Here is a 57,671-nt window from a genome sequence, read left to right as displayed (position 1 = left end):
GAGCCCCGTAAGAATTTCCCCCGATCAAACACCATGTTTAGTATTTGGCTTGCTGTACGTGGTTTTTGTGCGGCAGTGCCCAGTGTATATTCTGTGCTCACCGGCTTTCCTGGTGTTGTGCTCGTGAAAGCGTTGTGACGCTGGAGGTGCATTTATGTCGCGTGTGTTGTCTACCGAGCAGGCACAGACGGCGATTCGTCAGATTCAGTCGATTATGAGTGGTGGTTTTACGGACCAGATTTCGCAGGACATTTTCAGTGCCGGTGGTGCGTAATCGTCCCGTGTGCTGAGTATCCCTTACCTCTGGTGAGCCTCGGTGGTGTCAATTCGTGGTAGCAACAACTGGTTTGGTGAGTAGCTGTTGGAAGATTTCTTTGGGTGTGTAGAACCCGAGCGTTTGTCGGGGTCGGTTGTTTAGCTCGTCAGCGATCGCGTCTAGGTAGGGTTGGTGCGAGGTGATCTCGGTGCCTTTGGGGAGATATTCTCTGATGAGTGGACTGGTCCCCGAAAGTTGGACTTGATAATCAAGTACCAACGATCGGGAGGCACAGATGTATGGTTTGGCCTGGGTTTAGTTCCGACTATTTTGTTCATCACTCGACGGTTGTCACGAGTGACTGCGCCTCAGCATAGTACGCCGTCTCAACCTCGACCGGGGTTCGCCTGCCTAGCTCGCCGTGGAGGCGCTCATTGTTCCACCACCACACATACTCCAGGGTGGCGAGTTCGACTTCCTCAACTGTTTTCCAGGGGCCACGCATGCGGATGAGTTCTGCTTTGTAGAGCGCGTTCACTGACTCGGCCAGGGCATTATCGTAGCTGTCACCTACGGTCCCCGTTGAAGGAATCGCCCCCAGTTCTCTGACGCGGTTGGAGTAGACCATCGACATGTAGTTCGATCCGTGGTCGCTGTGATGCACGGCCCCGTCGAGCGTTCCACCTGATTGCCAGGCCGCCATCTCAAGCGCCTGCAGCGGCAGTATCTCAGCTTTCAGTGTTGAGGCAACGTTCCAGCCAACGATCTTACGATCAAAGACATCAATAATGAACGCGGTGTATGCGAACCCAGCCCACGTAGCAACGTAAGTGATGTCACACACCAACAACTTCATTGGCCCGTCGGCCACGAACTGGCGTTCGACGAGATCACCCGGCAGCTGATCCCTGACGTCACTCGTTGTTGTGAAGGCTCTCTTCGAACGACGTACTCCACGCACTCCGGCGATTTTCATCAGACGCTCGGTTTGGTCGCGTCCGATGACCCACCCTGCTCTGGTGAGGAGGGCGTGCATCTTGCGGCGCCCGTAGACGCTGTAGTGCTGTTTGTGGAGTTGACGGATCTCGGTGACGAGAATCTCGTCGCGTAGTTTCCTGACCGACGGGAGTCTGTGTTTCGCTGCCCGATATCCTCGGGACGTCAGAAACACGAATTGCCGAGCCCAGCACACGGCACAGGAACTCAACCCCGAAACGATCACGATAGGTATCGATGAATTGGATCATTTCGTTCGTGGCGGGTCGAGTTCCTTGGCGAAAAATATGCTCGCAGCTCGCAAGACTTCGTTTGCTTTCTTGAGTTCAGCGACTTCGCGGCGCAGTCGCCGGTTCTCCTCGTTCATATCAGTGGTCACGCCGGGTTTTTGGCCAGTATCGATCAGCGTTTGACGATGCCAGATACGCAGCGTGTCTGGTGAGACACCGAGGAGCTTGCCGACCTGGTTGCTGGCTGCGTTGAGGCTCGTATGCTCGGGGAGCGCTTCGGTGAGCATACGCAGCGCGCGTTCACGGAATTCTGGTTCATATTTGTTTGCCATGGTGTTCCTATCCTTGTTGAAAGTACGGAACTAAACCCAGGCCAAACCAACACCCAGAGCGCATCAGAGCCCAACCGCGATCTCTGCCCTGTCCTGAAACGTTAACTGCCGTCGCGGAAACATCAGCAACACCCCTCCCTGTTGCTACCACGCTATGACACCACCCTGTTCTGCCCGAGACGGCGTTGCAAGCGGGGCAATATTTCCGCGATAAAAACCTTCCTGACCCCGAATTGGATTGGCTTGTCTCGGCGGACGTCTGGCAGCGTCGCCCCGTTACTTTCTGATAGCTTCACGCTCCGGTGAAAAATTTCTCCATTCTATTCCCGAAACTGGTTTTCACGATTAAGGGTTTCCTGACTGATCGCAGTTGGAGCGTAGCTGGGCCGACGCGCGTGGTCTCACGGTCACGGGCCAGCGACGTGACCCCGGCCGTGCGGTACTGACCGGCCGTCTCCCGGCGGAGTGTCGGCGCGGGCGGTCGCTCCTCCTCGGAAGCGTTACGGCGATCATGCGTCTGTTGATACCCATTGGTTATGCTGAGAAGCATCGCGGAGGGGGAACCCGCGCCGTCCGACCATCCATAGCGGCTTATGCTGTTCGTATTTGTTCGCACTGTAGATCAGAGCAGAGGGCCTTCTCATCATGATTCCTGTCCAACAACCGCGCAGGTTTGGCGGTGTCATGCTGGCCTGTATTGTCGCTATTTCTGTGCTGGTGGGTGGAGGTATCACCGCTATAACCCGCGTTGAGGGTGGGGCTGCTATCCCCTGGGGCGGTCCTCTCCACGCAACTGCAGGCGGGGCGAAGGCCGCGGTTGCCACCTATCTGGGCTATGTGGCGGCTGGTAACGCGGCTGCAGCAACCCGGATGGCCGATCCTGAGGTAGAAGCTGGTTGTGATGGGTTTATGTCTGCCGACGTGTTTTCTCAGGCCAAAGCGCATATCGCTGAGATTGAAATAACAGATGTGGTGCAAAACGGTGATTCGGGTGGCTACGTGGTGTCGTTCGAGTATGTTCTTGACGGGGTTGACTACGCCGCGGACATAGACGCCGCCTTCTCTGCCGCAGACCGCCGGTGGAACGTTGAGCCTATGACGCGTGCGTTAGCTCTCAACTCTGTGGCCTATGAGGGGTACCACAGCACGCTCAACGTGTCGGGCGTTGATGTTGACCGAGACGTAAGTCTGTTCTGTACGTGGGAAGCCTACCCGGCGGTGTATGAGGTGGGTGCACCCAGCCACGGGTTTGTTTCTGCGGACCCGGTTAGCGTGGCGGTTCCGTTTTTCTCGGCAGAAGACCCTGCGATAATCGTCGGGCTTGATGATAGTTACACCCTGTCCGACAGTGTTCTGCCCGTGTTGGAGGAAGAGCTATCCGCCCTCGTCAACAAGTGTCTGACCACTATTGATTTGTTTTACGCGCATTCTTACGGGGACACCTGTTCGCCGTTTCAGCTTCTCGGCAGGAAAGCCGCTGTGAGTGATTTAACGGTTGAGGTGCTTGAGTATCCAACTATCACGATTAAAAATGTGTACTCGAACGGAGCTGGATATTCTGCTGTTGGTGGCAGGATAAAACTGTCTTTCTCGGCGGTTGACGACTACTCAAAAGCCGCTGGGGTACAGAGATACACCGATCTTGAAGTAGATCTCATGCGGATTCCGTACAGCTATATTGTCAATTTTGTTGACGGAGAAATTGTCTTGGGGTGGTTGACATGAGCCGAAGCGAAAAAATAAATACTTCGGCTCAGCCCACATTCGGTGAACCGTGGTGGCATGGACGCTTGTTTTTGTCGCTTGCCGTTGTGTTATCACTACTGCTTGGCCACACGGTGACCGACCTCGTTTTCGATGTTTCGGAATCAGGTGCAACTCAATCGCTGCTGAACGAAGGTGCCCCGACGCAGACAGTGTACACAGACAACGGTAAAGCCACAGCGAACAACGCTAAAGCGGCCGTTGAAGCGTATCTCGGTTTTTTGTCCGACGGTGATGCCGAATCGGCAACTAAGATGGCCGGGCCTCGTGCACGGGGGGAGACAGCAATCTTTTTGTCGAACGCGGTTTTTGCCCAGGCGGTGGAGCATATCTCTGAGGCAACGGTGACCGAGGTGGAGGAGCTACCGAACCACCGCTTTGATGTTCACTTCAGCTATAGATTGGCCGCAACCAAGCACACCTCAGTTGTGCAGCTTCATCGGAAAGTAGCGCGCTGGGTATTCGAACCGATGGTGGCTCCTCTCCCAGTTCACAGAGGCCCAGAGGGGGAAATAACCGGCTTCAGTATTTCAGGGGTGAATACAACACCGGCGAGTGAATCGTTGTTCGTTTACGACGCGTATCCAGCGGTCTATCAGGTTGATCCGCCAGCGGGAGGTTTTTTTGTTGGAGATTCGGTTGAAACTGTTGTGGCAGTTCATGGAGATTTCGCGGAGGGCGAGGACAGAAACGTGGCAGCGGCTGAGTATGCATTTGAACCGTCAGAACGCGCGGTTCAGCTTGTTGACGAGGCGGCTTCAACGTTCCTTGACGGGTGTCTCTCCGTCGCGGGGCTGTTTGGTCACGTTCCCTCATCATGGGGTGAACGTTCCTGTGGGCAACGCCAACTGGAGGAATACAGCAATGTGACGGATCTCCGAGTTGAGGTGCTGCGGTATCCAACCGCGCAACCGGATCACGGCTGGCCAAACTATTACGTGACCGACGGTCTCCTGAAACTTTCCTTCAGCGCACGGAATAACCGATCCGGCTCGGAAGAGATCTACCGTATTTCCGATCTCGAAATAAACGTGGACAGTTATGTCGCAGTAGCGCGGATTCACGATGACACGGTTGTGTTGGGATAACGGCTCTCCGGTGAATCGGCTGCGCCTGAGCCACGAAGAAACTTGGATTCAGAACTCGCCCTCACCGTCATCACGAAGAGGCGGATGACCACGCATAGGGGGCGAAAGCTGCTGGTGCTGTAGGCGGTTTTCGGGGTGATTTTTTTGCTGGTTATTCTTGTGTATTCGAAGCGAGCAAGTATTTTCCCTGGTCAGGACTCATATGCAGTTTTGTTTTTATTGTGCGCGGTGGGTGGCTTTTATTGTGAGTTTTCTGTGTGTGGTGCGGGTGGATAGTCTGGCTAAAGGCCTTCCGGGCGCTGTGCTTGTGGGGGTATCTTGACGCTGGAGGTTTATTTATGTCGCGTGTGCTATCTACCGAGCAGGCAAAGACGGCGATTCGTCAGATTCAGTCGATTGTGAATGGTGGTTTTACGGACCAGATTTCGCAGTTGGATGCGCAGGGGCGCATTCTGTCTGATCAGAATGTGTGGGATGGTCCGTTGGCGTCCACGTTCCGCGGTTCGACGTGGCCCGAGACGAAGGCTGCGCTTGATAAGGCGAAGACGGAGTTGGAGCAGTTGCGTACGCAGCTGGATAAGATTTCGCAGGACATTTTCAGTGCCGGTGGTGGTGGAGCGTAACCGTCCCGTGTGCTGAGCGTCCCTTACCTCTGGTGAGCCTCGGATGGGGTCTTCGGATGGTAAGGGACGTTCGTCTTTGCTCGTCCCGTGGTCGGGATTGATGTGATGCGGGGTCGGTGAGGTTGAATAACTGCCCCGTTAGTGATGGAGAGCTACCCCTCTCCAACTATGTTTTTCATTGCGGTGGGTGTGTCGAATAATGCGGCCGAGGTATGAATAAATCGGGCTAAATTTACGCGTGTTCTCTTTGTCTGTGTTTCAGAGGGGTTCGCGGCTGGGGTTTTGTGGGGGTTTTGGGGCTTTGCGGGGGTTTTGGAAAGGTTTAGCGTATGTCTGGTATGCATGGTAGTGATCCTCTGGTTTTCAATTACGACACGGCTGATGGTGTGGTCACGGCGTTCAGCGGTGCGGCGAATACCGTGCAGGGGCAGTCCGCATCGCGTGCATCGTATGTGACGACGGGTGCGCAGGATTTTCAGGGGCATTTTGCAGATCTTTTCGCGGCGAACGCATCTACTGCCGCTGTAGATGCGGGGCGTTTGGTCGAGGCGTTGCGACTGGTGTCTACGTATGCGTTGGAGCTGCGAGAGGCGGCGTGGGCGGAGGACGGTCGGCGTCGGCGTGCGCGGGAGTGGAAGAAACGCCAAGACGACCGGAGCGTACTCGAATGCATTGGTGATGCTTTTACGGGTGGTGAGGATGCCCCGACGGAGGAGGCGAAACCGGCACCACGCCATGAGGCTGCCGCCCCGCCTGCGGGGTCGCGTAATACCCCGAGCCCGACGTCTGGCGGTGGCGGTGGTGGTGGCGGTACGTCATCGGCGCGGCCAAGTAATTTACGTTCGTTTGCGACCGGAACCTCTGGTCTTGATGCTTTATTGAGTGGCACCCCGGGGCTGTTGCGGGGTAAACTCGCAGATTTTGCCGCGCAATGTCAGTGGGGAACACTGGACGGTTCGGGGGTGGTGACAGCGTACGAGAAGTGGTTAGAGGCTAACGCTAATGACACCCGCTGGGCTACGACTCTTGCGGATGCGTTTGCTGCTGCGGGTGGTGAGGGCAACGTGTCTTGGGTCTCGGATGCGGCGTTGGGCGCGGCGTTGTCTGCTGCGGGTGTGCAGGCGTCTCGCTCGGGTTTGCAGATTGACCCTCCGACGGCTTTTGGAGCCCCGCCGACGACGGGGTATTCGATGGACCCGGTGAATACGGCGACGGGTAACTTCATTGAGCCCGAGGTGGATTTGGGGTGTGCCGGGGGTGCGGCATCCTTAAAGCTGTCTCGGATGTATAACTCGTTGGATACGCGGGTGGGGCTTTTTGGCCCGGGATGGTCCTCGGCGCTGGAGACGGCGTTGACTCTCAGCGATGAGGGTGCGGTCTGGCGGATGGACGATGGACGTGAGGTGCATTTCCCGCGTGAGGGCACGGGCTGGGGCCGCGGGGTAGGGGAGAACGTGTGGCTGGCATCGGAGGCCACCGAGGCTGTGCCCGAGGGGGCGGACCGTGACCTCGGATCGACGCTCGTTGTGCGGGACAATTCCGGGTCGTGGTGGTCTTTCACCGCTGCGGGGGTCTGGCTGGGCTCAGGGTCTGGTGCGGGGACTGCGGTGCGCGTTGTGCGCGACGGTGAGGGCGATATCACGCGTCTGGTGCACGAGCGTGGTCGTTTCCTCACTGTGGAGTATGGTGCTGGTCGGGTGGCTGTGGTGCAGGCCTCGGATGGGCGCCGGGTGGAGTATGTGTATGACGAAGCCGGGCGGCTCGTGGGGGTTCGTTCGCCCCTGGGGGTTCGTACGTATCGGTGGAACGAGGCGGGCCTGATTGAGGCTGTTGTCGCCACCTCCGGTGTCGTGGAGGCTCGGAACGAGTACGACGACTCCGGCCGGGTGACGCTCCAGGTGTCTCCGCACGGCCGTCGGGTGCGGTTTGCGTATCTGCCGGGTCGGGTGACGGTGGTGTCGGATGAGGACGGGTCGCGGTCGAACTCGTGGATCGCCGATGCCAAGGGCCGCCTCGTGGGCGTGCTTGATAGCGAGGACCGGCGTCAATCGATGTCGTATGATTCCCACGGCAACCTGGTGTCCTCAATTGCGCGGGACGGTGGCGTCACGGTGCACGCGTATGACGAGCGTGGGCGTAAGGTGCGTACGGTCACGCCAGAGGGTGCGGATATCACGTACGGGTGGGATGATCGTGACCGGGTGACGACACTGGTGACCGAGTCCGGAAGTGCCGTTGAGTACGAGTATTCCGGGGATGACCGTAACCCGTCGGTGATTCGGGATCCCCTCGGCGGGCGAACCGAGATGACCTGGACGGGCGGCCTGCTCACCCGGGTGGTTGACCCGGTGGGGGTGGCCGTGTCGTTCACGTACGACGAGCACGGAGACCTGTTGACGAGCACTAACGCGGCGGGTGACACCGCACGGATTGTGCGGGACCAGGCCGGGAGGCCCGTCCAGGCCATCACTCCGGGCGGCAGCGTCACACGGTTCACGTATGACGGTACCGGTTTACTCGCGTCGCGTGAGGGTCCGGACGGTGCTACCTGGCGGTTCGAACATGACAGCGTGGGCCGGGTCACGGCTATTCTGGACCCGCTGGGGGCCCGTACGGAGATGACCTACGGGCCGAGCGGTGAGCTGATCCGCACCACGGATGCGCTGGGCCGGGTAGTTGAGCGATCTTTTGACGACCTGGGCAACGTCGCGGGCGTCGTGCTCCCTGACGGGGCGCGCTGGGGTTTCGCTCATGATGCACTGTCGCGTCTGACGGCGATTACCGACCCGGGCGGTCACGACTGGACGCGCGAGTACGGCCCAAACGGTGCGATGAGCGCGGTTGTTGACCCGACCGGGGTGCGCCTGGATGCGAGCGCCGATCGGAGCGCGGGGACCGGTGCGCTCACGGATGCGTTCGCCTCGGTGTCCTTCCAGTTCGACGAGTACGGTCGCCCCTCCCGGATGGAGTCTGCGGACGGTGCGGCCGAGCTGGTCACGTATGACGGGGCCGGTCACCCGGTCGAACTTGTTGATGGTGAGGGTGGACTGACGCGTCTGGAACGGGATGTGGCGGGCAAGATCATCCGAATCACATCTCCGGCCGGTGCGGTGACCCGGTTCGAGTATGACCTGTGCGGGCGCCCGTGGAAGACGGTTGATCCGCTGGGTGCTGTTACGACGCTGACGTATGACGCGGATTCCCGGGTAGTGGAGCGCACCCTGGCCACGGGTGAGGTGGAGGCTTTCACCTACGATGTCGCGGGCCGGTTAACGTCGAGGGTCGCACCGGGTCATGGTGTCGCCCGGTATGCCTACGACAAGGTGGGGCGTCTCACCTACTCGCAGGACACCTATTACGGAACGCGGCGCTTCCGGTACAACGCGGCGGGTGAACTTGTCCGAGTGGTCAACGGTGTGGGCGGGGAAACCTGTTACGAGTATGATGCCCGCGGTCGTCTCCTGCGTGTCACCGACCCGGTGGGCGGGGTGACAACCCGCACCTATACGGATACAGATAAGGTGGCTTTGGTCACCGACCCGCTCGCCCGGGTGACAACCGCGACGTATGATGCTGCCGGTCGGCAGCTCACCCAGACCGACCCCGACGGGCACACGATGTCGTGGACCTATGACCGGGCAGGGCGTCAGGATACGGTGAGTATTGATGGCCGGCTGGTGTCGTCCGTGTCGCGGGATGCCGCGCGGCGACGGGTGCAGTTTACTGATCACACCCGCTCCGATGGTCAGCTCGTGGAGCACACGTTGGAGTATGACCGTCGCGGCCAGTTGATCCGCCGCACCCGGGGCGATGGCGAGTTGCGGTGGGCCTACGATGCGGATGGTCGGCGGGTGTCGTTCACCGATCACACCGGGACCACTACCCGCTACACGCACGACCGGGCGGGGAATCTCACGGGCATCGCTCACCCGCACCTGGGTGAGGCGTTCTTCGCCTACGATGCAGCGGGGCGAACTATCAGTTCGTCTGCGGGTGATGTGGCTCAGTCCTGGGATTACACCGATGGGTGGCTCACGGGCCACACCCGCACCGGTGCCGAGGGTGTGGATACGACGGTCATCGGCCGCGATGACATGGGCCGCGTTGTTACTGTTACTCATGGGGCCGTGACGACGTATTCGTATGATGAGGCCGGGCAGCTTGTCTCGGCACAGACGGATAGTGACGGTGAAACGTCCCGTTTGTCGTGGGAGTATGATGCCGCCGGTCGCCTGGTGGTCGAGGGCGGTGCGGGCGGTGCTGAGCGCCAGTACACGTACGATGCGGTGGGCCAGTTGCTGAGTACCATCCACGGTGGCGTGGCGACCCGCTACTCTTACGACGGGTCTGGTCGTCGCATCCGGGAAGCGGTGAATAACGGCTCTGGGTGTGACTATGTGTGGGACCCGCGCGGGTATCTCACCCGGGTAGCCGCTCACGGTGCCGATGGGGCGGTGACGCGTCAGCATGAGTTGTGGGTGGATGCGACCGGTGAACTGGCTGAGATTGCCACGACCAGCGGTAACGACTCTGCCGTCGCGGTGCCGGTGTGGTGGGATACCGCCCGTCCGTTCCCGATGCTGATTGGCGTTGGTGAGACACAGGTTCTCCCCGTGTCTGGGGGCGTGACCGGTATTGGTGGTGTGTGGACCACCCCGGGGTGGCGTGCGACGCGGGCGACGGATGTTGTAGACCCGTGGGCGGTGATTGGTGCCGCGGCCGTGCCCGGTACGCCCGTCCCGGGCAGTGGTGGTGGCGGTGCGCCCGGCAGCCTTGCCGGTGGTGCGGAATCGGATGCGGCCGGTGCCCTCGCCGGTCTGCTCCCTGTGGGTGTGGATCTGACGGCCTCGGGTGGTGTGAGTGTGGGCGGTCTGGAGTGGTTGGGTGCTCGTACCTATGACCCGGCTACGCGTGGTTTTTTGTCGGTGGATCCGTTGGAGCCGGTGTTGGGTGCGGGGTGGTCGGGTAATCCGTATGCGTATGCGGGTAATAACCCCGTAGGTTTATCGGATCCGACGGGGTTGCGTCCGGTGACGGATGAGGAACTTGCGGCGTATAACAACGCGAATAATGGGGTGTTTGCCGCAGTAGGCGACTGGCTCGGCGACAACTGGGAATACGTGGTTGGTGGGCTGGCAATTGTTGGCGGTATCGCGTTGATGTGTACCGGGGTGGGTGGGCCTGCGGGCATCGCGCTCATGGCTGGTGCCGGTGCGCTCATGGGTGGCGGGATCTCTGTGGTTTCTCAGAAAGCGCAGAACGGTTCCGTTGACTGGAAGCGGGTGGGCGTTGACACTCTCATCGGTGCTGCAACGGGTGCTGCAGGAGGTTGGGCAGGTGGGCTTGTGCGATCAGGTGCCGCAGCCACGGCCTCGGAGCAGGTCATGGCCGCCGGGTCGAACTATCTGTCCAAGATACCGTGGGGGCAAATGGGTATCAGCACCGCTGTAAATAGTGCGGTTGGTGGGCTGGGGAATGTTGCGACGTATTCCGTCACCAATCACAGCAATTGGTCACTTGCTGAAGCAGGGGCTGCCCTGTTAGGGGGAGCAGTAAGTGGTGCTGCCATTGGTGGTGCTGCTCCGCTGGCTGGCCCTATGTCAAGCACACTTTTGCGGAACATCACCCAGCTTGGAATTTCTGGTGGAGGAAGCGTTGCTGGCGGATGGACTCAGAGCGCAGTTGCGGGGCAAGAATATGACGGAATTGACGCCGTGATTGACGCGACCACTGGTGGGGCGCTGTCGTACTTCCCCGGTGCCTCGGATCTGTCGGTTGCGCCCGGAATCGCAGACTTCATTGGCGTTGCGGGGGCTGGGCAATGTGCGGATTGGTCACTTGACTCATTGAGGTTTGCTGGCGAGGAAACGGGGATTATACCGTGACGAATGAAAAACCTTCAGATGAGGGCAAAGTAATGCTTGCTCCCGATGACGTGCGCGTGCTGCGAAGCAATAGGCGAATGCGGGTATTATTGTATGTCACGCTGATCGTTGTTGTAGGTTTTGCTTTATACGTTGTGGTGCGTGTTCCCTGGGATGTAACCGTTGAGGTGACGACGAAGGGGAGAACGTGGAACGCTCCTTTGTTCGTTTTGCTCTTGGTCCCCGGAGTGCTGGCGTTCTTGGCGACTCGCGGAAGCAAGCCTACTGGAAAAGACGTTTCCCTCTCAGAGATTCGTATATTGCCTGTTGTCGTCACAATCATTTGTGTTTTATTTTTATGGGGTCAGTACGCTCTAGTGGCAGGGTTTATGGATGCAGCAGGGGTTGATTTTTGGTAAATATTTTACGGATGGATTTTATTTCATTTATTGAAATAAAAACATAGCCGAAATATGTGGAGATGCATGTGATCGCGTATAAGCGGTTAGGTTGCGATTGTGGGCGGTGGAAACAGTGCAGGCGGGGTTGTTACCGTGATAGACGAACCTGACGGTCGCGACGTCTCGCCGGGGCTGCTTTTCTCTGATGATGAACGGGTGAAACGTCCTAACCGGCGGGCTGTGATAACGGTGTACTTTACCCTCCTGGTAACTGTGGGGTTCGGGCTGTATGTTCTCCTGTGGGTGCCGTTGGACACGGTGATCGAAGTGACGACGAAGGGTCGGATGTGGAACGCACCGCTGGGGGTTCTCCTGGCCTGTCCTGCGTTGTTATTGTTTTGGGTGCCCAGGGGGAGAAATCAATACAAGAAGTTCGGTCGTGGGAATTGCGTGTGCTTCCCGTCGTGATGGTCGGAATGTGTGCGGTTTTTATTTGGGGTCAATACGTGTTGGGAACTGGATTTCTTGAAACCGCAGAACTCACAAGATAGGTATTATAAATATTTTCAAGCACCTTGAGCTTCAAGAGAATTAGTTCATTTTGTTTTGATTATTTCTTGGGGTTGGTACCCTCGGTGAGGGTGCCTTTGAGTGGGTCGCTTATTGTGAGGCGGCGAGTTGGGTGTAGTACCCCCGAAGGATTGGAGTTCGAGTGCCATATATTACAGACGGAACAACTGTAGGGGTTCAACGGCCCGGCCACGAGAATTTTTTCACACGGTTGACCTCAAGAAATTCCAAGAGCTCTGTTGACCAGTATGGAGTTCCGACGTCTTGTGGCCCGTGGAACTCATTCGGGTGGCTAGACCGTGGACATGATTATTCCCAGGGGGAGTGCCCCCGGCACCTCATCCGGACGCTCGAAACCGCGGCACTCCAGCCAGTGTTCATCACGCGAGGATTTTACACGTGTCGGTTTTGTTCGCCTGCTCCGGAACTTGGACCGACCCCCTACCGAATGACCGACGGTCGCACGATCCAACTGGGCTTCGCATGCGTGAAAATCATTGATGGGCAGGATCGGATCTGGCTGGCTCCCACCCTTGTCCTGCACTATATCGCTGAGCATGGTTACCTGCCACCAACTGATTTGTTGGGGCGACTACAGGAAAGCTAGAAGTGCATGAGGCCTGTGGGCAAAGCTCTGTATTAAATTCCCGAGACTGGGGGAGAATGGATATTGACATTGCTTCCTCTCCGCCCGGAGCTGTCGGTTATGTCCGGGAAAGCGGACTGCATTGATGTTGCAGGGGGTAATGTGCGGATCGGTCCCGTGACTCGCTGAAATGTGCTGGCGAGGAATGGGGAACTATGCCGTGAAAAATGAAAACTTCATATGGGGGCAAATTCATTATTGCTTCGACAATGTGCGCGTGCGACGAAGTAATATGCTGATATCGAGGTGACGACGAAGGGTCGGATGTGGAAGGCACCGCTGGGGGTTCTCCCGGTGTGTCCTGCGTTGTTATTGTTTTGGGTGCCCAGGGGGAGAAATCAATACAAGAAGTTCGGTCGTGGGAATTGCGTGTGCTTCCCGTCGTGATGGTCGGAATGTGTGCGGTTTTTATTTGGGGTCAATACGTGTTGGGAACTGGATTTCTTGAAACCGCAGAACTCACAAGATAAATAAATCTCTAAGTCTTTTTTAGTGAGTAGGCCAGAGCGTCACACGAGGAAGGTCAGTGATGCGGGGATTCTACCGACGCTAATTGTGCTCCTCTACACTGCGAAGGCAGTCCTCTTTTCTCACGCGACCGGCATCTGCCAATCCCTCAACTTTGTGCGCAATTATCTCCCACCAACCACCTACCTTCGAGAATCCTCTCTGAGCGCATCGTTGCCTGTGTGATCGGGCTTTTCTGCGATTGGGCACTATGCGGTATCGGGGCCAATTAGTATTTACCGCAATGACGTTATATATTCGTGCGGGGGGGAATGCGTCGTTAGGGAAGGAAACGCACTATGAGTCTGCCAGGAACGGGCGGATCACGCGGGGGACGGGTACGTCGTTCGGCCAGGGTTGGAACGATGATGCTCACGCTGGGGGCGGTGCTCTTTACTATCAGTTGCAGCGGGCCGCAGCCATCCATCGACTCCTCATCGAGTGTGCTGCAATCGGTCAGCGTCAACCTTGCCGGAGACGGTGCGATTACCGCTATTGACGGTACCGCTGTGTACCTCGACGAGGTGAAGGGTGAGTCGCTGGGCACCACGACCTCCTACGAGACTCGCACGGTGGCGGATGACCTGCCCGTGCGCATCACAACGCAGTACAAGACGGCGGACTCCAGCGGTTCAGACCTGAACGATGTGGCGGGGTACACCGGTCGAGTGGAGCTTAACGTCACGGTAGAAAACCTCACGGTGAAGCCAACAGATGTTGAGTACGATGTCGCGGGCCAGTCCCGTGTTGACGCGGCACTCGTCGGCACCCCCATGAGCATCGCCGCCTCCGCTCAGTTCGCCGGAACGCGTCCGAGCGATATCGTCGTCAGCGCTGACGACGGTGGCAGCCAAACCAACGGAATCGTGAGTGCCACGGCAAACGGCGATGCGGTCGTCCAGTGGGCTGCTCTGCTGGCCCCGCCGCAGTCGCAGGCCACGACCACGTTCCAGCTGGTTGCCAATGTGACGGACTTCGCGGTGCCCTCCATCGACATTGCGATGCAGGCGGGGCTCCACACCGACCTCTCCTACGAGGGAGCGCTGGGCTCAGCGTTTGACAACGGTCCCACCTCCGAGTTGGGCCTTCAGCAGCGCACCATCACGCTGATCTCCGAGGTGAACGCCGTGCTCAACCGGGCAGGCACGACCATCACAGAGGTCCGTACCAACCTCGATGACACGTCCAAGACTCTCGGTGTACGCACCGCACAGCAGCTTCATGACAGCAGCGAGTCGCTCGCGACAACGATGAAGAGCTTGGGGGAGCAGCTGGGTGACCTTCAGACCGACCTGAGCGCGACCGCCACGGGGACCGAAACCTCCGTGTCCGCACAGCTTCGCGAGACGGTCGAGTCGATGAAGAACATTCTGGGCGACACGAGCGGCACCCCCTCCTCCCAGGTGGAGGGAACGGGATGCGCCGCTACGGTGCGCGCCCCCGAGGCCGGTTACAGCATCTACTCCGCTTTTGTGCAGTTGTCCGCACGGCTGGCCGGGTACGCCACGGCGAATGAGGGATGCCGTGACGAGATCGTGGTTGACCTGCAGAACACCGTTGGGCCGCGAGTGCCGAGCGTTGAGACCTGCACCGAGTCCTCCATGACGTGCGCCCTGTTTGGCTCGTCACTCGTCGTCACCGGTGCGCTGCTTCAGCTTGTGGTAAACGGGGAGGCTATCGTCAGTGATCTGAACACCGACGATATCGACACCGCGATTTCCCAACAGGCTACCCTGGCCAACAACGTGGCGGACCTGTCGGAAGCGCTCGCATTGCTGCCACGAGTGACGGACGAGCCGGAGCTCGCCACCGCCGTTCAGTCCGCACAAACATCGCTCGAAGCCGCGACCGCTCAGGTGAGCGCTCTCAGCCGGACCCTTCGCAGCACCGCTACCGGGTCGCTGACGGAACTCGGCGAAGACTCGGGCGTTGGCCCGCTACCCGCTGGCTCGATGATCGCACAGCTGGACACCCTCGCCGAGAGCATCTGCTCGCTCAGCACGGACGGGGTGAGCGTGGTTGATCCCGAGGTCGTGGAGAAGCTCCGGGCCTACCTCACGAGTACCCCGTGCACCACCGGAGCGGTCGTTGCGCCGCCCGCGGGTTACCCCACTCCTCTGGCCGACCGGCTTCAGGCCCAGGTTGACGCGTGGAAAGGTATCCAGGATGCCGGGGATACCGCGAACCCGACGTCAACCGTGTCGCTCCTCTCCGGGGCTCTGGCGGGTATTCAGACGAGCCTGGACGATATCCGCAGCGCGACGGTGACTCACGACGAGGCGTTTGACCTCTCGGTTGATGCCCTTGCTGCTCTGGCGCAGGACTCGGTCACACAATCAACCGAACTGGGGGCGCAGTTGGGTGTCATCCGGGGGCAGCAGTTGACCCTTGCCGATTCGGTTATGCAGTCCTTCACCGATGCAGCGGTCAGCACGAATGCCCTCGTCTCCACGACCATCAACGAGCAGGTTCGGGTGGTTTCCGACCGTGCTGAATTGGGTCGTGGCTCGCTTGTCGCCTCCTACAACAGCACCATCTCGGGGTTGTCGTCCACCTCGCAAACCGTCATTACGGATGCGCGTGGCCTCATCGACACCCAGAAGTCGCGGCTCACCGAGAGCAATAGGGCTGCCACCGCCGATTTGAGCGAGCAGACGGCCAGCGCGCTGGAACGTATCGCCGCGAGCACCTCGGCCTCGTCACGAGACGTTGAGGCTGCCTCGACACTGCTCAGTGACAACCTCAATAAGGTGCTGCTTGACCTGGGCGATCAGAAGGTGGCGGGCTCCGGCCTGCTCGGGGCGATGGCCGTGAGTGCGGCGAAGGCCGATACCGCCGATTTCCAGCTCGCCCTGGCCTCGCAGAATGCGGCCGGATACGCGAACATCCGCTCCGGGGATGTCGCCGGAATTCTTCTCCAACAGGCTCAGTTTGCCGCCTCTCTAAAAGCGGCTAACACGTTCCCCGCCTTCCACCTGAAGGTTCCGAGCGGTGCCACCTCGCACACCATCTACTCCTTTCACCTGGGCGGTGAGAAGTAATGAGTGCTCACAGTCTCACAGCTCACCCGCCAGTTGAGCCGCAGAACTCTACCGGTCCGGGGCGGCCGTCCCGCTGGTCGCGTAAACGGATCATTATTCTGGTTGGCGCATTCGTGCTGGTGTGTGCCGTAGCGATTGTGTCAGTTAGTGCGGTGCTTCGCGGTAACTCCAAGCCCGTCGCCGATCCCGTGGCTGCCACCGTTCCCGTGGCAATCTCTGGGCTGAGCATCCCCGACAAGACCTCAATCGGGGTGATCCTCACGCTCGGTACCGGGGCAACGGAGGGTACCGAGTGGAACCAGGCCGCGCAGGGTGCCCGGGTTGCGCAGCACCGCCTGGCTCTGGGTGGTGCGACGGTAACCCTCGTGACGGAGAATGATCGAGGGACGGTTGAAGGCGCTCGCGCTGCCGTCGAGAAGCTCGCGGAGCAGAACGTTTCCGGGATTGTCGTTGCCTCCTCGGGGCCGCACCTGAGCGGTGCCCTGGACGCCGCCGCCGAGGCGGGCATCCCCGTTGTTCTTCCCTATGACACCACCCCGGATGGTACTGACGGTGCATGGTCGATGGCACCAACCGATGCCTCCGTGGCCACCGCGCTTACTGACGCTCTGGCCACGGCACAAAACCCGTTGCACGTCAATGCTGGGGCCGGTCTCCCGGTGGCCGTGGACATCCCCGATATGGTGCCGTTCCCCGCGGGGGCAGATGTGGCCGCGCTCGCCACGGTTGTCGCGCGGATGACCGACTCGGACACCTCCGCTGGTGGTGCCTATGTGGGCGATACCGAACCTGATGCTCGTGTTGAACAACCGAATGACACGGTTGTGGTGAGCGGGCATCCGGCCCTCCAAGCCGCGATCGTGTGTGCGCTCCAGGCCAAAAATGTTTCTGTGCCCATCGTGCTCACCCCGGAGGCTACGAGCCCAACCTTTGCCACGGTGCTGGCTGCCCAGGGTGGGAGCGTCGGAACAAACCTGGTAACTGTCGGTGCCGCGTGGGGGGACTCCACCACGCTCGGTCAGGATGCGGGTGGGCGAGGGATGTCGTCCTTCTTGGCGGGCGTCCGGTTGTTTGCGGGCGACCCGAAGATTTCCAACCTCACCGATGACGACACCTTTGCCAGCGTGGCCGCCTCGGCCGACTCTCGTAGCCATGACGCTGTGATCTCGCTTGTGCGGGCTGTCGCGGATGCGGGCAGTACCGACCCGGCGCGGGTTGAGGCTGAGCTCGCCACTCTTAAGCTGGGATCGTCAGACGGAATTGCGGGACCCGGGCTGAACTTCACCTCGGACACCGTTTTGACGGGGAAGCTGACCGTTCAGCACGCGACCGCGCAGGACCTGGGTTTGCGCCCGAGTGTTGCCGAGGCAGCCGCGCGACTCGTCTGGTTTGCCGGGCCGACCGACCGCTAAATTCTCTGCGTGTGACGCCCAAACCGTACCGTGGCCCACGCTTTTTGATGGAAGGGTTTGCCCATGCGGGTTTTTCTCGAACTTGACGGACAGCCGCACGTGGTGGAGGTGGGCGGGTGGCAGCCGTCAGCCACTCTGACCCAGTTCGTCGAGAGCGCGGGAGTGTCGCCGCTCGCCGACGAGGAGCAGGTATTTGTTGACGGTACCGCCCACTCCGGGGCTACCCCGTTGGCGGAGGTGGTGCTACTTGAGGGCTCCGTGATCTCGCGCACACCGCCCGTAGGTGTACACCGGATCAGTAGCTGGAATGTCGCTCTCTCGGGTGGGCTCGCGGTGAGCACGGTCGTCCCCATCCCGGCGCACCGCAGGGTGATCGTAGGTCGGGCACCGCAGGCCGATCTGGTCCTGCCCAGCGAGAGCGCCTCCTGGCACCACTGCTCCTTAGAGTTGGAAGAGGACGGCGTTCGACTGCGCGACGCCGACTCCACCAACGGCACGTACGTGGAGGGCAACGCCGTCGATGCCGAGGGCATCCTGCTGACCGCGCCGTCCACCGTAATTGTCGGCGGGGCGGTGCTCAACATCCGGCCCACACTGATCGAGCCGCAGGCCCCCGCACCCGGTTCGTTACACAACCTCACCCCGGCCGCGACGGTACCCTTCAACCGCCCCCCGCGGCCGGGTACGCCGGAGGAACCCGACTCGGTTGTGCCCCCGGCGCGTCAGGATGTTCCGCCCGCCTCCAAATTCAACTTCATCACGGTGCTCGTGCCGCTCGTCATGGCTGGTGTCATGGTCATGATCATGGGGGATGCCCGCTTTGCGCTGTTCGCCGCGTTGAGCCCGGTCATGGCCATCGGCATGTGGTTTGAACAGAAGCACCGCCGGGGCAAGAATCTTCAGGAAGAAGAGGAACGCTTCGAGGCGGCGCTCGTCGAGTTCCGCGGTGACATCGCAAAGGTTGCCGCGGTCGAGAGCCTGCGCAGGCAGGACATGATTCCCGACCCGGCGGTGGTGCTGCGCCGCCCGGCGCTGCCCTCGACCCTGATGTGGCAGCGCCGCGCCGACTCGGCCGACTTCCTCGCGCTACACGCCGGTGTGGGCGATGTGCCGTGGCAGCCCGAGATCGATAGCCGGTCCTCCGTGCGCCTGGACGACAAGGTGAAGGAGACGCTCGACGAGAGTCGGCTCGTAGCCGCCCCCGTCCTGGTTGACCTCAGCAACGCCGGGGTCGTTGGCATCGTCGGCGACCGCGACGGAGCACTCGCCCTGGCACGCAGCCTCCTGGCGCAGGCAGCCGTGCACTGCGGCCCCGCCGACCTCACCATCGGGATCTTCTGCGATAAGGGGCGTGAGCAAGAATGGGACTGGGCCTCCTGGCTCCCGCATACCCGTCAGGCCGGAAGCAGCGAGGGCGTGCGGTGGATCTCCAACCAGCGTGAGGCCAGCTCCGCGATGCTGCGCAGCCTGCGCGAGAACGTCAACAGCCTGCCCACCCCCGCTCTCCTCGTCGTTCTCGACTCCGAGGTGCTCACCGAGGGGCGTGATGCCCCGGCCCGCGAACTTCTCGCCGTGGGCCGCATCGCCCCGGGGGAGTCCACCCGTTCAACCGAGAAAACCCGTCGCGTGAGTGGCATCGTGATCGCGACGACCGCCGATCAGCTCCCCTCCTCCTGCTCGACCGTGATTGAAGTTGGTGCGGACGCCTCCGCGACCGTGGAGAACCCCGAGAACCTCACGCGGGTTGAGGATGTGATCCTCGCCGGTATCAGCCCCAGGGATGCCCTGACCTGTGCGATGACCCTCGCCCACTTCGACGACCCCGAATTTCTGGTGCCCGGCGCCTCCCTGCCCTCACTCGTCCGTCTGCCCGAGTTGCTCGGTGTGGACACCCTGGATGCTGCGGCCGTTCGCGGGCTCTGGCAGACGCCCTCGGGTATGTCAACGCCAATCGGCATTGGTGAGTCCGGCCAGCTCAGTCTCGACCTGGTCACGGACGGCCCGCACGGTCTCGTCGGCGGTACGACGGGATCGGGGAAGAGCGAGTTTTTGCGCTCGTTTGTTGCCGGGCTGGCCGCCCGTAACGACCCCACCCGCCTCAACTTCATCCTGATCGACTTTAAGGGCGGTGCCGCGTTTAAGGCCTGTGAGCGCCTCCCCCACACGATCGGCACGATCAGCAACCTTGACGAGCAGCTTGCCGATCGCGCCCTCCGCGCGTTGGAGGCAGAAATGCAGCGTCGGCAGCGCCTCTTCGCTGAGGCGGGGGAGGATGTCGATAACCTCAACGCCTACCTCGCGACGAACCCCGCGGAGCCCCTCCCGCGGCTGCTGCTCGTGATTGACGAGTTTGCGATGCTGGCCAAAGATTTCCCGGATGTTCTCGCCTCCCTCGTCAGCGTTGGAGCGGTGGGTCGTACGCTCGGTGTGCACATGATTCTGGCGACCCAGCGTCCCGCCGGTGTGGTCAACGAGGACATCCTGGCCAACACCAACCTGCGGGTTGCCCTGCGGGTGCAGAGCCGCGAAGACTCCAGCAACGTGATCGGTGTGCCCTCCGCGTCAAGCATCGGCCGGGCCCAGATGGGCCGGGCCTACGTCAAGCTTGGCCAGGACGACATCACCCCCGTGCAGACCGCCCTCGTGACGGGTCGGGCGCAGCAGGCGCAGTCTCACCTGGTGGAGGTGCGGGAGGTGGGTCTCTTCGGGGTTCCCGCGCCGCTGCCGCCCGCGCCCGCATCGAAGGCGAGCGATGCCAACGACCTTGACCTGCTGATCGACGCGGTTGTGGGGGCCAACGAGCTGTGCGGCTTTGCGCCGCCGCGCCAGGTCTGGCCGGAGGCGCTTGGCGAGAGTGTTGCCCTCGACGGGTACGCCCGGGTCGACATTCCCGATACCGGCAATGAGCTTGTCGCGGCCCCCGCCGCCGTCCCCGCCGCCGCCGTCCCCGCCGCCGCCGCACCCGCGACCGGCGGTGTCCGCAACGGCATTGTCACGGTTGCCTTGGCCGATGAGCCCGACCTGCAACGTCAATCGGCCGCCGGGTGGGATCTGCGCGAGGGCAACCTGATGGTCATGGGTGTTGCGGGCAGCGGCACGACGACAACGATGTCGAGCATCGCCCTGGCCCTGGCGAGTGAGTACTCGCCCGCCGACCTCGACATTCTTTGTCTCGACATGGCGCGCGACCTGTCGCCCCTGGCCGCCCTGCCACACACCGTTGCCTATGTGGGTTCGGGTTCGGGATCGAAGGAGCAGCAGGCCCGGTTCCTGCGCTACCTGCGCACCGAGTTCGACCGCCGCCGCGAAGCTGTCGAGCCGCAGCGCCCGGCCGTGGTGCTGATCGACGGGCTCGCCGCCCTGCGTGACGAGTTCCAAGACTTTGAGGGGCAACAGCTTCTCGACATTCTGTATCGGGTGTACGCCGATGGACCGAGCGTGGGAATGTCGTTCGTGGTCTCGACCACCCGGGTGAAGGCGGTGCCGTCCGCCATGGACGAGGTCACCACCCAGAAGTGGCTGTTTCGCCTCGCGGACCCCTACGACTACGCCACCTTTGGGGTCAAAGGCAAGAGCATCCCCGCCCAGGTGCCGGGACGCTGCGTCAACACCACCACGCAGTTGCAGATGCACATCGCCACCCCCGGTCGTGGCCCCGCTGATGCGGTGGCAGAGGCCGCCGAGCGGTGGGCGCACATCCCACCCAAGTCGGACGCGATTGGCAGCCTGCCCGAGCACGTCCCGGTGGGGGAGTTGGTCTCGCAGCTGAGCCTCACGGGTGATCCGTGGCGCATCCCCGTTGGCCTGCGCGAGGACACGCTCGGCACCGCGTTCCTGGAGGTGTATGAGGGGGAACATATTCTCGTCGCCGGGCCGGCGCGCTCGGGTAAGTCAACCCTGATCCTGGCGCTGGCCGAGGCCATTCGTACCGCGAGCGTTGAGGGTGCCCGGCCGGCAATCTGGGGCATCTTTGATCGGCGCTCGCCGCTCGCGAATGCCGATCTTGATCGCACAGCCGCGACCGCCGAGGAGATCCCCGCCCTCCTGGCCTCGCTGCGGCTGGAACGCGGCCCGGTGATCCTGCTGATTGATGACGGCGAGCGGGTGGATGATGCCGACCAGTCCATCGCGAACCTTGTGGCCACCACCCACCCGGGTCTGTGCATCATCGCGGCGGGCCGCTCGGCGGATCTGCGTAGCCTCTTCAGCCACTGGTCCAAGACGCTGCGTAAGGCCCGCTGCGGCGTCCTGCTCCAGCCGGATGTCGATTATGACGGAGAGTTGCTCGGCGTCGGACTGCCGAGGCGGGCTCCCGTGGCTATCACGCAGGGGCGCGGGTACATGTGTGTGGGCGGTTCGGCGACGCTGATTCAGTCGATGAGTCCCACGGGGTAGCTGAAGTACTCCACCTGCCACGCCTGGGTGCGGCGGGCCTGCGCGTTCGGGGCGGTCACCCACGGCGCATAGACGCGCAGCGCGCGTTTGCCGCCGAGACTATTCGCTGACACGACGCCGCGGGCCACGAGCGCGGCGACGGGAAACACAAAGTATCCGCGCCGAGACTCGCTGCGGGTGGCCACGATCACGAGGTCGTCGCCGTCGGCTACGTCGAGCGGCCGGATGGGTCCGGCCGTGGAGCGCTGCCACAGTGTGACAAAGTGTCCCGCCTTGGTGGGGGTGGTTTTTGCCACACGGAAGCGCACGGCGCGCCCGCCCATGGTGAGGGTGTGGGCCGCGTACTCGGCGCTCTCCGGCTCGGCGATAGGGGCGGAGAAGGGTGCGCCCGTCTCGACGCCGTGCGCCGTCAGGTCGAGCCCGCGCAGCGCTGCGAGGTCGGGATGCAGCGAGCCATCAGCCCACACCTCACCGTTGTCCACTACCATGCTGTCCCGCTTTCCCGCTGCCACGCAACGGTTCAGCCTATCTGACGGGTGTGCCCGCAACGTTCGGGGTCATCGCTACCGCGCGACAACCCCGCGCCGCACCGTCTCCTCAAGTGCGGCCAGCACCTCCACGTCGTCAATTGTCGCGGGTACCACGTAATGTTCTCCGGCGATAATTTGCCGCATGGTCTTCCGCAGGACCTTCCCCGAGCGCGTCTTGGGTAGCGCCGGGATAACGGTCACCTGGTGGAACGCGGCGACGGCCCCAATCTGCTCCCGCATCCGCGCCACAAGATCGCGGGAGAGTTCTTCGTCCGAGATCGTCACCCCCTTTTTCAGCACCACGTAGGCGGCGGGGACCTGCCCCTTGATGTCGTCGTTCACGCCGACCACGGCGGACTCGGCCACCGCCGGGTGCCCCGCGATCACGGCCTCCATTGCCCCCGTCGAGAACCGGTGCCCGGCCACATTTATCACGTCATCCGTGCGGCCCATCACAAACACGTAGCCATCGGAGTCGATGTAGCCGGAGTCACCGGTCAGGTAGTAGCCGGGAAACTCGTTGAGGTAACCGGCCCGGTAACGGTCGTCGTTGCCCCAGAGGGTGGTCAGGGTACCGGGCGGGAGGGGGAGTCGAATGACGATGTTGCCCTCGGCAAGGTGGGGCAGCGGCTCGGCCCGCTCATCCAAAATTTCCAGGTCGTAGCCGGGCACCGGGAACGAGGGCGATCCCGCCTTCAGCGGCAGCACCTCGATACCGCGCGGGCTTGCACAGATCGGCCAGCCCGTTTCGGTCTGCCACCAGTGGTCCACCACGGGTACGCCGAGGGTTTCGGTCGCCCAGTGGTAGGTGTCGGGGTCGAGACGTTCACCGGCCAGAAACACATGCTCCAGGCTGGGGATGCGGTACTTTGCCAACTCGTGTGCCTGCGGGTCTTCTTTGCGGATGGCGCGTAGTGCGGTCGGTGCGGTGAAGAGCACCTTCACGTTGTGGTCGCGCACGATACGCCAAAACGCCCCGGCATCCGGTGTGCCCACGGGTTTGCCCTCGTAGAGCACGGTGGTCGCCCCCGCGAGCAGCGGCGCGTACACAATGTAGGAGTGCCCCACGACCCAGCCCACGTCGGAGCCGGTAAACATCACCTCGCCCGGCTTCATCGTGTAGATGTTCTCCATCGACCAGGTGAGTGCCACCGCGTGCCCGCCGTTATCGCGCACCACACCCTTGGGTGTGCCCGTGGTTCCCGAGGTGTACAGAATGTAGAGCGGGTCGGATGCCGCCACCGGCACGGCCGCATGTGGCTCGCTGGTCTTGGTCTCGTTTTTCCAGTCGAACCAGCGCGTATTGGTGAGGCCGTCGTAGTCGGCCGCGGTGCCAGGCACCTGCGGTCGCTTCTTCACGATCACGGTGTCTACGTGGTGGGTGGTGAGTTCGAGCGCCTTCGCCACGAGCGGCAGATACTCGACCACGCGGCTGGGCTCGCGCCCGCCCGAGGCCGTCACCACCACCGTGGGCCGGGCGTCGTCGAGGCGCACGGCCAGCTCGTTGGCCGCAAACCCACCAAACACAACCGAGTGGATGGCCCCCAGCCGGGCTGTGGCGAGCATCGCGATCACGGCCTCCGGGATCATGGGCATGTAGATGACGACCCGGTCGCCCTTCGCTACGCCGTGCCGCGAGAGCACTCCGGCAAATTTTTCGACCTCGCGCAGGAGTTTGCTGTACGTGTAGGTGACGGACTTGCCCTTGACGGCGGAGTCGTGGATGAGCGCGGGCTGTTCGCCCCGCCCGGCTAGCACATGCCGATCCAGGGCGTTGTAGCTGGTGTTGAGCGTGCCGCCGGGGAACCACCGGTAGAAGGGGGCCTCGCTGTCGTCGAGTGCGGCGGTGGGTGGGGTGTACCAGTCCACTCCCGCGGCCGCGTCGAGCCAGAACTTTTCGCGCTCGTGGATGCTCGCGTTGTGGATGTCGCGGTAGGCGGTGCCGAGGGTGTTAGTCACGAGGGGTGCCCCTATCAGTGTCGTCGTTGACTCCGGGTGTGGTCCTTAAATGTATACACAAACCGAGAAGAAATGTCCAGCATTTGGGTTTTAATCGGAATATTTGCAATTTGTGTATACAATTGCGGTGTTCGAGAGATTCACCCCAGCCACAGGAGGCCGCCATGCGGGCAAGCGATAGAGCCTACGTCGCCCTCCGCGATGAGATTGTCACCTGGCAACTCGCCCCGGGTACCGTGCTCGCCGAGGTGGAGCAATCCACCCGGCTCGGTGTCTCCCGCACCCCACTGCGTGAGGCCCTCTCCCGGCTGGTAGCGGATGGCCTGGTCGCTACCCAGGCCGGTCGCGGCCTCGTGGTCACCGAGGTCTCCGTTGATGGCATCACCGAACTCTTCGAGGTGCGCCAAGCACTCGAACAGCAGGCCGCGCGCCTCGCTGCCGCCCGTCGAGACCCGCAGATCTTTGCCGCCCTGCGCGACGAGTTCGCCCGGGTGCCCGAGCTCTTGCCCGCCGACGACGCCGCCAGACACGACTACTTCGACCTGGTGCGTCGGCTGGACGAGGCCACCGACGAGGCCACCCAGAGCCCGTACCTCGTGCAGGCGATCTCAAACGTGCGCACACACCTGGTGCGCATCCGTCGCCTCGCCACCGACAAGCCGCAGCGGTTGCTCGCCGCGGCCCGCGAGCACGCGGCCATCGTGGATGCTGTGCTCGCCGGAGACCCGGAACTCGCCGCAAGCGCCACCCACCTGCACCTGCACAACAGCCTCGCGAGCGTGCGGGCCAACGCGCAGCGCGCCCTCGCTCAAGCGGGGGAGAGTGGCATGGTTCTGCCCCCCGTGACCCGGAGCATCCCGGTGCTCGTGGGCATCCCGTAACGTTCGCTCGCCGACACAGACGGTCGAGCAGCCACCCCCGACAACCGCACGAAAGGAACCCCATGGTTCAGCTTCACCCCGTACGCGTGTACCGCAGCGACGAGCCCCTGCCCCGGGAGGAGCAACTGGCCTGGAAGATCGCCCGGGTGGCGACCGATCCCGTTGAGGTCACGGAGGAGGTGACCGATATGGTCATCAACCGCGTGATTGATAACGCCTCGGTCGCGGCCGCATCGCTCACCCGCGCTCCTGTCACCTCGGCGCGCTCGCAGGCGCTCAGCCACCCGGCGAGCACGGGCGGCACCGGCTCCACCGTATTTGGTGAGGATGCCGATGTGCGGGTCTCGCCCGAGTGGGCGGCGTGGGCCAACGGAGTGGCCGTGCGGGAGCTCGACTACCACGACACCTTCCTGGCGGCAGAGTACTCGCACCCGGGCGACAATATCCCGCCCATCACCGCGGTGGCGCAGCACGTAGCCGCCGCGCGCGGCATCACGGGCCGCGACCTGGTGCGCGGTATTGCGACGGGCTACGAGATTCAGGTGGACCTGGTCAAGGCAATCTGCCTGCACAAGCACAAGATTGACCACGTAGCGCACCTCGGGCCTAGCGCGGCGGCGGGTATCGGCACGCTGCTGGGGCTGGATGTCACCACCATTTACCAGGCCATCGGCCAGGCACTGCACACCACGACAGCCACGCGCCAGTCGCGCAAGGGCGAGATTAGCTCGTGGAAGGCGCACGCCCCGGCGTTTGCCGGCAAAATGGCGATTGAGGCTGTGGACCGGGCGATGCGCGGCGAGACCAGTCCCACTCCCATCTACGAGGGTGAGGATGGCGTGATCGCGTGGCTGCTGGATGGTCCGGGGGCCCGCTACGAGGTTCCGCTCCCGGCGGAGGGGGAGGCCAAGCGGGCCATTCTCGACACCTACACGAAGGAGCACTCAGCGGAATACCAGGCGCAGGCATGGATCGACCTGGCCCGTAAGCTCAACCGGGAGTATCCCGAACTGGCGGAGGCGGCCGAGCGCATCGAGCGCGTGATTATCCGCACCAGCCACCACACTCACTTTGTGATCGGCTCGGGAGCCAACGACCCGCAGAAGTACGACCCCACGGCGTCGCGTGAAACCCTTGATCACTCAATCCCCTACATCTTCACGGTGGCGTTGCAGGATGGCCGCTGGCACCACGTGGACTCCTACTCGCCGGAGCGCGCCGGCCGACCCGACACGGTGGCGCTGTGGCACCGGGTGGTCACGGAGGAGGATCCCGAGTGGACCCGACGCTACCACTCGCTCGACCCGGCCGAGAAGGCGTTTGGCGGCTCGGTGGAGATCCAGCTCACGGATGGCACCGTCATCCGCGATGAGATCGCTGTGGCCGATGCCCACCCGCTTGGTGCCCGGCCCTTTGCCCGTGAGCAGTACGTGGCCAAGTTCCGCACCCTCGCCGACGACGTGCTGGAGCCAGCCGAGATCGAGCGCTTCCTGGAGGTCGCGCAACGCCTCCCCCAGCTGCGACCCGATGAACTGGCCGGCCTCACAATCGTGGGCAAGCCGGGCCTCCTTGCCGCTGTGCCCACCCCGAAGGGACTTTTCTAATGCTGTATTCCACACGCACCGCCGCCGAGAAGCGTGCCGCCCTGCGCGCCGAGTTGGCGACCGGCCGACTATTGCGCCTGCCCGGCGCGTTCAACCCGCTCAGCGCGCGACTGATTGAGCGCAAAGGCTTCGAGGGGGTCTACATTTCGGGGGCCGTACTCTCGGCAGATCTCGGTCTGCCCGACATCGGCCTCACCACCCTCACCGAGGTGGCCGGGCGCAGCCAACAGATCGCGCGGATGACCAACCTGCCCGCGATTGTGGACGCCGACACCGGTTTCGGCGAACCCATGAACGTGGCCCGCACGGTGCAGACGCTCGAGGACGCCGGGGTCGCCGGCCTGCATATCGAGGACCAGGTCAACCCAAAGAGGTGCGGCCACCTGGACGGCAAGCAGGTCGTTGACGAGGACACCGTGCTCAAGCGCATCCGTGCGGCGGTTCAGGGGCGACGGGATCAGAACCTGCTGATCATGGCGCGCACCGACATTCGCGCGGTGGATGGAATGCAGGCCGCGATTGACCGGGCGAAGGCGCTCGTGGATGCCGGTGCCGACGCCATCTTCCCCGAGGCCATGCGTGATCTGAGCGAGTTTGAGGCGATCCGCGGTGCTGTAGACGTACCCGTCCTCGCCAACATGACCGAGTTTGGCAAGAGCGAACTGTTCAGCACGACACAGCTGGCGAACATCGGCATCAACATTGTGATCTACCCGGTCTCTTTGCTCCGCCTGGCGATGGGCGCGGCCGAGCGCGGCCTGGACACGATTATCGCAGAGGGCAGCCTCAACCCCGTGCTGGGGGAGATGCAGCACCGTGCCGACCTGTACGAACTGATCGACTACGCTGCGTACAACGCCTTCGATGAGGGCGTCTTTAACTTTACGGTTGAGAAGTAGCAGAGAATCTCCGCGGGCGGCGGCATCGCGTCGTCGCCCGCATCCCCCAGCGGCACCATCACGAAGGAGTGAAAATGACGGACACCATCCAGATCTATAAGGGCCTCGCGGGAGTCGTGGTGGACTACACCGCGGTTTCGAAGGTCAACCCCGACACCAACTCGCTGCTGTACCGCGGCTACCCGGTGCAGGAACTTGCGGCGCGCTGCTCGTTTGAGGAGGTGGCCTGGTTGCTCTGGCATGGCGAGCTCCCCACGCCCACCGAGCTGGCCGAGTGTGTACGGGTGGAGCGCTCGCAGCGGGCCCTGGACCCGGTGGTCAAGCTCATTGTTGACCAGCTGCCCACCACCGCGCACCCGATGGATGTGCTGCGCACCGCGGTAAGCGCGATCGGGGCCCGTGATCCGGAGGCCGCGGACGACTCGCGCGAGGGCAACCTGGCGCATGCGGCGCGGCTGTTTGCGGCGATTCCGGCCATCGTGGCCTACGATCAGCGCCGCCGACGCGGCCAGGAGCTGATTGAGCCGAGGGACGACCTCGACTACTCGGCCAACTTCCTGTGGATGACGTTTGGTGAACTACCCTCGGCCGCCGCGATTGATGTGTTCCGCATCTCGATGGTGCTCTACGCGGAGCACTCATTCAACGCGTCCACCTTCACCGCCCGGGTGATTACCTCGACCATGTCCGATCTGTACTCGGCCGTGACGGGGGCCATCGGTGCGCTCAAAGGCCCGCTGCACGGCGGGGCTAACGAGGCCGTGATGCACATCTTTAACGAGATTGGCACGGCAGACAAGGCAGAGGACTGGTTGGCGCAGGCCCTCGCCGAGAAGCGCAAAATTATGGGCTTCGGGCACCGCGTGTACAAGCGCGGTGACTCCCGCGTGCCCACCATGAAGGCCGCGCTTGACGTGTTGATCGCGGAGAGCGGGCGCAGCGACCTGGCCGAGCTCTACGATGCGCTCGAAAAGGCGATGACCGAGCGCAAAAACATCCTGCCGAACCTTGATTACCCCTCGGGCCCGGCGTACCACATCCTCGGTTTCGATACCGAGATCTTCACACCGCTCTTTGTCGCGGCGCGGATCACCGGATGGACCGCACACATCATCGAACAGCAGGCGAGCAACGCGCTCATTCGCCCGCTGAGCGCCTACAACGGTGTCGATGAGCGGCACCTGCCCGGCGTGTAGCCTCCCCGTGCGCCCGGGCCGCCCCGGGCGCACCCACACCCCTGCCCTACAGACCCCGTGCGGCCTACCGCCCCGCCGCGCGCCGCCCCCTACCGCCCCGCCCCGTACCGCCCAGCCTCGCCAGGGTGACTTTTCCTCACACATCGACGATTATTTCTCGGTCTTTCAACCAAAACTCACCCGGAATGCTTTTAGGTACCGGGTGCAAGGACGCGCGCCGCTGATTTTCTTCCCGCTCCTAGGCTCAGCGCGTGCCACCCATCGGTTCGCTCCGCCCCGGGCGGGAACCCTGCCGTCCGCACCCCTCGCGACCCCCCCCGATTCTGTAGCTGAGGAGTATCCGCCACACCGGAGTGACGGATGCTCTACCCCGCCTCCGGCACGTCGTTATAGCTCCCCGCCCACTCCTGCCCGCTGAGCCCGTGGACGGCCGCCATGATCCGGTCGGTCGCCTCGCGCCGATCCGCCCCCGAGCCCGCCGAGCTTAGGTCGGAGAGGTCAACGGGCCGACCAAACGCCACGCGCACCGGCGTCCGCCCCCTGCGCTGTCCCGCCGGAGGCTGTCCATCTGTGCCGATGAGCCCCACGGGAATAACGGTTGCTCGGGTCTCCAATGCCAACCATCCCACCCCCGTGCGTCCCTTATATAACCGCCCGTCGCGCGAGCGGGTGCCTTCGGGATACACCGCAAATGTGTGTCCGTTCCGTAGCACCTCGCGCCCCGAGTCGAGCGCCTCCTGCGCCGCGTGCCCTGCGCCGCGATGTACCGGAACCGCTCCGATGCTGGTGAAGAACCAGCGGCGAACGGCCCCGAGTATCCCGGGCCCCTCAAAATAGTGCGCTTTGGTGAGAAACTGTACGTGTCGCGGGGCCGCCAGCGGAATCGCCAGGCTGTCGAGCGCCGAGAGGTGGTTGCTGGCAAAGAGAACGGGCCCGCTGCGGGGCACGTTCTCACGCCCGGTTACGGTGGGGCGGTAGAGCACCCGGGCGAGGGGCCACAGCACCGCGCGCCCCACACGGTAGAGGACCCCGGGGCTCGTGGCCACGGGTGAGGTCGCGTTGTGGGTTGTTTTCACAGGGTGAGACTCTACCGGCAGGGGTATTCCGGCCCGGTGATTCGACCGGTTCTCTTGTGTATGGGGCACGCCCCGGTAGGCTTAGAGCTAGTCAGTCACTCGGCTGTCAGCTTGTTCATAGGACGGGCCCGCAGACTGGAGCGCACTGTTATTTTGTCACCCACCTAACGTGAAACGAGTCTCGTGAAGTTACGTACCCTTCCAGTCCTGCTCGCAGTTGTTGCCCTCACCGTGACGGGGTGCTCCTCAGGAACCGGCACTATCAACGCCGATGACGCCAAGAAGGCCGGATGCACACCCGTTGCCGCCGGTAAGGCCAGTAACGCGGTCGAGGTAACGGGAGATCTGGGCGCGGAGGTGACCGCCAAGTTTGAGACTCCTCTTGCGGTGACCAAGACCGAGAAAACCATCAACATCATGGGCGATGGAGACCTCCTGAAAGACGGTGACAGCGTCAACTTCCAGCTGAACGTTTTTGATGCCAAGGACGGCAAGAACCTCGGAACCGAAACCAGCACGCTCACGATCGATAAGGATGCCGTCTACGAGGGCTGGATTGACGCGATCTCGTGTATGCCCCTCGGTAGTCGCTCCACCACGGTGCTCCAGGCCAAGTCGATCTTCGGCGAGGCGGGGAACACAGACCTGGGTATTGAGGCTGAGGCCACCCTCGTCGTGGTTGTTGACGCGTTAGACCTTATTCCGAGTCGCGCAGAGGGTAAGGAAACCGCGCTTCCCGAGGGGTTCCCCGAAGTGACCCTTGCCGATAACGGCGAACCGACCGTTACGCTCCCCGACGGATTCACACCGAGCGCGAAACTTGCCTCCGCCACGACCATTGAGGGTGACGGCACCGAGGTGAAGAAGGGCGACACCGTGAGCGTGCAGTACCTGGGCTTCAACCAGAAAACCGGTGAGACCTTCGATTCCAGCTGGACCCGTGGTACCCCGATGACCCAGTCCCTCGACTCCCTGATCGCCGGATTCGGCGACGGGCTTGTGGGCAAGAAGGTGGGCTCGCAGGTCGTCATTCTGATTCCCTCCGCGGAGGCCTACGGTGAGGACACCGAGAAGACAGGCAAGGCCCAATTCGGCGACATTGGCTTTGTGGTGGATATCCTGCACACCGAACCGGCTGCTGCGGCAACCGAGTAGCTCTCACCCACACGCTGTGTGCCACGGATCTTCGGACCCGTGGCACACACCTTTAAGCGGTTGCCTCCGGTTGCCCGCACCCCATCCGCCCGGCGAGGTGTCATGATGGTCACATGCGTCGCGTCATCATTCTGGGTTCAACGGGTTCCATCGGCCGCCAGGCCCTCGATGTGATTGGTGCCCGCACCAGCGAGTTTGAGGTGGTGGGTCTCTCTGTGGGTTCCGACCGCGAGGGGATGCAGGCCCAGGCCGACCGTTTCGCCGTGGAGTTCACCGCGGTGGGTGCCATCGAGTCGGAGCAGCTGGTGCGCGATGTTGAGGCGGATGTTGTGCTCAACGGCATCACCGGCTCGGTGGGTCTTGGCCCCACCCTCGCCGCCCTGGAGGTGGGCGCTACGCTGGCCCTCGCCAATAAGGAATCGTTGATCGTGGGCGGTGATTTGGTGTCCGCGCTTGCCGCCCCCGGCCAGATTGTGCCGGTGGACTCCGAACACTCCGCTATTGCCCAGGCCCTCCGCTCGGGGGAGCGGGGCGAGGTCCGTCGGCTGGTGCTGACGGCATCCGGCGGGCCGTTCCGGGGCCGCAGTCGGGCCTCCCTCGCCGCTGTTACCCCGGCCGAGGCGCTCGCCCACCCCACGTGGGATATGGGCCGCATGATCACCACCAACTCCTCCACCCTTGTGAACAAGGGGCTTGAGGTGATTGAGGCGCATCTGCTTTTCGGCGTGCCCTACGAGCACATTGACGTGGTGGTGCACCCGCAGTCGATGGTGCACTCGATGGTGGAGTTTATTGATGGCTCCACGATTGCGCAGGCCTCTCCGCCCGATATGCGTTTGCCCATCTCACTGGGTCTCGACTGGCCGCGCCGCCTCGCGGGCGTGGGAGCACCGATTGACTGGACAGTGGCCTCCGAGTGGACATTTGAGCCGCTCGATTCCGTGGCGTTTCCCGCCGTGCACCTGGCCAAGCAGGTGGGTCGCGCCGGTGGCACCTACCCAGCCGTGTTTAACGCCGCCAACGAGCAGGCCGTTGACGCCTTCCACGAGGGCAAGATTGGCTACCTTGACATTCTGGATACCGTGCAGCGGGTCGTGGATGCCCACGAGACGCCGGATGCCCGGCTCACCCGGGAGTCCCTCGCCGAGGCCGAGTTGTGGGCCCGCGCCCGTGCCGATGCCCTCGTGGCGAGGGCCTAGTTCGAGGAGAAGGCATCGTGATCTCCCGGCTGGTGCAGCGCAAACTCCCAGCGGGCAATCCCCGATCAGGGGTAGCATTACCGGGTGGAATCCGTGCTGCTTTACATTCTTGGCGTCGTCATCATCGTGGTGGGGCTCGCCGTGTCGATCGCCCTGCACGAGATTGGGCATCTCGTTCCGGCCAAGCTCTTCGGGGTGAAGGTCACGCAATACATGGTCGGCTTTGGTCGCACCCTGTGGTCCAAGCGTAAGGGCGAGACCGAGTACGGCGTCAAGATGATCCCGCTCGGCGGCTACATCTCTATGATCGGGATGTATCCGCCTACTAAACCGGGTGAGCAGTCCCGCGAATCTACGACCGGTTTCCTCAACTCTGTCGTGCAGGAGGGTGCCCCGACGCGCACCCGCGAACATGAGCACGACGATGCCGTTCTGGCCCTTCGCGAGGCGATTGAGGCCGATCCCACCCTGGCCGAGGCGCTGGCCCCCGAGGCCGAGCGTACCGACCGCCTGCCGAGCACTGCTCGCACCGAGGACGACCCCCAGGCAAGCTACCTCTCCTCCATGATTGACGAAGCCCGCCAGGCGAGCGCCGAGACCATCGGGGCGGGGGAAGATTCCCGCGCTTTCTACCGTCTCGCGGTGTGGAAGCGCGTGATTGTGATGCTGGGCGGACCCGCTATGAACCTGGTGCTGGCAGTGCTCTTTTACGCTGTCTTGCTGATGGGTTTTGGCACCCAGCAGTGGAGCACCACCGTTGCGACCGTGAGCGAGTGCGTGTTGCCCGCCACGAGCACTCACACCGAGTGCTCCAGTCAAGACCCCCAGGCCCCCGGTGCCGCGGCGGGTCTTGAGCCGGGGGACACGATTGTCAGCATTAACGGTGAGAAGATCACCGATTGGGCGCAGATTCGCGATGCAATTAGCGATTCCCCTAACCAACCGCTCGATATGGTTATCGAGCGTGACGGTGTTGAGAAGGCTCTCACGATGACCCCCGAACTCACCGAGCGGTATGTTACCGACGAGGCGGGTGCGGTGGTCAAGAGTGGCGACGGAACGCTCAAGACCGAGCAGGTGGGTATGGTGGGCATGTCCCCCACTCAGGAGCTTGTCCAGGCTCCCGTCACGGCCGTGTTACCTGCGGTCGGCGACAATATCGGCGCGGTCGTGAACATGATTGCCCACCTGCCTCAGCGCCTCATCGACATCTGGAATGCTGCGTTCGGTTCTGAAGAGCGCGATGTCAACGGCCCGATGAGTGTCGTGGGAGTGGGCCGGGTCGCTGGCGAGATTGCCAGCCTCGACACCATCCCCGTTGTTGCCAAGGCTCAGGTCATGGTGAGCCTGCTCGCCTCGCTCAATGTGGCGCTGTTTGTCTTTAACCTCATCCCGCTGATGCCTCTGGACGGCGGCCACATCGCTGCGGCCCTCTATGAGCGCGTGCGCCGTACGCTGGCCACAATCTTCCGCAAGCCCGATCCGGGACCCGTGGACGCCGCCAAGATGGTCCCCATCACCTTTGGTGTGGTGATTCTGCTGGGTGCCATGAGTCTCCTGCTCATCTACGCAGATATCGTGAAGCCGGTTAATCTCTTTGGCTAGCGCCACGGGTGGCCCCTCGTTCGGGCAGTGTACAGCGTGACAAAGTAAGGTAGTCGGGTGGCTGCAGTAAATCTAGGTCTTCCGAAAGTTCCCGACGTTCTCGCTCCCCGACGTGTGTCGCGGCAAATCAACGTGGGGAGCGTTCGCGTGGGCGGTGACGCCCCGGTGAGTGTGCAGTCGATGACCACAACCCCCACAACAGATATCAACGCGACCCTCCAACAGATTGCCGAGCTCACGGCCACCGGCTGCGATATTGTGCGCGTTGCCTGCCCCAGCCGCGACGATGCCGAGGCGTTACCCATCATCGCGAAGAAGAGCCAGATCCCCGTGATTGCGGACATCCACTTTCAGCCCAATTACGTGTATGCCGCGATTGACGCGGGCTGCGCCGCCGTTCGGGTCAACCCCGGTAACATCCGCAAGTTTGACGATCAGGTGGGTGAGATCGCGCGCCGGGCGAAGGCCGCCGGTGTTAGTCTCCGCATCGGGGTCAACGCCGGTTCGCTCGACCCGCGTCTGCTCCAGAAGTACGGCAAGGCCACACCCGAGGCGCTCGTGGAGAGCGCCGTGTGGGAGGCGAGCCTCTTCGAGGAGCATGATTTCCACGACTTCAAGATCTCGGTTAAGCACAACGACCCCATCGTGATGGTTAAGGCCTACCGCCTGCTCGCTGAGCGCGGCGATTGGCCCCTGCACCTTGGCGTGACCGAGGCTGGCCCGGCCTTCCAGGGCACCATCAAGTCGGCAACCGCTTTTGGCATCCTGCTGAGCGAGGGTATCGGCGATACCATCCGGGTTTCGCTCTCGGCCCCACCCGCCGAGGAGATTAAGGTGGGTTTGCAGATCCTGCAATCGCTCAATTTGCGTGAGCGCAAGCTCGAAATTGTCTCGTGCCCCAGCTGCGGTCGCGCTCAGGTAGACGTGTACAAGCTGGCCAATGATGTTACCGACGGCCTCGAGGGGATGTCTGTCCCGCTGCGTGTCGCCGTGATGGGATGCGTTGTCAACGGCCCCGGTGAGGCGCGCGAGGCCGACCTGGGTGTGGCCTCCGGCAACGGTAAGGGCCAGATCTTTGTCAAGGGCGAGGTGATCAAGACCGTTCCCGAGTCCGAGATTGTTGCTACTCTAATCGCCGAGGCCAATCGCCTGGCGGCAGAGATGCCAGCGGACGACACCAGCACCGGAAGCCCCACCGTCACGGTGGGTGCCTAAGGCATTACACCGGGTGGCCCGGCCACCACAGAATCGTGCCGCATTGAGCGCGCATCCCCCTTCTACGAGAGGCACTGCCAGGATGAACAACCCCACAGCAACGGTCGCCGCCGACCAGGACATAGCGCGGGTGGAGGCTATCCTCCGCACCGTCTCTACCGCATACTCCGCCAAGATGGTCGGTCAGGAGCGACTCCGCACGAGTCTTCTCGTGGCCCTCATCTCCGGCGGTCACGTGCTGCTAGAGAGCGTTCCTGGCCTGGCCAAGACCACCGCGGCGAGCACCCTGGCCGATACGGTTCGGGCGCAGTTTAAGCGCATCCAGTGCACCCCCGATTTGTTGCCTAGCGATATCACGGGCACCCAGATCTACGACGCCAGCACGGGTTCTTTCCGTACTCAGCTGGGCCCGGTACATGCCAACTTTGTGCTGCTTGACGAGATCAACCGCTCCAGCTCCAAGACCCAGAGCGCCATGCTGGAGGCTATGCAGGAGCGCCAGACCACGATTGGTGGCGAGGTCCACCGTCTCCCCAAGCCCTTCCTCGTGATGGCCACGCAGAACCCCATCGAGCAGGAGGGCACCTATCAGCTGCCCGAGGCCCAGATGGACCGCTTCCTGATCAAGGAGATCGTGGACTATCCCACGCCCGCCGAGGAACTGACAATTCTGGAACGGCTTGACTCGGGTGTCCTCGATCCCGAGAAGCATGCCACCACCAGCGTCACTTTGGACGATGTGCTGTTCCTTCAGGATGTGGCCAACCGCGTCTACGTGGATGCAGCCATCCGTAACTACATCGTCTCGCTCGTCTACGTGACCCGCCACCCCGCCGAGTACATCGGCGAGGAGCGCGCCCGTTACATCAAGTACGGTGCGAGCCCCCGCGCGAGTATCGCCTTCCTCCAGGCTTCGCGGGCTCTCGCTCTGCTGGCCGGCCGCTCCTATGTCATCCCGGAAGACATCACCTACCTGCGCCACCTGGTGCTGCGCCACCGCGTGCTGCTTACGTTTGAGGCTGATGCGGATGGCATCTCTAATGAAGACATTATCGACGCCATCTTCGACTCCGTTCCCACCCCGTAGGGCGCTTCATGTCCAGTCTTCTCGTGCGGGTGAAATCGAAACTTTTCATTCAGTCACGCCGAAAAGCGGTTCACCTGCTTGACGGCGAATACGGCTCGCTGATCCGTGGCCGCAGTATGGATTTCGACGATCTCCGCGAGTACGAGGCCGGAGATGAGGTGCGGGATATCGACTGGAAGGCTACGGCTCGCCACGGTGCCCCACTGATCAAGCGCTACCGCGCATCCCGTCGGCATACCGTCACGTTTGTGGTGGACACGGGTCGCAATATGGCCGCGCAGGGTTTGGGCGGCGAGTCCAAAAGAGATATCGCCCTGCTCTCGGTCGGCGCTCTCGGTTTCCTCTCGGTGCGGCACGGAGACGATGTGGCTCTCGTCTACGGCGACGGTGACCGGGTGCAGCGCATCCCGCCGGCTAGCTCCGAGGCTCAGTTGGAGCGGATGCTGCGCGTGGTACACACCCGCCCCACCGTCACCTCCGCCAGGAGCGACCTGCCCGGACTACTCTCCTATGTGGCCCGGGTCTTTGCCCGTCGCATGATCCTGGTGATTGTGGCCGACGAGACTCCAATTGACCCCGCTATTGAGAAGCTGTTGCGCCGACTTCACGTGCAGCACGACATTCTCTGGGTGACGGTGCGCGACGCCGATCTTGTGTCGGATCACCGTGCCGCCGATGTCCCGCTCGTGGACGTGGCCAACGGCTGGGCGATTCCCGACTTTGTGCACGGCAACGAGGATCTGCGCGCCGAGTTTGCGGCCGCCGCGCGGAGCCTGGAGTCCAGCCGCGCTTCCCTGCTCGATTCGTTGGAGATCTCGCATATCTCGGTCGGCTCCGAAGACGACGTCATCCCGGGTCTGCTCCGGCTGTTGGAACGGCGGATGTATGCCCGGTAACGGCGAACTGTATCCCCCCGGTCAGTACGGCATCGGTTGGCTTTATGTCGCCCTGGCCGTGATTGCCCTGGGCATCGGTCTCTACCTGCTGGTCTCGTTTCTCACGCGGCCCAAGAACGCCCTGCGCCCGGTCGCGGCGGTGTCCTCTGCCCCGCCGCTCGTGGGGCCCGAGATGCTCAACCAGTTGCGTTACGAGTACTTGGCCCAGCTCGATGTGGTTGAGTCGCGCTTCCGCAGTGGCGAGCTTGGCGGGCGCGAGACCAATAAGGTGCTGAGCCTAGTGGTGCGTCAATTCGTGAATGAATACAGCGGTATCGAGGCCCCCGTGATGACTCTGTCCGATCTGATGAGCCAGGGAGTGAATCCCGTGTTGCTGGATGCCGTTGGCCGACACTACTACCCCAGCGTGTTCCGCCGCTCGGGCGTTATTGACCCGTTGGCGGGCCTGGAGGCGGCACGACGGGTGGTGACGACGTGGCACTAGGTTTTCCGTGGATGCTCGCTGTTGGTGGCGGCCTGATCCTGCTTGCCGTCCTGTGCGGGTTCTTTCTTGGTCTGCTCCGTAACCGAAAGGCCGGGGCGGCGGAGGGTCTCGCCGTGGCCCACTCTGAGCGGTTGCGTTCCCTCCCCGGCTTCGGCTCTGCCATCCGACGCTACCGGCTCGGTGTGGGCGGCGTGCTTGTGGTGGGCATTCTTGCCGTGATGATGGCCAGCTATGTGGCCGCCCGGCCCTCAGCCTCCTCCACGGTGAAGCCCGTCAACACCAACCGCGATATTGTGCTCTGCCTTGACGTGTCGGGTTCTATGACCGAGGTTGACACCGAGGTGGCTGACACCTTCCTAAAACTGGTGAAGGGTTTTTCGGGCGAGCGGATTAGCCTTGTGCTATTCAATAGTTCGCCCGTCCAGGTCTTTCCCCTGACCGACGACTACCACTTTGTCACGGAGCAGCTCACACGCGTGCGCGATAGCTTTGACGGCAACTATGACGACTTTGACTACTGGGTGGGGACGAGTAACGGCCGCGGGGCCTCACTCATCGGCGATGGCCTTGCGGCGTGCGCGATGCGGTTCGACCACCTCGATAAGGAGCGTTCCCGCTCGGTGATCTTTGCGACCGATAACGAGGTCTACGGCGACTCGATTGTTGAGCTCAAGGAGGCTGCCGAGTATGCCAAAGCTCAGGGGGTCAAGGTGTATGGTCTCAACCCCATCGACAACGATGACGACCCCAAGAGCGTGGCGTTTCGCGAGGCGGTCGAACTGACGGGTGGGAAGTATTTCCCCCTGCGCTCAACCACGGCCGTGAGCGATATCGTTGACACGATCACGGCCGAGGAGGCCACGAGTCTCACGGGCGAGGCGCGCGTGGTGTGGGCGGATGACCCTAACTTGGGCATCCTTTTTCTCTCGCTCACCGGTATCGCCTTCATCGTTTTGCTGTGGAGGGTGCGCCTGTGATCTTTAACTTTCAGCCGGTTCTGAATATTTTCGTGCTTCTGCTGCTGGTGCTGCCCATTGTTGCCTTCACCGTCTGGCGGGTTGTCCGGGCGACGGGTAACGGCAAACGTCTCGTGTGGCTGGGGCGTACCCTGATGGTGCTGTGCGTGCTCGCCATGCTGCTGCGTCCGGGTCTGCCCGGAGGCCAGACGCAGACCCTGGAAACCGAATTAGACGTCTTTTTTGTCGTCGATACCACCGCGAGTATCGTGGCCGAAGACTATGGCGATGGCCAGCAGCGCCTCGACGGTGTCCGGGATGATGCGGCCGCGCTGGTGCGCGAGTATCCCGGTGCCCGGTTCTCGCTCATCACCTTCGACGCCACCGCGGCTCTGCGTGTCCCGTTGACAACCGACGGCACCTCGTTACTCTCCACTCTCTCGGTGCTGACCCCGGAGATTACGAAGTATTCCCGGGGCAGCAGTATCAGCGAGGCCAACGATCTCCTCGCCCAGACGGTCTCGCAGGCGGCGGTTTCGGCCCCAGAGCGGTCGCGCATGGTGTTTTACTTCGGCGATGGCGAGCAGACATCCTCCCAGGAGCCCGGTTCCTTCACCGAGAGCGCGGAGTGGCTTAACGGCGGGGCTGTACTCGGTTATGGTACGGCTGAGGGCGGGAAGATGCGGGTCACCACCGGTAAGGTGGGCGATACCGCTGCGCCGGAGTACATCGACGATTCCTCCGGTAACCCTGCTTTGTCGGTGATTGATGAGAACAACCTCGAGGCTATTGCCGCCCAGCTGGGGGTAAAGTATCAGCACCGAACGGCGGACACCGATCTGACCATCCCCGAGGTGAAGACGACAACGGTGCCCCTCGCCACCGGGGGCACGGTGGGTAACGTGATCGCGCTGTACTGGATTCCCGCTATTCTCTGTGCGCTTCTGCTGTCGCTGGAGATTCTGCGGGGAACCGCCCAGCTCGTCCAATTGCGCGCTCTCACCAAAACCCCGAGCCAACGAGGTGCATAGACATGACCGACCCGACCATAGCGCGCACATCCGACTCCACCGATCCCTCGGTCGGGTCCGGTGCTGAGGGCGTGCCTAGTCCCGTGGAGCGGCCAGCCGAGCCGGTGACCACAACGTCCGCCGCTCAGGAGGCCGCTGGTCGTCTTCTGAACGTGAATGCTCGTCGTCGCAAGGTTCGTCGCTGGCTGTTCTGGGGAACTTTGCCCGTGAGTATCCTGGCGGGCGTTCTCGTCATCAAGCTTCTCAGCCTCTACGCTTTTGCCCATATGGCAATCGCATCGTACATGGCCGGCGATTACGAAGACACCATTCGCCAGTCCTCCTGGCAGGCCCCACTCAACTGGTTTGAACCGTTCAAGGCACCATTTAACCTCGGAGTTGGTCTGGCTGCCGCGGGTAAGCTGACCGAGGCACAGGATGCTTTCGAGGAGGCTCTGCCGCTGGCCGAGGGCCTGGAGGTGTGCGGCGTCCGGTTTAACCTTGCCCTTGTTCTGGAACTGAGGGGAGACGAGTCCAAAGCTGACGGCAACATTGCCGACTCCACTGTGCGCTACCGGGAGGCTCTGGAGGTTCTCGATGCGGCGCCCGAAGAATGCAACAGCGACGAGGCCGATCAGAAGTCGTCGGACCCGAACCGCAGCATGGGCGACTCTCTGGACGAGACCGAGGAGCGCCTGCAGCAGAAGCAGGATCAGAATGAGGGCTCGGGCAAGGGCGACACAGACCCCCAGGACGAGGGCGAGGGAACCGAGGCGGAGGGCGAGAAACCGCAGGAGACCCCGAAGGACACCCCCACCGAGGAACAGCTGAAGGAGCTTGAACAGAAGCTGGGCGAGGGCGCTGAAGAGCTACAGGACTACGACACCGAGAATCGTGGTGATCAGGAGGGACCGAGCGGTGCCGATAAGCCCTGGTAGGCCGCGCGCCGCGCTACTGCCGCTAGTTAATGTCCGATGTCAGCTGGGCAAGTGTCTCGGTGCGCGGGTCGTAGCGGACGAGTTGCCCGCCGAGAAGGTACACGCGCTGTTGCTGCTCGGTCACGAGGCTCCACAGGGTGGTGTTGGTTCCGGTGTCGAAGGCCACGAGGGTCGTCCGGTCATTGGCGCTGGACGTCGTGTAACCCACGGTGGGGGAGAGCCCCAAGACCTGGAAAGCTGTGCCGTTCGATGCTCGGGTATAGGTGGTGGTGCCGTCCAGGATATTGATCGCGACAAACGCCGAGTAGGTGCCTTCTCCGGTGCTCGTTGCGGCAAAGATAGTGTCTTCCGGTCCGCCGCTCTGCTCCCAGACGCGCCCTGTGCCGATCTCTGCCGGTGCCCGCCAGGCATTTTCGCCGGTGCTCGGGTTGAGGCGCATGAGCCGGGAACCGTTGTCTGTTGTCACAAATAACGACAGGTAGCCCGAGGAACTGGGAGCGTCTGTGCTCAGGCCGTCGCGGCTAAACTGTGGGGCCTCGCTCATATCCCGCTGCCAGGTGATCGTGCCGCGTGAGCTGAATCCTCGGAGGGTGCCGCTCGCCCCGTCCGTGCCCTCCGGATGTTCCTGGTAGGAGACGAAGCCGTCGGACAGTGGCGTGATCGTGCCGTTAAAAGCGGGTAACCATTGTGCAGGCGTGCCACGGGTCAGATCAAAGGCGCTTCCCTCGCCTGATTGTTCGGAGAGCACCAGTGTGGAGCCCACCACGGTGGTGGTCGGTAGAGAACGGCGGGGGAGAGCGGACTCCCAGAGGGGCGACATCGGGTCGGTGGCGTCCACATAGGACACGACGCTCTCGGCAAGACCCGCCCGGGTGCCGACAAGGACGAGGTGGCCGGTGTCCTCCGGGATGCTACTCAGAGTGGCCGACTCGTAACGGTCCACATCCGCGGGGCGGTTCGCCAGCGCGGGGTCCGTCAGCCGACCCGAGGAACTCGCGAGTGTCAGATACGAGAGCGGGTTGGTTCCCGACCCGGTGACCTGAAGGATGATGTCGCTCGCTTCCCCGGGTGACACGTTCTCAACCGTGGCACCGGCTGTCCAGGGTGCTTCATCAGCCAGCAGCACGGACCACTCGGTTGACCCGTTGCGCGTGTTCAGGAGTGTGAGGGTTGCCGACCGCTCGGCGGTGGTGGCGTCGCAGGTGGGGTCGGCATCACTGTAGCTGCCGACGATCACCGCACGATCTTGGCCAAAGGTACTCATCGTGTGCGAGAAGCAGGACAGGATTGCGGGGTCCATGCTCTCGCCCAGGCTGATCGTCCAGGGTTGGGTGGGCGAGGGGGCATCCGAGAGGGCAGAAATCGAGACCGATGAGGCAGTGTTTTGGCCTCGGATGGCGGTTCGGGCGACCCCGAAAATGATCAGTATCAGGAGTGCGGTCACGAGGCTGATGCTGAGCACGCCCACTGTCCACCCCGCGAGAATCTGACCTCGGCTGGTACGCGGTGTGACGGGGGGCGGTGGCAACGGGACAGAGGAGGTTTCGGTGGGTGCGCCGATGGGGGGCCGGGTCAGCGGCTGCTGCTCCTGTCGGTCGTGAATCCACCTGCGCAGTTCGTCGTAGCAGGAGGTGTTGGCGAGCAGAGTGGGCCACAGCTCGGGGTGATCCTCGGCGAGGCGGGCCAGCGTTTCGGCGTCGGCGGTGGGGTCGGCTGCGAGCGTGTAGTGCTGGTTCCGATCCAAAGTCATCGCGGGCGCTTTCGTGGGGGGAGCAACGTCGAGAGACGTCAGGCTCCAGCAACGAGCCGCAGTCGATGTGTGCGGGTACGTGAGGTGATGCGCTCACCCCCACACTCAGCCGTCGATCACCGATTGCTCGGGAAGCACGGTTATGCCGCGGATCTCATTCGTAGTGAATGACCAAGCGTAACCGGCAGAAGCGGATACCGGCAAGTTGGACTCAGCGGGCTTACCCTAGCTTCGCTGTCCGCATCTCCCATCCGAACAAGAATTGTCCGCGTATGAACTCCGCGGAAATGGCCTATAGGCTGGTCCGGTGACAGCAGATAATGTCGTGGCTTCTGAGCCCACTCCCGATGGCACCAATAGGGTGGTCAACGCCGCGCACGAGGGTGCGGACGGTGGCGCGCTGAATCCGGTGAATGCTCCAGCATCCGACGATATGGATGACACAATTCTCGGGGACCGCGCGCGCCCCGGGCCCGAGACAGTTCCCGAAGATAACGACGATACCCTTCTCTCTTATGGTGTACCCGCGGCCCAGCGCGCACCCGCTGACGACGGTGACACGCTTCTTGTGTACGGCGTTCCCTCTTCGGAGCGCTCCCTGGTGGATGATGGCGATACCGTTCTCACCCCCCGGCCGCGTGAGCGTCGCTCGGTTACGGCTACCTGGCAGCACCCGGCCGGTCCTGTTCCGGTGCGTGACGACCGGGACACGATTCCCACGCCGCGCAACCAGGACGCCGAAGGGATTGACGACACCATCCTCAATCTGGCCGTGAATTCTGTGGCGGCGCCCCCGTCGCCACCGCCTTTTGCACCCCCACTGTCACCCTATGCAGATCCTGTTGAGCAACCGGCAACCAGCGTGTGGCCGGGCAGTCACACTGTGATTGACGACACCGATCCTGCGCCGCTGGCGTCGGCCGGTGGCGAGACGGTGGCCGCCTCCGTGATCTACGCCACAACCGAGAGCGCGCCCAACGCGTATCCGCTCGGGGCCAGGGACCGCCCCGGTGAGGACGTCGTTGTCGAAGATTCCGTGCCTGTCCGAGAGACCGTGGTGGATGATGAAGACACCGTTCTCGGGGCTCTCGGCGCGCGCGTGTATTCGGATGATGATGAAGACACCCTCCTTGAGTCCTACGCTGGTTTCAGTGAACCGCTTTCCGATACCGAGGACAGCGTTCCGGCGATACCGGCCGCGGTGGCGGATGAGGAAGACACAGTTCTGGGTCGGCGTGAGCTGGATGAGGAAGACACGGTTCTGGGTCGGCGTGAGCTGGATGAGGAAGACACGGTTCTGGGTCGCACACCACGGGGGACGGATGAGCTGCCTGACGACGAGGACACTCTCATCGGATTCTCCGTGGCCGAGGCTGAGCACTCGGTCTCCGACTCGGCCGAACCTTCCATGGAGGACACCCTACTCAACCCGCGCTTTGCGGCGGTTGCGTCTCATGATCCCGAGCGGGTTAGTGAGCCCGAGACCCCAGACATCGCCGAGAGCGCTCCACTAAATTTAGCCCCACCTGCCGCCGAATTTGAGTCCTATGTGGCCCCCGGTGTCGATGATGCGGAAACGGTGTTGAATGTGCTGGGGCAGGTGGTCGAGGCTCCGCTGGGTCTGCCTGCGATTCCGGTCCCGTTGCCGGAGGTTGCCCCACCACTCGCGGCTCAGGTGCCCCCGCCCCAGGCCCCCGCGGTACGTGATGACCAGGACACTGTCCTTTCAGCTCACCTCGGCTACCGTGACGATGAGACCCTGCTGACTCCGCGTGAGACGGGCGACCTGGCCGACACCGTGATTACGCCGCCGCCGCCCCCGCCGCCGCCCGCGCGGCGTTCAGCCGCACAGCGAAAGCGACTGGCTCCTCTGGCTGACGGTGAGTTGCCGCCGTTACCGCCCTTGCCTCCGCTCCCTACGCCGCCGCCCGCTCGGGCCGAGCCGCGATTCGTGGCCGGAGTCTCGCTGACTGACGGACGTGTGATGGCGATTGTGGGTACACTCATTTTTGGGCGTAAGCCCCGCTCAACTCGGATTATCTCTGGTCGGTTGCCCAGCCTGGTGCAGGTTCACTCGCCAGCGGGTAGTATTTCGGCGACGCACCTGGAGCTGAGGCAGGAGGGAATGGCTGTCGTGGCCACCGACCTCGCCTCGGCAAACGGCACGATCGTTACGGTGCCCGGAATGTCTCCGAGGCGAATGCGACAGGGTGAAGCGATGGCCGTTATCCCCGGCACGATTTTAGATATTGGCGATGGAGTGGCACTCACAATCCTGCCATTCCAACGGAAGGACGACGCGTGACCTTTACCGAGGCAACCAGTCGCACACGAGACGTGGTACTGGGCGCAGAGGGACGTACCGTCACCCTCAGCTGGTCGTCCGCGACTGATCGCGGACTGAAGCGAGCGCAGAACGAAGACAGCCTGGTGGCGCTTCCGCCGATCTTTGCCGTTGCTGACGGCATGGGTGGCCACGCGGCTGGCGATGTCGCGAGCGCGGCGGTCGCGGGCGCACTTGGTGCGATCACGACGGTACCTGTCGGCTCCCAGCAGCTTCAGGATGCCCTGCACTCCGCCACAAAGGCTATCCGGATTGAGGGCTCAAAGACGGGTGCCTCTGGCGGGTCTACCTGCGTGGGGGCGGCCTTAACCACCCAGGGGGATGATCCCTATTGGCTCATTTTTAACGTGGGGGATTCCCGGGCCTACATCTTTGAGGACGAGGTGCTCTCCCAGGTGAGTGTTGACCACTCGGTCGTGCAGGAGATGGTTGACACGGGTGAGATCACGCCGCTAGAGGCGCTGTCTCACCCCCAACGCAACATGATTACCCGTGCCGTCGGCTTTGAGGACGCTCCAGTTCCCGACTACTGGCTGGTCCCCGCTCTCGCGGGCACCAAAGTCATCTGCTGTTCCGACGGATTAACCAAGGAACTGGTCGATGGAGATATTGCTCAGCATATTGCCAGGGGCGGCTCTCCCCAGCAGATCGTGAACCGTCTGATGACGGCGGCGCTGGCTTCCGGCGGTCGTGACAATATCACCATTGTGCTCGTTGAAATCACGTCGGTGGGTCCAGATGAGACCGATTGGCATGAGACCCTTCCTGGCATCAACCTGTGAGTAACATCCGCTTAATTTCAGTGCCTATATCGCTTCGGCTATAGTAGGCAGTCGTGCAGAGGGCCGCTAGGGGCGGTTAGTATGGGGTTGCACGTAGTCGTCGGGGGGGCTCCGGTGCACGGAAAGGATCCTTAAACAATGAGAGCCGTTTGCAGTTATTGCGGTCACGAACTCCTCACCAACAGTATGTTCTGTGGGGAGTGTGGCCAGTTGGTTCGCTCGACCTCGGTGCAGCCAGCTGCCGCTACCTCGTCGAGCCGTGTTCAGGCTGGTTTGGATGGGCGTCAGCCGCCGCGTCCGCCTGCTCCGCCGGTGTCTCCCTCAGCCGCTTCTTCGCGTCCACCTGCTCCGCCCGCTCCGCCTGCCGCGATCCAGCAAGCCCCGTTCTCGCCGCCCGCTCCGCAGTTGGTTCCGCCTCGTCCGCCCGCTCCGCCGGTTGTGGGTGTCACCCCGGGGTATCCGCCGCGGCCGCCAGCTCCTCTCGGTTCCCCGGCAGCCGGTATTCCGGGAAGTGGGATGCCTGTGACCGGCTTGCCCGCCTCCGCCATCCCTCCCGCCACCCAGCCGCCGCGTCCCCCTGCGCCGCCGGCTATGCCGTCAGCCGAGGTTGCTCCCGTGCGTACACAGCCGGTCTCGTCTGTGGCGGTTGCCCCGCAGCCACCCGTGGCGGTTCAGCCGCCGCGTCCCCCTGCGCCGCAGATGGCTCCGCCGCGTCCCCCTCTGCCGGAAAAGGTGACCGCCCCGCCGCGTCCCCCGGCCCCTCGTACCGGCTCTGTCTCGGTTGTCGAGCAGCCGATCGCACCGCGACTTGCTCAGGCAGAGCCGCCGACGAGGCCCCGTACCACGGAGACCCCGCTCGTGCCTGCTGAGCAGATTCGCGCCGATCCGATTCGTCCCCCGCTGGGAGAAGCGCCGGTGGTCTCCACCGCGCCGATCCCGGAGGCTCCCGCAGCGGTGGCCGGTGCGGAGGATCTTGAAGAGACGATGATCTCGATGCGTCGTCGGCCCCGCCGGGTTTCAGCCGCCTTTACCCTGCAACTCAGCACGGGGGAGGAGTTCACGATTGGGGGATCGGGTCTTCTCGGGCGTAACCCGCGGCCAGCTGAGGGCGAGATCTTCGACCACGTGCTGGTCATGATTGATCCAGCACGCTCCGTCTCCAAGACTCACATCGAGTTTGGGGTTGAGGAGGGAAAACTCTGGGTCAAGGACCGAAACTCCGGAAACGGAACGCGTGTGCGCCATACCAATCGTCCCGAAGAGGAGTGCGTTCCGGGCAAAAAGGTTTTTGTCGAGGCGCGCACCCGGGTAGAGATCGGAAATGAGTTCTTCATCGTACTCACAGCGGAGTAAAACCCGTCTCTGCCGCCACCCGCAGCACCACGTGCGGGTGGCGGCACCATACACAGATATATCCACATGCCCGCGACGTTAGGGAGTCACGAGTTTTGTCAGTATCCACACAAATAGTTCCTCCTCAGTTGTCGGGTTACCATCACATCCGCATCCTGGGCAAGGGCGGATTTGCGTACGTCTTTCTCTATGAGCAAGACTTCCCGCGGGCCGAGGTCGCGGTTAAGGTGCTGACTCCCAAAGTTGCCAACAAGAAGCTTCGCGAGATGTTTCTCTCCGAGGCCAACCTGATGTCGCAGTTGAAAGCCCACCCGTCGGTGCTCACCGTGCACAACGCCAGTATTGCCCCGGATGGTCGCCCCTATCTGGTGATGGAATACTGCCCGTCTTCTCTGGGCGCCGGATACAAAGAGAAGCCGCTCTCGGTCTCCGAGGTGCTGCGTGTGGGAATCAAGATTGGCAGTGCGCTCGAAACCGCCCATCGGGTAGGTTTTCTGCACCGGGATATCAAACCGTCCAACATCCTCCTGACGCAGTATGGGCATCCTGTGCTGTCCGACTTTGGGATCGCCGCCACAGCCGCCGCGCTGGCTTCCGAGCACGTTGAGGGGATGTCGGTGCCCTGGTCGGCACCCGAGGTGCTGCGTGGCGAGACCGCAGGTACCGTTACCAGCGAGGTGTACTCGCTTGCCGCCACCCTCTTCACCCTCCTCTTGGGTCGCTCGCCCTACGAACTTCCTGGCGACGAGAAGCAGCGGAACAAGCGTGAGGTGGTGCGTTCGCGAATCGTGGGTCGCGACCGTCTGCAATCGCTCGGTCGGCCGGATGTTCCGCCCCAGTTCGAGGCGCTTCTGGCTCAGTCAATGAGCAAAAACCCCACCGCCCGCCCACAAAGCATGCTCGAATTTGTGCGTGGTTTACAGATCGTGGAGACGCAACTCGGGTTCGCCCAGACCCCGGCCGAGATCGCGGATGATGCGCGTATTCAGGCCTCGCGTACCCTGATTGATTCGGACGGTATGGCCGACGGTCCCGCTCAACGAGTTCCTCTGGCGGGTACCCATCGCCGCTATCGACACAGCGGGAACCGTGAGCCACACGAGAGCGCCGAGGAGACGGGAGTTACCGTCATCCGTTCGGCGAGCGGTAGCGGCGACAACCGCAGCCGTCGGCGTCGTCGTCGTATTCTCTGGGGTTCCCTCGGGAGCGTCGCTGTGCTCGCTGCGGCTGCGGTCGTCAGCGTTCTGTTGTGGGGTGGCTCAACCGGAATTCCCATCGTCAGTAACATCACGGCCGAGCCCACGGATGACGCGGTCGTTTTCACCTGGAATGATCCCGGCCTGGGCGATGGCGACCGCTACCTGGTGAGCACCTCTGACGGCGAAGTGAGCACCCAGCGCGATACCGAGTACCGTGCGGCACCGTCCACCCCGGGAGCTCCCGTGTGCATTACTGTCACGGTGACCCGTGAGGGTAAACCGGGTGAAGTCAGCTCTGAGACCTGTTCGTCCGTGGGAGGCTAGCTAATGATTCGTTCGTGGCTGAAAAAAAATGTTGCTGCCGCCAGTAGCGGTCTTGTGATTGTGTTGGTTGCTGCACTCGTTATCACGGTTGCCGCGGCCTCGGGCGGCTACAGCACCGAGCGCACAGACCTGGACAACGCGAGTGTCTGGGTGGTCAACGACGCGGAGACAGCCCTCGGTCGGCTGAACACCCAGATTACGCAATTGGATACCGCGACGCGCAGCAACCAGACCGGGTTGACGGTCATCCAGAACGACTTGCAGGTTCTTCTCTACTCCCGCGAGAAAAAAGAACTCTCGATCGTCGATGAGGCGCTCTCTTCCTTTGACGAGAAGGTGCAGCTTCCCGTCGAAGCCGACGATATTTTCCTTGCAGGGAAGACGCTCGTGGTTCACGCGTCATCTACCGGTCAGGTGTGGTTTATCCCCACCAATGCCCTGGACGGTTTCACCGCCGAGACCGAACCCGATCTGACGCTCGGTAAAAACTCCACGGTTGCCGGGGACGATAACGGTGCATTTGCTGCCTACTCCGAGAGCAGCGGATTGATTCGGATGGACCTGGCCACCTCGACCGCCCCGGAGGCCGGTAGCGATGTCTCTCTCGGAGAGAAAGACGACAGCTACCAATCCGCGATTGTCGCGGGCAAAGCGATTATCCTGAACACGACGGCAGGCACCCTCAGTATCAACGGTGCAGACCCGGTAGCGCTGGACAGCGCCGAGTCGCCCGTCTTGATGTCTTCTGCGCCACAGGCAGAGGACATCTATGTGAGCGACTCCCGTGGCCTCATTCGGGTGTCCCTGACGGGCAGCAACTCCGACCGGGTCTTTTCTGATGCCTCCGGCGTTTCGGCCCGCACCACTGTCGTCGGCAACTGCGTTTTTGCCGCTTGGAATGATGGATCTTTTTGGCGCGACTGTGCAGGAAAAACCTTCACTCAGCAGTTGGCCGGCGCTACGGGTGAGCCTCGGCTCGCCTTTGCCGTTCGCTTTGGCTACGTTGTGCTCAACGACGAGGTAACGGGTCGCTCCTGGATGGTCCAGAAAGATGGACAGCTGGTCAATAACTGGGATGACATTCTGCAGGACATTGAGGACGACGACAAGCAGAAAGAAAACGATCCGATGCTCCCGGCTGAGGTGGATTCCGTGCAGAAGCCGCCGGTTGCACAGCCAGACACCTTTGGCGCTCGACCGGGACGCACGAGCACCCTCCCGGTGCTTCTCAACGACTTCGACCCCAACGGCGATGTGATCATGATCTCGGATATGACCGACTACCCCTCAGACATGGGTACGGCGGCGGTGATTTCTAACGGACAGTTCCTTCAGGTCTCCCTGCCGCCGGATGCCAGCGGCTCCTTCACCTTTGGCTACCGTATCAGCGATGGCAAGGGGAAAGACGCCGGGACAACCGTGACGGTTCAGATTCGCCAGCCGGGCGAGAATAGCCCGCCCATTCAGGCGAGACAGACCAGTCAGACGGTAACCTCCGGTGACCAGTTTGACCGCGCCGTTCTGAGTGACTGGTACGATCCCGATGGCGATCCGATCTTCCTCGCCGATGCCGTGACGACCGCTCCGGATGTGGCGACCTTCTCGGCCAAGGGCATCGTCTACTTCCAAGATTCGGATAGCGGGTCCAGCAATAAGTCTGTGGCCCTGATGGTCTCCGATGGTGCTGCCAGTACCCCCGGCACGCTCGCCGTTGAGGTGTCAACGGCGTCGGCCCCCATTATTGCCGATGGCATCGCCGCAACGGGTCACCGTGACCAGGAGGTCACCGTTCAGCCCCTCGATTATGTGCGCGGTGGAAACGGTCTGATTCGTGTGACCGGGGTGCCTGATGACAAGCTTGCTGACGCAACTGTCGCGGTAAACAGTGAAACGGGCGAGGTGCGCTTTACCGCCAGCAAAGTAGGAACCTACCTGCTGGAATATAAGGTGAGCGATGGTAGTAGCGCCGTATCGGGCAGTCTCCGCATCGACATCTTTGAGCCTCCAGCCCCCGACTCAGTGCCGATTACCACGCCATCATCTGCGTTCCTCTACCTCACTCAGACCGATACTGTGAATGTGTTGGCCTCAGATGTGGATCCGGCCGGTGGTGTACTGATGATCAGCGGCATGAGTAACCCGCTCGAGTCCGAGGGTCTCATTGTGGAGGTACTTAACCACGGGATGATGCGGGCGAGCCTTTCCGAGCCGATTCCGGGCGGGCGGGTTGACGTTATCTACACCGTGACGAATGGCTATCAGACCACCCAGGGCGTGCTCACGATCATCCAGATTGAGCCGCCTGCCAAGGAGAAGCCCCCTGTTGCCGTGGCTGATCGGGCGAAGGCTCGCGTGGGCGAGGTGATCGAGATCCCGGTTCTTGATAACGACATCCACCCTGATGGCAAGCCGATTACGCTCCGTCCGGACTTCGCTCACGACATCAACAAGGGGGGCGGGCTGCTATTCGTCTCGGGCACCAAGCTGCGGTACCTGGCACCCGATAAGCCCGGTGAGTTTTACGCGACGTATATCGTGGAGAGTCCCGGTGGCGAGATCGCGACCGCGGTGGTTCAAATTTCTGTGCGTGAGCTCGATGCTGAGACCAACTCGGCACCCGCACCGCGAACCGTGACGGCTCGTGCTGTGCAGGGGCAGACAATCCGCATTCCGATTATTCTCAACGGAATCGATAACGACGGCGACTCGGTGACGCTGAGCGGCACCGAGACAGCGCCCCAGTTGGGCGTCGCGACGGCAACCGGCAAAGACTACATCGAGTACGAGGCGGGGCCCGCCACGACGGGAACAGACGTGTTCTACTACTCGGTTACTGACAGTTTCGGAGCCCGGGGTAACGGTCAGATCCGGGTTGGCGTGATGCCTGCGGCCGAGCTCACCAGTAACCCGATCGCGACGACCGACCTGGTTACGGTCCGTCCGGGAACCGAGTTTGTGGTCAAACCACTCGATAATGACTCGGATCCTGACGGTGGCATACTCACGATTGTGGACACTGAGAAGAGTGACGAGCTTCCCGCCACGTTCACCGACGATACCGTCAGTATTTCGGTGCCCACGAAGGAGGGTAACTATCCCCTTCTGTACACGATTCAAAACGCGACCGGTGGGCAGAGCTCGGCCTGGATCCAGGTGAGCGTGCGCAAAGACGCCCCGCCGACCCGGCCCATCGTGGACGATACCGTGCTCAATCTCACCGACATTTCGAAGGACAACGAACGTGTTGCGGTCGATACCTGGGACAACGTCTTTTATGCCGAGGGTTCGATCAAGAATCTTACGATCGGATCGGTTGCCGGGTGGGACAGTAATGTCCAGGTGACGGACAAGAAGCTTCTGAGTATCCAGGTGACGGACAAGAACCAAATTATCCCCTTCCGGGTGTCGGTCACCGACGATCCCGAGGTGGCCTCCTACGGGTTTGTCTGGGTTCCTGGCCGCAAGTCTGCCATACCCGAGCGCCGCACGGATGCCAAGCCCCTCACGGTGCCCAGCGGGCAAAAGCTCACGATTAACCTGGCCGACCAGGTGATTGCGGCCGGGGGCAAGACGGTGCGCATCAGCGACGCCTCAACGGTGAAACCTAATAACTCCAACGGAGCCAACACGTACCGAAACGACACCACTCTGGAGTTTGTGTCGGAGAAGGGCTATTGGGGCCCGGCATCCATTATGTTCACCGCGACAGATGGGAAACCCGGCGAGAAGGGTAACGAGGCGACGATCACGTTGCCCATCACCGTAACTCCGATTGATAACAAGCCGCCCACCCTGCGCGGGGCCTCCTTCACCCTGGAACCGACGGGCACGCGAACTCTGGACCTCAAGGATCTCACCGATTACCCCTACCCAGACGACTACGCAGACCTGGAGTGGTCGCTGCCTGCCGGTTCTCCCAAGGGACTCTCCGCGAGCCTGTCCCAGAGCTCGCTCACGGTCAAGATGGACAACAACACGCCCCTGGGCGAGACGGTGCCGATCGCTATTGGGGTGAAGGATAAAAAGAGTGAGGTCGCGACCGCGTCGATTGCCGTGAGCGTGGTGGGCTCGACCAAGGCAAAGGTTCAGCCTCAGCCGGACACGGTTGAGTTGCGCCGTGGCGAGACAAAAACTGTTGACGTGCTGGCCAACGACCTCGGTCCTGCCGAACTCACCCCCTACACGGTTGTGAAAGTGGAGAGTCAGAATCAGGTTGCCGGTGTGACAGCCAGCCCGAGCGCGGATAACCGCACCATCACGGTGACGGCCGCCGCGGATGCCGCAATCTCCACCAACCTCCAACTCACCTATCGGGTGCAAGACGCCGCGAACCAGAAAGATCGGATCGTCACGGGAACCGTGACGGTGATTGTGGTTGACGTTCCCGATGCGCCCGGCGCACCACGATACCTCAAGCAGGACTCGTTCCAGAACGACGGGAATCTACGGTTGAGCTTTACCCCCTCCGCGTCGAGTAATGGTAAGCCGATTGAGCGCTACCTCCTGCGCAGCACCGATGGTGCCGTCAACGTTGACTGCGGTCTGGATAACTCTAGCTGCACCGTCACGGCGGCTCAGGCTGGTGTTGGGGTGAAACGCAGCTACATGGTGATTGCGGTCAACTCGGTCGGGGAGTCCGTTGCCAGCCCGCCAGGCCCCCCGCTCCGGATCGACTACGTTCCGGAGGCTCCCACCAACCTCACCGCGGTGCAGCCCGTCGCGTCGAGCGAGCTTGCGCCCGTGAACGGCGGTACCCTCAACATCTCGTGGAGCCCCTCGGTGACCCCGCACAACGGTACCCCCGCTAGTGAGTATCTCGTTGTGGTGACCCAGGAGGGCGGCGATGTGAAGTACAGCAATGTCACCTCGGGAACCTCCGTCCAGGTGCCCAACTTGGAGGCGACCACGCACACCGTGACGGTGACGGCCAAAAATAACCTGGAGACGGACACCTACGGTGCGATTGCGTGGAAGTCGGCAACCGTCAGCGGTGCCGCGGCGAAGAAGGCCCCCACAATGAACCCGGTGAGTTTCACCTCGGGTGATGGGCAGCTCACGGCATCGTATCCTGCCGCGGCTAACGGTGGGATCGTACCCACCTACGATGTGGTGTGGGGCGGAGGAGCCTCAACCTGTGCCGCGGCCAAGAGGGGTGACTCGGCCACCTCAAGCACCCAGCGGTTCAACGCCTCGACCCTCGCGAACGTGTCGATCACGGCCTGGAACGGATGGGCCTGCGCGACGGTCACTGGTCAGCAGCAGTACTGGCAGAAACCATCGATACCGCGGGCTCCATCGATCTCTCGGGCCACGGAATTCACGGGTGCCCTGAAAAACCTGCTGATCACGGCTCCGACCACGGCCGGGGTGGAAAGCTACTATTATCGCGTGGGCAACGGTACCGGCGTGCTGATCAAGCCGGGTGAGACCAAGGAGATTGCCGGTACTATTGGCAACTCCCAGAACCAGATTTCGCTGCGTGCGTGCGCGACGACTGACGGCAATGAAGCCTATTGCAGCGGCTATGGGTCAGCCAGCGCGGGTCTGCCGCTCAATCTGACCGTCACCCCGAACTCGGCAAGTCCGCTGACCTGTCAGGTCTACGCTGACGTGTCGAAGCCCGTGATTAACGTGGTGGGCCCGGCCGAGGTTCGTTGGAGCTACGTGTTGCGCGATGGTCGCGTCGTGACTCGGGCTGAGGGCCAAACCATCCCGGGCAGTGCGATCAGTATGATCGTGTGGGCACGATACGACGGTGAAGACACGCCCGATGCGTTACGCCTCAGCGTGAACTGTAACTGACGTCACCCGCTTTCTGCGGAGCATCACGCCGCAGCCCGGAGTACAACCACACACCAAGGAGAAACCAATGACCATGACCCCCGAGCAGGCCGCGTGGTTTGCCGACGTCTTTAACCGGGTCGTGCACAACGTGGAGAAAGCGCTTTTGGGTAAAAAGCGTGTTGTACAACTCGCGCTGACCGCTCTCGTGAGCGATGGCCATCTGCTCCTGGAAGATTACCCGGGAACGGGCAAGACCTCGCTCGCCCGCGCTATTGCCCAGAGCGTCCGCGGCACCAGCAGCCGCATCCAGTTCACTCCGGACCTGCTGCCTGGAGACGTGACGGGAATGAGTATCTACGACCAAAAGCGGGGGGAGTTTGAGTTTCACCGCGGCCCCATCTTTGCCAGCATTGTGCTCGCCGATGAGATTAACCGTGCCAGCCCCAAGACCCAGTCGGCTCTGCTCGAGGTGATGGAGGAGGGCCGCGTGACGATCGATGGTCATACGCACGGCGTTGGTCGCCCCTTCATGGTGATTGCTACGCAGAACCCGGTGGAGCAGGCAGGAACCTACCGCCTGCCTGAGGCGCAGCTTGACCGTTTTGTGATGAAGACCACGCTCGGCTACCCCGACCACCTGGCAACCATCAGCATCCTCGAGAAGGCGGGAACGCGCTCACACGACAGCATCCTGCCCAGCGTGATTAGCAGCGAGAACGTGGTCGAGATGGCGGCACTTGCCCAGACGGTGCACATTGAGCCCGCCGTGCTCGACTACATCGCCCGATTGGTCGAGGCAACACGCAGCGCACCCGAGGTGCGCCTGGGCGTGAGTGTGCGTGGAGCTCTGGCCCTCGTTCGCACCTCGAAGACCTGGGCCGCCGTGCACGGGCGCCACTTCGTGCTGCCGGACGATGTGAAGGCCCTGGCTGGCCCCGTGCTGACCCACCGGCTGATGCTTGATCCTGAGGCTGAGTTTGACGGGGTAACGGCCGACAGCGTCATCGCTCAGGTACTGATTGATGTTGAGCCGCCCGTTGAGCGGGAAACCGTGGCGTGAGTAAACAGCCATCACAGCGAGCCGAGGCTCGTTCGGGGGTGAAAGCCGGTACTTCACCGTTTGCACGACGCGCCCTTCGTAAGGAGCGGCTGAAGGCGGCCCAGCGCGCATCGACGCTGCGCAGTGGAGCATCCAGCTACGTCGAGACCGGATACGCCGGAACCTCCACCCACCTGAACGTCCCGGAGACGGGCTTCCGGGCTGTCGCCGCGCGCATTCTTCGCCGGATGTGGCGCAAGCTGAATCGTCGCCTTCGTCGGCTGGGCGCGTGGCTGGGATCGACCGTAACCGGGTTGGGCTGGTCGATGATTGCCACCGCTGTTTTCGGTTTGACCTGTGGCTATGCCTGGGGTTGGCTTGAGGCCATATTTGTGGGATATGCCGCCGTGGTTTTCTATGCCATCGCGCTTTTCTTCATGTTTGGCCGCAGTATCTATTCGGTTGACCTTGCGATGGTGAGTCCACGGGTGATGGTGGGGGAGCAGGCTCCGGGGTCACTCACGGTGACCAATCCGACGCGCCGCCGGCTTTTTCCCGAGACCATCGAGGTTCCCGTCGGGGTGGGGCTCGCCGAGTTTCACCTGCCGAGCCTCGCCGCGGGGAACAGTTTTCGGGGCGAGTTCATCGTACCGACCCTCAAACGATCCATCATCACGGTGGGTCCGGTGCGCTCAGTGCGTGCTGATCCCCTGCTGTTGCTGCGCCGTGAACTGGTGTGGACCACGGGGCTGCAACTGTTCATCCACCCCCTGACCACCTCGATTCCCAGCACCAACACCGGGTTGATTCGCGATCTGGAGGGAAACCCCACGCGGGATCTCACGAATAGCGACGTCTCCTTCCACGCCCTGCGGGAGTACACCGCAGGGGATGATCGCCGCCACATCCACTGGAAGAGCACGGCCCGCACGGGTCAGATGATGGTTCGTCAGTTTGAGCAAACGCGCCGCAGCCAGTTGCTCATCGCGTTGAGCACGTGCAGCAACGACTACTACAGCGAGGAAGAGTTCGAACTGGCTGTGAGCGTTACCGGTTCGGTGGGTATTCGCGCGATTCGTGACGGGCGCGACACCAATGTGGCTATTTCCGTTGAGCTCCCCGAGTACACAGCGGCGGCTACTCCGGCCGCACGACAGCTGCGGGTGAGTACGCCCTCGCGTCTCCTCGACGAACTGTCGGGTGTATCGCACACGCCACGAGCTATTAGTTTGAACATCCTGAGTCGGGTGTGCGCCGATTCGATTACCGGTATCTCGGTGGCTTTTCTCGTTTTTGGCTCGCTGCCCACATCAACCCAGATTCGTGCCGCCTCGCTCGCGTTTAGCCCCGATACCGAGGTGGTTGCGGTGGTCTGCAACCCGGGTATCGTGCCCAGTATGCGGCGTATTGACGGCCTGACCGTCCTCATGGTGGGTTATCTCGACGATCTTAAGCGGGCCCTGAGTAAGGCGGCCACACTGTGAAAAAGCCGCACGTTCTGCAGCGCCGAGACGTGGTCGCGAACACCCTCTTTTTTGTCGCCCTGATGCTGCTGGCTGCGGTGAGTCTCTGGCCCATCTACCAGCAGGTCCACATTTTTGTCCTGGCCGCCGTCACGATCACTCTGGGCGCGGGTATCGCGCTGCTGGGCGCTCTGACCAAGCTTCCCACCTGGCTCACCCCCCTGCTCGCCGCACTCGTTTACGCCGTCGTGGGCGGCGGGATGGCCGTGCCGACGTATGCGGTTGCCACGTACCTCCCCAGCCTGAGCGGGTTGCGCGAGCTGGTGCTGGGCACCGGTCTGGGCTGGAAACGCCTCCTGACGGTGGATGCGCCTGTTGGCACCTACCAGGGTCTCATGGTGCCCGCGTTTGTGGTGCTACTGCTGGGTACGGTTCTGGGGCTCAGCGCGGTCTTGCGCTCGCGGCGGTTTGCCGCGGCTGGTGTGCTCGGTCCGCTCGCGGTGTATGCATTTGGGATTGTTTTTGGTGTGTCCAATGTGCACGCGCCGGTTGACGGTATTGACCCCTCCTGGTGGCTCGCGGGCCAGAGTTTTGCTTGTATCGCCCTGGTGGTGTCCTGGATGCTGTGGCGCGCCCGCCGTCGCCACGACGTTGCGACGGCCGTCGTTACGAGCGATGAGAACTCGCTCGTGGTGGCCGCATCTGCCGTATGGCCCCGGATTCGGGCGGCGCTGGTCGCCGGGCTTGTTTTGCTCGTGGGCGGCTCGGTCGCCGGGGTCGGTGTGCACCTGGTCGCGCCCGCCACCGCACGGCAGGTT

37 protein-coding genes and 1 pseudogene (1 of these 38 cut by a window edge) are annotated in these 57,671 nt (G+C 62.5%); 31 read left to right on the top strand and 7 right to left on the bottom strand.

Annotated elements, in window-relative coordinates:
* Positions 1-322: 322 nt before the first annotated feature.
* The 3 genes and pseudogenes from FB466_RS13940 to FB466_RS13845 all read right to left on the bottom strand — a co-directional run.
* A pseudogene (locus FB466_RS13940) lies at positions 323-502 on the bottom strand (IS30 family transposase); the annotation flags it as partial.
* 91 nt (positions 503-593) lie between these two features.
* Entirely contained in the window at positions 594-1,448 is an 855-nt protein-coding gene (locus tag FB466_RS01755; protein WP_281285157.1) for an IS3 family transposase, read from the bottom strand.
* A gap of 51 nt (positions 1,449-1,499) precedes the next feature.
* Positions 1,500-1,814, bottom strand: coding sequence for a transposase (locus FB466_RS13845; protein WP_281285147.1), 315 nt, complete (start codon positions 1,812-1,814; stop codon positions 1,500-1,502).
* A gap of 684 nt (positions 1,815-2,498) precedes the next feature.
* Here FB466_RS13845 and FB466_RS01750 point away from each other — a divergent pair.
* The 9 genes from FB466_RS01750 (at position 2,499) to FB466_RS01715 (ending at position 22,125) form a co-directional block, all read left to right on the top strand.
* Positions 2,499-3,539 (top strand): hypothetical protein, encoded by a 1,041-nt coding sequence (locus FB466_RS01750; protein WP_141915351.1) that lies wholly within the window; start codon positions 2,499-2,501, stop codon positions 3,537-3,539.
* Positions 3,527-4,666 carry a hypothetical protein gene (locus FB466_RS01745; RefSeq protein ID WP_141915350.1) on the top strand — a complete coding sequence of 380 codons (1,140 nt, stop codon included), beginning with the start codon at positions 3,527-3,529 and terminating at the stop codon, positions 4,664-4,666. The genes FB466_RS01750 and FB466_RS01745 overlap by 13 nt, the downstream gene beginning before the upstream one ends.
* A gap of 338 nt (positions 4,667-5,004) precedes the next feature.
* A complete protein-coding gene (locus FB466_RS01740; RefSeq protein WP_141915348.1) occupies positions 5,005-5,289 on the top strand; it encodes a pyrophosphorylase in 285 nt (94 codons plus the stop codon).
* Positions 5,290-5,618: 329 nt separating this feature from the next.
* Positions 5,619-11,174 (top strand): DUF6531 domain-containing protein, encoded by a 5,556-nt coding sequence (locus tag FB466_RS01735; RefSeq protein WP_141915345.1) that lies wholly within the window; start codon positions 5,619-5,621, stop codon positions 11,172-11,174.
* Positions 11,171-11,572, top strand: coding sequence for a hypothetical protein (locus FB466_RS01730; protein WP_141915343.1), 402 nt, complete (start codon positions 11,171-11,173; stop codon positions 11,570-11,572). The genes FB466_RS01735 and FB466_RS01730 overlap by 4 nt, the downstream gene beginning before the upstream one ends.
* Positions 11,573-12,266: 694 nt before the next feature.
* Positions 12,267-12,731 (top strand): DUF7919 family protein, encoded by a 465-nt coding sequence (locus FB466_RS14025; RefSeq protein WP_484140797.1) that lies wholly within the window; start codon positions 12,267-12,269, stop codon positions 12,729-12,731.
* 845 nt (positions 12,732-13,576) lie between these two features.
* Positions 13,577-16,318 (top strand): hypothetical protein, encoded by a 2,742-nt coding sequence (locus tag FB466_RS01725; RefSeq protein WP_141915342.1) that lies wholly within the window; start codon positions 13,577-13,579, stop codon positions 16,316-16,318.
* Complete coding sequence (locus FB466_RS01720; protein WP_141915340.1) at positions 16,318-17,730, top strand: type 1 periplasmic-binding domain-containing protein; 1,413 nt, start codon at positions 16,318-16,320, stop codon at positions 17,728-17,730. The genes FB466_RS01725 and FB466_RS01720 overlap by 1 nt, the downstream gene beginning before the upstream one ends.
* Positions 17,731-17,793: 63 nt before the next feature.
* A complete protein-coding gene (locus FB466_RS01715) occupies positions 17,794-22,125 on the top strand; it encodes a type VII secretion EssC family protein (protein WP_141915338.1) in 4,332 nt (1,443 codons plus the stop codon).
* Here FB466_RS01715 and FB466_RS01710 read toward each other — a convergent pair.
* Complete coding sequence (locus FB466_RS01710) at positions 22,101-22,637, bottom strand: MepB family protein (protein WP_211344737.1); 537 nt, start codon at positions 22,635-22,637, stop codon at positions 22,101-22,103. The genes FB466_RS01715 and FB466_RS01710 overlap by 25 nt on opposite strands.
* Positions 22,638-22,688: 51 nt before the next feature.
* Positions 22,689-24,614 (bottom strand): AMP-binding protein, encoded by a 1,926-nt coding sequence (locus tag FB466_RS01705; RefSeq protein ID WP_211344736.1) that lies wholly within the window; start codon positions 24,612-24,614, stop codon positions 22,689-22,691.
* Between the two features lie 164 nt (positions 24,615-24,778).
* Here FB466_RS01705 and FB466_RS01700 point away from each other — a divergent pair, with 164 nt between their 5' ends.
* The 4 genes from FB466_RS01700 to FB466_RS01685 all read left to right on the top strand — a co-directional run bounded on the left by FB466_RS01700 (position 24,779) and on the right by FB466_RS01685 (position 29,194).
* Complete coding sequence (locus tag FB466_RS01700) at positions 24,779-25,495, top strand: GntR family transcriptional regulator (RefSeq protein ID WP_141915336.1); 717 nt, start codon at positions 24,779-24,781, stop codon at positions 25,493-25,495.
* Between the two features lie 62 nt (positions 25,496-25,557).
* Entirely contained in the window at positions 25,558-27,099 is a 1,542-nt protein-coding gene (locus FB466_RS01695; RefSeq protein ID WP_141915334.1) for an MmgE/PrpD family protein, read from the top strand.
* Positions 27,099-27,998 carry a methylisocitrate lyase gene (gene prpB, locus FB466_RS01690; RefSeq protein WP_141915332.1) on the top strand — a complete coding sequence of 300 codons (900 nt, stop codon included), beginning with the start codon at positions 27,099-27,101 and terminating at the stop codon, positions 27,996-27,998. Before FB466_RS01695 ends, prpB begins: the two co-directional genes overlap by 1 nt.
* 74 nt (positions 27,999-28,072) lie before the next feature.
* Positions 28,073-29,194: a bifunctional 2-methylcitrate synthase/citrate synthase gene (locus tag FB466_RS01685; RefSeq protein ID WP_141915331.1), complete on the top strand. Its 1,122-nt coding sequence runs from the start codon at positions 28,073-28,075 to the stop codon at positions 29,192-29,194.
* A 365-nt stretch (positions 29,195-29,559) separates the two neighbouring features.
* Here the strand turns inward: FB466_RS01685 and FB466_RS01680 are convergent, their stop codons facing one another.
* The gene (locus FB466_RS01680; RefSeq protein ID WP_141915330.1) at positions 29,560-30,270 is read right to left on the bottom strand and encodes a lysophospholipid acyltransferase family protein; all 711 of its coding nucleotides are present in this window, start codon (positions 30,268-30,270) and stop codon (positions 29,560-29,562) included.
* Positions 30,271-30,453: 183 nt separating this feature from the next.
* On the opposite strand from FB466_RS01680, the gene FB466_RS01675 reads away from it, so the two are divergent.
* The 10 genes from FB466_RS01675 (at position 30,454) to FB466_RS01630 (ending at position 40,815) form a co-directional block, all read left to right on the top strand.
* Complete coding sequence (locus FB466_RS01675; protein WP_141915328.1) at positions 30,454-31,425, top strand: FKBP-type peptidyl-prolyl cis-trans isomerase; 972 nt, start codon at positions 30,454-30,456, stop codon at positions 31,423-31,425.
* Between the two features lie 113 nt (positions 31,426-31,538).
* Positions 31,539-32,624 carry a 1-deoxy-D-xylulose-5-phosphate reductoisomerase gene (locus FB466_RS01670; protein WP_141915326.1) on the top strand — a complete coding sequence of 362 codons (1,086 nt, stop codon included), beginning with the start codon at positions 31,539-31,541 and terminating at the stop codon, positions 32,622-32,624.
* Between the two features lie 84 nt (positions 32,625-32,708).
* Entirely contained in the window at positions 32,709-34,229 is a 1,521-nt protein-coding gene (locus FB466_RS01665; protein ID WP_425460883.1) for a M50 family metallopeptidase, read from the top strand.
* Between the two features lie 57 nt (positions 34,230-34,286).
* Positions 34,287-35,444, top strand: coding sequence for a flavodoxin-dependent (E)-4-hydroxy-3-methylbut-2-enyl-diphosphate synthase (gene ispG / locus FB466_RS01660; protein WP_141915324.1), 1,158 nt, complete (start codon positions 34,287-34,289; stop codon positions 35,442-35,444).
* 82 nt (positions 35,445-35,526) lie between these two features.
* On the top strand, positions 35,527-36,531 hold the full coding sequence (locus FB466_RS01655) for an AAA family ATPase (RefSeq protein ID WP_141915322.1): 1,005 nt from the start codon (positions 35,527-35,529) through the stop codon (positions 36,529-36,531).
* An 8-nt stretch (positions 36,532-36,539) separates the two neighbouring features.
* Complete coding sequence (locus FB466_RS01650; RefSeq protein ID WP_141915320.1) at positions 36,540-37,427, top strand: DUF58 domain-containing protein; 888 nt, start codon at positions 36,540-36,542, stop codon at positions 37,425-37,427.
* Positions 37,417-37,911, top strand: coding sequence for a hypothetical protein (locus FB466_RS01645; protein WP_141915318.1), 495 nt, complete (start codon positions 37,417-37,419; stop codon positions 37,909-37,911). Before FB466_RS01650 ends, FB466_RS01645 begins: the two co-directional genes overlap by 11 nt.
* Entirely contained in the window at positions 37,902-38,888 is a 987-nt protein-coding gene (locus FB466_RS01640) for a vWA domain-containing protein (RefSeq protein ID WP_246054495.1), read from the top strand. Before FB466_RS01645 ends, FB466_RS01640 begins: the two co-directional genes overlap by 10 nt.
* Positions 38,885-39,898, top strand: a complete 1,014-nt coding sequence (locus FB466_RS01635) for a vWA domain-containing protein (RefSeq protein WP_246054494.1) — start codon at positions 38,885-38,887, stop codon at positions 39,896-39,898. The genes FB466_RS01640 and FB466_RS01635 overlap by 4 nt, the downstream gene beginning before the upstream one ends.
* A 2-nt stretch (positions 39,899-39,900) precedes the next feature.
* Positions 39,901-40,815 carry a tetratricopeptide repeat protein gene (locus FB466_RS01630; RefSeq protein WP_141915317.1) on the top strand — a complete coding sequence of 305 codons (915 nt, stop codon included), beginning with the start codon at positions 39,901-39,903 and terminating at the stop codon, positions 40,813-40,815.
* 22 nt (positions 40,816-40,837) lie between these two features.
* Here the strand turns inward: FB466_RS01630 and FB466_RS01625 are convergent, their stop codons facing one another.
* Positions 40,838-42,565 carry a variant leucine-rich repeat-containing protein gene (locus FB466_RS01625; protein WP_141915315.1) on the bottom strand — a complete coding sequence of 576 codons (1,728 nt, stop codon included), beginning with the start codon at positions 42,563-42,565 and terminating at the stop codon, positions 40,838-40,840.
* Between the two features lie 307 nt (positions 42,566-42,872).
* Here FB466_RS01625 and FB466_RS01620 point away from each other — a divergent pair, with 307 nt between their 5' ends.
* From FB466_RS01620 to FB466_RS01585, 8 genes are all read left to right on the top strand, one after another.
* Complete coding sequence (locus FB466_RS01620; protein ID WP_141915314.1) at positions 42,873-44,870, top strand: FHA domain-containing protein; 1,998 nt, start codon at positions 42,873-42,875, stop codon at positions 44,868-44,870.
* Positions 44,867-45,691 (top strand): PP2C family protein-serine/threonine phosphatase, encoded by an 825-nt coding sequence (locus tag FB466_RS01615; RefSeq protein ID WP_246054493.1) that lies wholly within the window; start codon positions 44,867-44,869, stop codon positions 45,689-45,691. The genes FB466_RS01620 and FB466_RS01615 overlap by 4 nt, the downstream gene beginning before the upstream one ends.
* Before the next feature lie 615 nt (positions 45,692-46,306).
* Entirely contained in the window at positions 46,307-47,044 is a 738-nt protein-coding gene (locus tag FB466_RS01610; protein WP_141915312.1) for an FHA domain-containing protein, read from the top strand.
* 128 nt (positions 47,045-47,172) lie between these two features.
* A complete protein-coding gene (locus FB466_RS01605) occupies positions 47,173-48,567 on the top strand; it encodes a serine/threonine-protein kinase (protein ID WP_246054492.1) in 1,395 nt (464 codons plus the stop codon).
* Between the two features lie 3 nt (positions 48,568-48,570).
* Complete coding sequence (locus FB466_RS01600; protein ID WP_141915309.1) at positions 48,571-54,369, top strand: Ig-like domain-containing protein; 5,799 nt, start codon at positions 48,571-48,573, stop codon at positions 54,367-54,369.
* Positions 54,370-54,436: 67 nt separating this feature from the next.
* Positions 54,437-55,411 carry an AAA family ATPase gene (locus FB466_RS01595; RefSeq protein ID WP_141915307.1) on the top strand — a complete coding sequence of 325 codons (975 nt, stop codon included), beginning with the start codon at positions 54,437-54,439 and terminating at the stop codon, positions 55,409-55,411.
* Positions 55,408-56,874 carry a DUF58 domain-containing protein gene (locus FB466_RS01590; protein WP_141915305.1) on the top strand — a complete coding sequence of 489 codons (1,467 nt, stop codon included), beginning with the start codon at positions 55,408-55,410 and terminating at the stop codon, positions 56,872-56,874. Before FB466_RS01595 ends, FB466_RS01590 begins: the two co-directional genes overlap by 4 nt.
* Positions 56,871-57,671, top strand: partial view of a transglutaminase TgpA family protein gene (locus FB466_RS01585; protein WP_141915303.1) — the beginning only. It continues 1,563 nt past the right edge of the window; 801 of the gene's 2,364 nt are visible here — the first part of the coding sequence; the start codon lies at positions 56,871-56,873; its stop codon lies beyond the right edge, outside the window. Before FB466_RS01590 ends, FB466_RS01585 begins: the two co-directional genes overlap by 4 nt.

This window comes from Klugiella xanthotipulae, from assembly GCF_006716695.1.
GTDB classification, from domain to species: Bacteria; Actinomycetota; Actinomycetes; order Actinomycetales; family Microbacteriaceae; genus Klugiella; species Klugiella xanthotipulae.
The sequence above is the reverse complement of the archived record's forward strand: the minus strand, read 5'-3'. Positions and strand labels throughout refer to the sequence as shown.

What these genes read in the sequence shown, in the direction of transcription:
- FB466_RS13845 (WP_281285147.1), bottom strand. Translation starts at nt 1,814, where the DNA reads ATGGCAAACAAATATGAACCAGAATTCCGTGAACGCGCGCTGCGTATG.
- FB466_RS01750 (WP_141915351.1), top strand. Translation starts at nt 2,499, where the DNA reads ATGCTGGCCTGTATTGTCGCTATTTCTGTGCTGGTGGGTGGAGGTATC.
- FB466_RS01740 (WP_141915348.1), top strand. Translation starts at nt 5,005, where the DNA reads ATGTCGCGTGTGCTATCTACCGAGCAGGCAAAGACGGCGATTCGTCAG.
- FB466_RS01735 (WP_141915345.1), top strand. Translation starts at nt 5,619, where the DNA reads ATGTCTGGTATGCATGGTAGTGATCCTCTGGTTTTCAATTACGACACG.
- FB466_RS01725 (WP_141915342.1), top strand. Translation starts at nt 13,577, where the DNA reads ATGAGTCTGCCAGGAACGGGCGGATCACGCGGGGGACGGGTACGTCGT.
- FB466_RS01720 (WP_141915340.1), top strand. Translation starts at nt 16,318, where the DNA reads ATGAGTGCTCACAGTCTCACAGCTCACCCGCCAGTTGAGCCGCAGAAC.
- FB466_RS01715 (WP_141915338.1), top strand. Translation starts at nt 17,794, where the DNA reads ATGCGGGTTTTTCTCGAACTTGACGGACAGCCGCACGTGGTGGAGGTG.
- FB466_RS01700 (WP_141915336.1), top strand. Translation starts at nt 24,779, where the DNA reads ATGCGGGCAAGCGATAGAGCCTACGTCGCCCTCCGCGATGAGATTGTC.
- FB466_RS01695 (WP_141915334.1), top strand. Translation starts at nt 25,558, where the DNA reads ATGGTTCAGCTTCACCCCGTACGCGTGTACCGCAGCGACGAGCCCCTG.
- prpB (WP_141915332.1), top strand. Translation starts at nt 27,099, where the DNA reads ATGCTGTATTCCACACGCACCGCCGCCGAGAAGCGTGCCGCCCTGCGC.
- FB466_RS01685 (WP_141915331.1), top strand. Translation starts at nt 28,073, where the DNA reads ATGACGGACACCATCCAGATCTATAAGGGCCTCGCGGGAGTCGTGGTG.
- FB466_RS01670 (WP_141915326.1), top strand. Translation starts at nt 31,539, where the DNA reads ATGCGTCGCGTCATCATTCTGGGTTCAACGGGTTCCATCGGCCGCCAG.
- FB466_RS01655 (WP_141915322.1), top strand. Translation starts at nt 35,527, where the DNA reads ATGAACAACCCCACAGCAACGGTCGCCGCCGACCAGGACATAGCGCGG.
- FB466_RS01650 (WP_141915320.1), top strand. Translation starts at nt 36,540, where the DNA reads ATGTCCAGTCTTCTCGTGCGGGTGAAATCGAAACTTTTCATTCAGTCA.
- FB466_RS01645 (WP_141915318.1), top strand. Translation starts at nt 37,417, where the DNA reads ATGCCCGGTAACGGCGAACTGTATCCCCCCGGTCAGTACGGCATCGGT.
- FB466_RS01630 (WP_141915317.1), top strand. Translation starts at nt 39,901, where the DNA reads ATGACCGACCCGACCATAGCGCGCACATCCGACTCCACCGATCCCTCG.
- FB466_RS01625 (WP_141915315.1), bottom strand. Translation starts at nt 42,565, where the DNA reads ATGACTTTGGATCGGAACCAGCACTACACGCTCGCAGCCGACCCCACC.
- FB466_RS01600 (WP_141915309.1), top strand. Translation starts at nt 48,571, where the DNA reads ATGATTCGTTCGTGGCTGAAAAAAAATGTTGCTGCCGCCAGTAGCGGT.
- FB466_RS01595 (WP_141915307.1), top strand. Translation starts at nt 54,437, where the DNA reads ATGACCATGACCCCCGAGCAGGCCGCGTGGTTTGCCGACGTCTTTAAC.